Here is a 57,100-nt window from a genome sequence, read left to right as displayed (position 1 = left end):
CTGGTGCGAGTTCTGTCAGCACGGCCTGGCGGATCTCCTCCTCCAGTTCCTCATCCGGGCGCAGGAAGACTTTCAGCAGGTCGCTGCGGCTGACGACGCCCTCCAGTATGCCGACCCCGTTGACCACCGGCAGGCGCTTGACGTGCTTGCGGGCCATGATGCGGGCCGCCTCGGCAAGAGTGGCGTCCGCGTGGACGGTGACCGCCGGGCTCGACATCAGGTCCTCGGCGAGCACGCCACCGGCCTTGGAGGCTTCCTCCAACTGGTCCGGCAGGAGGGGCTCCTCGCGGCGGAACTCCTCCTTGTGCAGCAGGTCGGCCTCGGAGACGACCCCGACCACGCGCCCCTCACCCTCCAGCACGGGGACCGCACTCACCTTCCATTCCTGCATCAGCTCGACGATCTGCTTGTACGACGCCTCGCGGCCTATGGCGATGGCGGTGTGTGTCATCACGTCACTGACGGTGTAGCGAGATGCGGGCATGACCGGCTCCTTCGCCGTGTCCGGGCACAGATCCTGCCGCCGCCCTGGAGAGCGCGCAGGTCGGGTCGAACCCTCCTTCCATCTGAGCACTCGGGCATGTGCCTGCGCAGGGCCCTGTGGGTCCAACGCGGAGGTACGACTGGCCCCGTGCCGGACCGCTACCACCCAGGCCCAGCCCCACCCCTCAGATCCCTGGTGTGTGGCTGCGGTGGGCCGTCGACGGCGTGAGGGAGGCTGGGTGGCGAGCTGAAGGAAGGGAGCGGTATGGACTGGCCGGTCGGTCTCCTGGGTGTGGTCCTGGTGCTGTTGGTCCTGCGCGACGTGTTCCACACCTTGTGGCACCCCACCCGCCACGGCGGCCTGAGCCGATTGGTGATGATGGGCCTGTGGCGGCTGTCCGCAAGGCTCCCCGGCAGCCGCCGCGCTTCGGGGTTGACCGGCCCCTTGGCGATGGTGGCGGTGGTCGCCGTATGGACGCTGACCGTGGTGGTGGGCTGGGCCCTGGTCTACTCACGGCACATGCCGGACGGGTTCACGTACACCGCCGGACTCGAGCCCGCCGAGCACGCACGGTTCATCGACGCACTGTACGTGTCCCTGGTCACCGTCTCGACCCTCGGCCTCGGAGACATCGCACCCGGCGAAGGGTGGTTGCGTGTTCTCGCTCCCCTGGAAGGACTCGTGGGCTTCGTCCTCCTCAGCGCGACGGTTTCCTGGACCCTCGGCATCTATCCGGCCCTGGCCCGCCGCAGGGCCTTGGCACTGCGCCTGTCACACCTGGCGCGCACCCACCCCACCACGGAGCAGATCGACGCGGACGCGGGAGCGGCGATCCTCGACAGCCTGGCCGCCGGCATCTCCGTCATCTCGGTCGACTTCATGCAGTACGCCGAGTCCTACTACTTCCATGACGGCGACGACCGTACCTCCCTGGCCCGCCACATCGCGTACGCGGAGAACCTGGCGGACCGGGCAGCGACGGCTCGCCATCCGGACGTCCGGCTTTCGGCGGCGGTGCTGCGCGCGGCGCTCGAAGACCTTGCTCTCATTCTCGACCAGCGCTTCCTGCACACCCGGGGAACCGTGCGACAGACCTTCGAGGCGTTCGCGCGCGACCACGGAAACTGAGGGGTGTGTTGCTTCCCCGATGACCGCGTGCTCTCGGTCCCATCATGCCGCGCACGCCTGTGACAGGCACTGAGGCGAACAGCCCCCGATGGGGCCCATTCGGCCCTGCCTGCCCACGGCCCGCCGCTCCACGGTGAAGACACAGGGATCCGGCGTTCGGGAGTCCGCTGCGGGAGCCTGTTCCCTCAGTGCGGCACCACTGCCGGGGCCGTGAACGCCCGCTCCTGATGCTGATGCCCGCGCGACGGGCGGCAACGCCCCAGAGGAGGCACCGATGGATCCGGTGACCGCAATCAAGAACGACGACCTTGGCGCTGCGCTGCACCGCCGCGGCTGACGCCCCGCACGGTCAAGCCGAGCCCCAGTCCGATCTGAGAAGCCAGGAGTACGCGATGCATGAACGAGAGAACTTCTCCGCCGCCGCCGAGGCCGGCCGGTCCGTGGCGGGGGGCGCTCGGCGGGCCGATGAGCCGCAGCGGCAGGACGCCCTGCTGCGCTACCTGGGTGTCGTGACTGACATCGCTTCCCGAAGGCGGTCGGCACCTCCGGTAAAGGCTGGTTCTTCTGCCACCGCCACCCAGCGCGGGACGGCCGGGGCGACCTCGGCGCCCCGGCCCGAGGCGGTGGTCGGCATGTTGCTGGTACGCGAGGTCATGGACACGCCCGCCCCGTCGGTGCGCGGCGACGCGCCCTTTGCCGAGGTGGCCCGGGAGCTGTCTCGCGAAAGGGTCGGGTCGCTGCCCGTGCTGGACGCCGAAGGCCAGGTCATGGGGGTGATCTCAGAAGCCGACCTCCTGGCCAGGGCGGCTGTGGAAGGCACCGGCCACAGGCCCGGGGCCCTGGCACGGGCCCGTGAACGCGAGCTGAGCGACGCAGCACGCAAAGAGACCGCGGAAGGACTCATGACCGCTCCGGCCATAACCGTCCACCCCGAGGCGACGGTGGCCGAAGCAGCCTGGCTGGCCTCCCTGTCCCGGCTCAAGCGACTCCCGGTCGTCGACCACGAGGGGCAACTGGTGGGGACGGTCCATCGCCGCACCCTGCTTGAGGCCCTGGTCGGGGACGACGGGCTGCGCAGCGAGATCGAGGCTGTACTGCGCGCCAATGCGCCGGAAGCCGCGGACACCGTCCGCGTGTCGGTGCGCACGGGGCACGTCACGCTGACGGGTTCAGCAAGCGGCGCCGACGTGGCAAGAGTGCTCACGGACATCCGCAAGATAGACGGGGTGAAGGAGCTGACCGACCGGTTGATCGCCATGTGACGACGCTGTTGCGTGCGAGACAGCTCCCGCAGGCCTGCTGTATCTCGTTCGCGATCTCCCTGCCGACAGAGCCAATCCGCGGCACTCCCGCCGCGGTCGGCACATATCCGCGCCGCCGACGGGGCACAGTCCCTGCGTCCAGGGGCTCAGTCCGGCTCCATGTAGGGGCGGCGGAAGACCGGAGCCTGGCTGGTCCCCCATGGGTGTACGGCCGCCAGTGCCTGGACGACCGCGGACTCGAGAGAACCGCTGGTGTCGATCGTGACGGCCTCGGCCCACGGGGCTTCTTTGGCCGCGATGGCCCTGGCGATGGCGCGGTCGGCATCGGACGCGCCCGGGGCGCGGGTATCGATCCGGGCCTGCGACAGGTCGTCGGGAACCTGGCAGTGGAGTGCCACGAGGTCGGCGTCCGCGCGTTCGGCCATGCGGAGGGCGGCTTCGCGTTGTCCCGCATCGGACCAGGTGGCGTCCAGCACGACGGACTCGCCGGAGGACAGCAGGGTCGACGCCCGGTCGAGGAGGGCGGTGTACGTCTCGGCCGTCCACTCGGGTGTGTACAGGCCCTCGCCGTAGTCGGCCGCCGCCGACTGTTCTGCAGGGATGCCCGCGAGTTCCTTGCGGATGCGGTCGCTGCTGAGCAGCGTCACGCCGAGGCGGTCGGCGAGTGCCCCGGAGAGGGTGGACTTCCCGCTGCCCGGGAGCCCGCCGACGAGTGTCAGGCAGACGGCGGAGGTACGCAGGTGGCGCACTGCGATCGAGACCAGCCGCCGCGCCGCCGATTCCGCGCCCGGGGCCCCCTGGCGTGCCTGGATCAGGGAGACCTTGACACGCACGAACGCGCGGTAGGCGACGTAGTGGTGCCACAGGGAAGGGGGTGCCGGGTCGCCGGAGTATTCGCTGTACCGGGCGAGGAAGTAGGACGCGGCCTCGGGATCTCCGAGGCGTTCCAGGTCCATGGCGAGGAACGCGGCGTCGTCGAGGCCGTCGACGAAGCGGAGGTGGTCGTCGAATTCGAGGCAGTCGAGGATGCGGGGGCCGTCGTCGAGGCAGAAGATGTCGTCGCCGAGCAGATCGCCGTGGCCGTCGACGATCCGCCCCTGTTCGATGCGGGCGTCGAACAGCTGCTTGCGGCCGACGAGGTAGCGGCGCACCAACCGCTCGATCTCGGACAGACCCTCGGGTAGGTGTTCGGCGTCAGTCAGGTCACGGACCTGCGCGAAGCTGGCTTCCCAGCGCGACGACAGCGCGTCCCTGGTGCCTTGTTCGTCCACTTCCGGGCCGCGGACCGCTCTTGCGTGGTGTGCGGCGAGGCGGCGGGCGACGTCCTGCAGGACGCCGTCGACCGCAACGCCTTCGCGTACCAGTGTGGAAAGGCGGCGGTCGGCCGGCATCCGGCGCATGACGACGAGCGGTTCGGGCACCTCGGCGTCGGGGCCGCGGATCTCTCCCACCCCCAGGTAGACATCCGGTGCGAACTGCCGGTTGAGAGCGACTTCCTGTTCGCAGGCGGTTCGGCGAGCCGCCACGGTCGTGTAGTCCAGGAACCCCAGGTCGACCGGCTTCTTGAGCTTGTAGGCGCGGTCGCCCACGAAGAACACGACCGCGGTGTGGGTCTCGCACACCTCCGCCCGCTGCGGCGGGGCGGAGCCGTGGCCGGTGCCGTGCCGGAGCGCCGACGCGCCGGAGCGATACGCGGGCCCGCGCGGCTCCATGGGGAGGTTGCCGTCCGGCTCAGTCATGGGGGACGACGGCGACGGGGCAGCGCGCGTGATGGATGGCGGCCTGGGCGACGGAGCCCAGGCGTGGTGCCAGGGGTGGACGGTGTTTGCGCCGGCCGACGACCAGCAGGCCGGCTCCCTCGGCAGCCTGAACAAGGGCCCTGGCCGGGCTTTTGAGGGCGATGCCGTCGGCAACGTCGAGATGCGGGAACTTCTCGCGCCACGGATGGAGGGCGAGGTTCAACCGCTTCTGGGCTTCCTGCTTGATCTCTTCGGTGACTTCGTGGTCCACACCCCACGGCGTGTAGGCGTGGACAGGCAGGCTCTCGCCGTGGACGGCCCGCAGGGGTACGCCGCGCGCCGCTGCGGTTTCGAAGGCGAACGCGAGCAGGTCATCGCACGGGCCCCGCAGTTTCAACGCCACCACCACGCCGCCCGGCGGCCCCGGTGCGGGCGCCGGCCCGTCCCTTCGTGCCTCGGCACGGACCAGCACCACCGGCCGCTCGGCCCGGGCCACGACGGGCGTGCTGATGTCACCCAGGAAATAGCTCTCCACGAGCTCCAGCCCCCGCGAACCGAGCACCGTCATCTCGGACTCGGATGCCGCGCGCAGGAGAGCGTCCTCGGCGTCGTCGGCAACCAGCTCGCCAACGATCGTCAATCCTGGATGAGTTGCCTGGAGCTCTGCCCGCGCCTTGTGCACGAGCTTCTTCGCCCAGTAGTTCTGGTCGATCTCCGAGGGAACGCGCGTCGGCTCAGGGGCAAGCATGGGCCAGGCATGGAGCAGACGCAGCGTGAGCCGCCGCCGGTCGGCCTCGTCGGCGGCCCAGCGGGCAGCGGCCAGGCTCTCCGGTGAGCCGTCGAGGCCCACGGTCACGACCGGGTCCATGGCGTCAGCCTCCTCTCACGAGTACTCCGGAATCACAGTGCACGAGTCGCCCCTCCATGCGGAGCAGGCGCACCGAAGAGGCCTTCCTCGGGGCCACCGGCCGGGTGAGCGTCACCGCCTGCCGGGCGTGTAACCAGCAGAGCCGTGCCAGCAGGGCCGAGAATGCAGCAGCCACAACAACTCTCCCAGTTGGAGTACCTGGTGCTCGAACGCAAGCAGCTCAAAGGCCGTACCCAGATCACCTTCGTCCTCCCCGAGGACAGCCCGGCCGGGCCCGTCAGCGTCGTCGGGGACTTCAACCACTGGAACCCCGCCGCCCACCCCCTCACCGCCCGCGGCGACGGCACGCGCGCCGCCACCGTCACCCTCCCCGCCTGTACCACCCATTCCTTCCGCTACCTCGCCGCAGGCGACTACTGGTTCGACGACGAGCAGGCCGATCACCACGACGGCATCAACAGCCGCCTCCGCACCTGACCTGTCACCCCGGTTCGGGGTGACAGGGAACGGGTGGGGTGTCGTGCCGCTGACGTGGCGCGCCTCCTCGCGGGAGACCCGGTCCGGGTAGCCCCGTCCGGCTGTCACGCGACTGCTTCCGCCCCGGGCCGAGAGCAAGGCGCCGGGGGTTCTGCTGAGGCGCTGCCGCGCTCGGCCAATGACGGATCCCCATACTGGGAGAGCCCCCTGTTACCGGGGAGGTGACCCGCGTGATCCCGATGGTTCTGGGCGTCTGCCGCGTGGCCACCCCTGGCGACCGTCGGGTGGCCCTCGTACCCGGGGCCGTGCACAATGTCCACGCCCTGGGCTTGGGCGTACTGGTGGAATCCGGCGCCGGTGCGGGCCTCCGCGTACCCGACGATGGGCTGGGCCGGGTCCTCGTGGCGCTGGTCGATCCGCTGAGCATTCCGTTCCAGGTTCGGTGGTGGGCCGACGAGGAGCTCACCCGCCGAGTCGAGGACCGCGCGGGAGAGATCAATCAGGCCAGCGTCGTCGAGCTGGTGCAGGATCTTCTCGTGCAGCCGGCCCCAGACCCCGGCCCTCGACCAGATCAGGAACCCGGCGATGGGTCGTCGATTTCGAGAACTCGAAGCAGGGCGGCAGGGCCCGCCAGGCACATCCGTACACCAGCACGTAGACGATCGCGGCGAACAGCGTCTCGTCAGGGGTGTCCTGCGTCCCGCCGCCCTGGCCGCACCCTCGACGTGGGGATCAACGGCTCCGCGATCTCCCACAACCCGTCCGGAACAATCCAACTCCATGTACCCCGCCCCATGACGACCTTAACAAGCGCCTCACCACATAGGACACGGTCTAAGGACCGTAGCCATGTGAGTCGGCGACCACCCGTCCAGGTCACCCGCCACCTTCCACGGAGACAGCACCCCCTTCGCCGAGTTCCGAACCCCTGCCGGGGCCGGCGGCCAGCCCGGGTGACTTCCTCCTCGCCCGCGTGGAACCTGCCGAACATGATCCCGACAGGGCCGTAGAGGTCGTGGCAAAGCTCGTGAAGAAGCACCACCGGTTTTTCAAGCGGCAGATCAAGCCACGGACGGCAAGGACAAGCCTGTGATGCACCACAGGTAGCTGACGGGAAGCGAGGCGACTGCCCGAGGGGCGGCCGACGGGCGCACGCCAGCTCGTACCGCATCTGCCTGGCCGTGCAGGATCTGGACCGCACCCTGGTCGGCCCTGGCCGGCCTGGGACCTCGTCGCCGCGTGCGCAGCCCGGCGCCGGTACCGTGCGGTTTCCCCGCATGTCACGACCAGAACAGGCACGGGTCGCTCTGATCGAGGACCCGGCGACGCAGCGGCCTGGCCCCGGTGGCCCGGGCCGGCCCTCACGAGTCCCGGTTTGGAATCCGTACTCCCGGCTATACGAGCGGTCAACAGGCTTCGGCGCCCGCTGCGGCCCCGTTCCGGCCGGGGGACGGGGACTGCGGCGCTGCCGGGGGAGAGGGGGACCCGTATGACCGCACCCGAGGAGAACGGGGCCGTGTCCGTACGGGGCGCCGGACCCGCGCGGCGCCCCGGTCCGGGACGGGACGCGGTGCTCGCACTCGGACTGTTCGGCACCGCCGTCGCGGGCGTGGCCGCCTTCGTGAAGGCCGTGTCGGCGGACGGCATCGGGCTCCCACTGGCCCCGATCGCCGCCTTGGCCCTCCTGCTGCTCGGCGTGCTCGTGGCGAAGTGGAGCCTTGCACCGGTTCGGCGCCGGCGCCGCAGGCGCACCCTGCCGGCCGACGGGAGCGCGCAGGCACCCGCGGACCTCCCCGACATCGGGGGCGAGGCCCTCGACCACGCGGGGGCCGACGCCGAGGGGTTCGAGCACGCCGTGGCGGCGCTGTGCGCCCGGGACGGTTGCACCTCGGTGGAGGTGGTGGGCGGCGCGGGCGATCTGGGCGCCGACGTCGTCGCGACGGCGGCGGACGGTCGGCGCGTGGTGATCCAGTGCAAGCACTACGCACAGGGCCACCGGGTCGGCTCACAGGACCTCCAGCGCTTCGGCGGGACCTGCTACGCGGTCCACGAGGCGGACGTCGCCGTGATCGTGACGACCAGCTCCTTCACTGCACCCGCCGTCGAGTACGCCGACACGTGCGGGATCGTCTGTGTCGACGGCGAGGCGCTGGTCGCCTGGACGGAACAGCAAACCCCTCCACCTTGGGCGTCTGGCGCGGGCGCCCCGCCTCCCCCGGCCGGCCCCGTTCCCCCGACAGGTGCGGCATGACGGTCTGCGAGCGGGTCAACGGTAGGGGGCCTGGCGAGGGAAGCGGGGTGCGAAGGTGACCTGGGTGACGCCCCCTTGAGTGACGTGCACAGAACCGGGTGCAGGCACAGTGGGACGCCGTCGAACCGACAAGGTCCAACAGAGACGGCTGTGGTCGCGCCGGTCCGGGAGAGCGTGCGGTGAGGCCGTCACGCGGGCTCCGTCCCGAGGACAGGGAGGGTGTGTCGCGTTCCCTCCGGAAGTCGCTGGTTTTCGGGATTTGGTCCGACCGGTGGGAAGGGCGCGATCGTGCGGGGCGCTGCTTGTTCGGGGCGATCCATGTGAGCCGGCGGTAGTCGCGGCGCCGGGTGGCGAGCCACCGGTCGGCCTCCTCCCCATGCCGGGTCACCCCGGCACACCGGCCGCGAGGTGGGCGGCTGGTGCGGGAGCCGGGTGAGGAAGGCGTAGTGGCGTTGCCGGTACGGCCGGCTCCTCTGCCGAGTCCGCGAGCCGCCTGGTCGGCGGGTGCCTCGGGTGTGGATGCGGCTGGGGGTGCCGTCGTGGCGGTCGGCCGTTTCGTCGTTGAACCAGTAGCCGCCGGCGGCGGGGGAGCGAAAGGTGCGGGTGCTGCCTGCGGGGAGAGCGACGGTCATGGGCCGGGTGCCGTCACCTCGGGCGGCCAGCGGGTGGTCGTGGGGGTGGTGGTGGGGGTGGTGGGTGTACTGGTTGAAGTCGCTGCCACGCTGACCGGCCCGTCGGATGGCTGGCAGGGGGGAAGATGACGTGTGTGCGGCACGTGGGCGTCTTGCGTTCGAGCACAGCCGAACTCCAGACGGTGGGAGGGCCGGATGCACGACTCGACGGTGAACCACGCGGCGAGAGGAAGCAGCGTCTGCAGGACCCCGTAGACGGCCACTGCCGAAGCGAACCCATCGAGGTGGAGGACCGTGACGGCACCACCGTCGTACGCCCATTCGGAGAGATGGACATCGACCGGGCCAAGAACCTGCGCGGGGCCCTGCTGGGCGCCCCGGCCAACCAAACCCGACCCCAGAAGGTGGTGGTCGACCTCCACCACCTGTCCTTCTGCGACTCCTCGGGCCTCAACGCCCTCCTGGACGCCCGCAACCTCGCCATCGAACACCATCAAGACCTCACTCTCGCCGCGTCCGGGAGGCAGGTCCTGCGCCTGCTGGAACTGACCGCAACCTCGGCCTGTTCAGCATCGAGCCAACGGCGCCGTCCTGAACCGGGCGGGCACCGGGGCCCGATGAGGCAGCCCCTGGTGCGCACGGTGCCTGGTATCCGGACAGGGGACCGGGCGGTAACCCGGAGGGGGCGTGGGTGGGAGGTCCCTTGCCCGCCGCATTGCCACGTGGTTGCGGCGGCAGGCCGCGGTCGTGAACTGACACGCATGAGCGGCCCGCGGCACGGTTACACGCCGTCAATGAGATCTGAACACAGCGGTCCCGCGGGACCGGGCCGCCTCTCCGCACTGTGGCTGCTGCCCCTGCAGACCCTCCTCATGGTCGGCGTGGGGCTGATGGTCACCGGTCCGCTGGCGGACCAGTGGCCCGTGTCGGCGGAAGACGCCATCAACCGCGCCCTGGCCGCGCGCCGCGGCGGACCCGCCACGCCCTTCTCGGACTGGCTGTCCCTGCTGGCCGGCACCCAGAGCATCATCGCCCTCACCGTCCTCGCCGTGGCCGCGATGCTGGCGTTTTCGCTGGGGCGGCGGCTGCGGGAGGCGGTGTTCCTGGCCGGGGCGGTCGCCGCCCAGTCCGCGGTCTTCCTGCTGGTCACCATGGTGGTGGAACGGTCGCGTCCGCACGTGCCCCAACTGGACGCCGCCCCACCGACCTCCAGCTTCCCCTCCGGGCACGTCGGCGCGTCGGTGGCCCTGTTCGGCGGCCTCGCCGTCCTCGCCGCGCTCCGTACGCGCGGCGAACGACGATGGCTGCGGCATACCCTGGTCACCGCCCTGGTTCTGGTTCCGTTGCTCGTGGCGTTCTCCCGGGTCTACCGGGGGATGCACCACCCCTCCGACGTGGTGGGCGGCCTGCTCAACGGCGCCTGCATCCTGCTGGTCATGACGCACGCGCTGCTGCTGCCCGCCCGACCACGCCCGCCGGCCCGTGCCGTCTTCGGCGCTGTCCCGGCGGGCTGCCTCCCCACGCAGAGCCTCCCGGCCGCCCGCCCCGCCTCCCACGACGGGGCGGCCCGCCGGGCCGTGGTGGTCCGCCACCCGCACGGCTGCGGAGCGGAACTGGCCGAGCAAGTACGGGACATCCTGCGCCACCACGGCTACGCCGACCAGACGTGGACGGCGACGTCCGCCGAACACGCCGCCGGCGGCCTCGGCGAGCGGATCGCCGAAGAGGACCCCGCCCTCGTCGTGGTCTGCGGCGGGGACGGCACCGTACGCGCCTGCGCCGACCTGCTGGCCGACACGGGGATCCCGCTCGCAGTGGTGCCCTGTGGCACCGGCAACCTGCTGGCGCGCAACCTGCGGCTCCCCGCCGATCCGGCCGCCGCACTGGAGGCGGCCCTGTCCGGGCAGACCGGACGGATCGACGTGGGACGGGTCCGGGCCGACGGGTTCGGGTCGGGCCGCTTCACCGTCATGGCGGGAGCCGGTTTCGACGCCGCCATGGTCGGCGACGCCTCCGAACGGGTGAAGCAGCGCCTCGGCTGGGCCGCGTACGTCCTGTCCGCCGCCCGTCACCTCGGCGATCCCCGGATGCGCCTGTCGATCCGCCTGGACGGCGGCCCCGTACGGGAGCGCCGCGCCCGCATGGTCGTCATCGGCAACGTCGGCAGTCTGCAGGGCGGGCTGCCCCTGCTGCCCGACGCCCGGCCCGACAGCGGCCGGCTGGACGTGGTGCTGCTCGACCCCGGCGGGGTCCGTGGCTGGCTCGCGGCGGCGAAGCACCTCGGGGCGCGCATGCTGCCGGGCCGGGCGGAGCCCGGGCCCGGTGGCACGTACGGCACCGTGGCGGGCGGCGCGTTGGAGTACTTCAGCGCCGTACGCATCGACATCCGCTTCGCCCGGCCCCAGCCGCGCGAGCTCGACGGCGACGTCATCGGCGCCGGCACCCGGCTCAACGCGGAGGTGGAACCGGGCGCGCTGCGCATCTGGCTCCCGCCGCGCACGCCGTCCACACCGGGGGAGCAGGGTCATTCGGCCGTGGCCCGGGGCACCGCCGGGGACGCTGGTTGCTCCGAGCCGGCCCCGCACGCCCTCGGCTGCTGAGCCGGGTCAGGGAGCAACGACTTCGACAGGGGGTGACGAGCATGGGAACCGCGACACGGGTACCGCAACGCCAGGACGTGGCGGCGGCGCCGGCCGAGCCGGAGGTGGAGGGCGAGGAACTGTCCGCCGAGGAAGCCGTGGCCGCGCTGCGGCGCCACGGCGGTTGGGGCCTCGTACGGAACTCCTTCATCCGATTCCGGTACGCCGACGGCTTCAGCCACGCCAGAGCGCTGGCCCTGCAGACCGTGCTGTCCATCGTCCCGTTGGCCATCGCGGTCATCGGACTGTCCGACACGCTGCACACCGAGGCCATCGGGCGGATAGCGGAGCTGACGATACGACGGCTGGCGAGCGGGCCGAGCCAGGAAGTGGTGGACGACGCCCTGGAGCAGAGCCGGCACCAGCCCGGGGACGGAAGCCAAGCCGCCCTCTGGCTCGGTCTGTTGTTCTCGATCGTGAACGTCACCACCGCGCTGTGCCAGGTGGAACGGGGTGCGAACCGCATCTACGGAACGGAACGCGACCGGCCGTTCCTGCACAAGTACACCCGAGGGCTGGTCATGTCCCTGCTCGCCGGCCTGCCGCTCGGGCTCAGCTTCACCGTCACCGTCCTCGGAACTCACCTCAGCCGCGCCGTGGCCGACGTGTACCACCTCGGCCCGGGCACCCTCCACGCCTGGGACCTGCTGCGCTGGCCCGTGGGCATCCTGCTGGCCGTCCTCGCCACCAGCGCCATCTTCCGCCTCTCACCCCGCCGCACCCAGCCCGGCTACACGTGGCTGGCCTTCGGCGCGACGGTGTACCTGGTGCTGTGGCTGCTGGCGACGTGGGGGCTGAGCCTGTACGTCGGTGCCGACGGCTCGTTCGCCACGGTGTACGGGCCCCTCAGCGCCTTCGTCTCCCTGCTGCTGTGGTCCTACCTGACCTCCATGGCACTGTTCCTGGGGCTGGCCTTCGCAGCGCAGCTGGAGGCCGTACGGGCCGGGGTGACCGAACCGGTCACGGAGGACCCCGGCGTCTGAACGCGCGACGTGCCCGGACACGCCCGGCACGGCAGCCCCTGGCGCGCGGCGGAGAACACCTGAAAGGAAGCACCACGACCATGGCACGCACGGCACGGCCCTCCACCCCGAGGCGCCTGCTCGCCCGACTCGCCTCCATCCGCTCGGGACCCGACACCCGGTTCGGCGCACGGCTGCTGACGACGGTGACCGCGACCACCCTCGTATCCGTGCCCTTCGCGCTCGCCGTGGTGCTGGTCGAGTCCCAGTGGGCGCCGCTGAGCCGACTGGACCACGGGGCGGCCGAGCGGCTGCACACAGCCGCGCTGGAGCATCCCGGGTGGGTGCGGGTGCTCGACTTCCTGACCCACGTGGTGTGGGATCCGGTGACGATGCGGCTGCTCGTGGCGGTGCTGGTGGTGTGGCTCCTCGTGCGCGGCGCCGTACGGCTGGCCCTGTGGGCGGCCGTCACCGCGGCGGCCGGCGGCCTGCTCGGCCTGCTGGTGAAGAACGTGATCGCACGGGCCCGGCCGCACCTGCCCGACCCCGTCTCCCACGCGCCCGGGTTCTCCTTCCCCTCCGGACACGCCATGACGGCCACCACCTCCTGCGCGGTGCTGCTGCTGGCACTGCTGCCGCTGGTGCCCCGCCGCTGGCGTCCGCTGCCGTGGGCGCTCGCGGCGGTCTCGGTGGCGGGTGTCGGCTACACCCGCGTCGCGCTCGGTGTGCACTGGGTGAGCGACGTGGTGGGGGGCTGGCTGCTCGGGCTGGCCGTGGTGACGGCGACGACGCTGGCCTTCGAAGCCTGGCGAGCGGACGTCGGACGGCTCCGCACCACGCCCGCGCAGGGCCTGGAGCCGGAGATCCGCTCCGCACACCCCGAGCCGCCGCTGGGTCCCCCGGAGCGCCCCTGACCCCCCGTCGGCGTCTCATCCCGGCGCCGGCAGAGTCGCGGCAGGATGAGAGAGGAGATTCTCCGACGGACTCCCGCGTATCGCGCACACGCTCCAAGTCGGCGAAGGCGCCATACCCGGCACAGCGCAGTCGTTCGATGGGGGCCGAGCAGTCTGGAGAACAACGGCTACCGCTGCCTGCCGTTCACCCGGGCCCGGACCGGCGGGGCAACCTTGCTGCAGTCCCGCCGAGGCAAGCTGCTCCCGCGCGCCATCACCGACCTGGACACCGCCGCGCACCGTGGTCACCGCGGCGGGACGGCAGCATGGAGCTGATCGTGCATGTGCGACCCCGCGCTGGTGGTCGGCGACGGCGCGACGGGCCTGGGGAAGGCGCTCGCCGAGGTCTTCCCGGCTGCCGGCACCGAAGGTGCTGGGTTCCCAGGGCCCGGAACGTCAGCAACGCCCTGCCGAAGTCCGCGCAGCCCGGGCGACGGAGGCCTGCAGGAGTTCTACAGCGCGGAGGACCGCGGCCAGGCCGAGAAGGCGATCGGGACGACCGCGGCGCCGGCAGCCCGGCAGCGGCGCTCGCGAGGGGTGTTCGGGCTCGTCCGGACCGCCCCGCCCGATGGCGCGCGATCACCGGCACCCACCTCGTCCCGCTGGTCCGCGCCGGGACCGCTTCGAACGCGGTCAGCTCGTCGAACGCCCCCGAAAAACCTCGCAGCATAAACCTGCTCGGCTGACACACTGGAGCCGATGCGCAGAACCGCACAGAACACCCAGACGCCCATGCTGAACCCACTCGACGCTCCAGAGGCAGTGTCAGCCGCAGCCGAACTGCTCGAGGAGCTGCTCGACGACTGTGACCATGTGGCGTCCATCGACCTCTTCGATGTAGTTCCGGTGGCTGGGATGACACCCGGTCATGAATGGATGAAGGGTCTCGCTCAAGCCGTGTACGACGCGGGGCCCACTGGATACCAGGTAGCAACGTCGGTCGACCCGTTCGAGTCACCACAGGCCTGGCGGGACGTTCTGCGCCGAGAGGTGACCGACGGGTTCATGCAGCCCGCCAACAGGTGGCCAGACGCCAACCTGCGCGCGCCCGTCGACATCCGGCAGGCAGGCGAACTCGCTGATGGCATCGCCGACCTCATCGAAGCACATCTGGGGCCTGTCCGAAGCTCCGGCGACGTCGACGGCCCGTGCACGGGCATGGGTATGGGCTGCATATGGTCGCGCAACCTGCTGTTGGTAACCGGCGACTGGGCCACCATCCTCCATCTCGGGATTGATGACTGACCGAACACGTCCCCGTCGACTGCGGCCGCAGCCTCAGCGGCTCTCATCGTCCACGACGTTTGGCAATGACTCCACCGCCGCGCCTGCCCTGTCGCAGGCCTGGTCCTCGACGGCGAGCTCCTCGTCTGACACGTCTGGCCCGAAGACCGCCGGACCTTTGCCGAACTCCAGACCCATGCAGCCGCCACCAGCCCCTGCGACCGTCCGACTCGCGACTGCTCTCCCTGCCCACTTCATCGCGCGCGGCATCCTCCAGAAGGACGACCGGGAACTGCTCGCCGAACCGGACCAGCGGCGCCGCACCGCCCCGTACTTGGGCACCCGGAACTGGATGACGGCCGGGCGATCGAGGGGTTCAAGGGCGCTCCGGACTTGGTGACCTCGGCCTGTACGGCATCACCCGGCTCGGATCCTCGCCTTCGGCCGGTATCGCTTGGGCGGCGACGGCTCGGCGATGGCTCGGCGGTGATCCGGGACCGCCTCGCCGGCACCTACGGCCTGCTGCAGAAACAGCCGCACTGAGTACCACGCGCCGCCTACGCCACAGCCGCCCGCCACGCCCTTCGAACCACCTTCGATCTACCCGCCCCTGCTGCGCCGTATCCGAGTAACCGTTGGCCCAGGCCCACCGTCGGTGGGGTCCAGTCGCGCTGGGCGCGGGCTCGGCGCCGGGCACCGGACAGCAAGGCGTCGTGTGCGCCGGCGGGCACGGCGGGATGGAGAGGACGCGGTGAGCCTTCCGCAGGGCGGGTCGGAGTGACGGGTGGGCCGCATCAGTCCGGGCAGGTGTCGCTAGGGTCGACGGCCCGATTCACACGGTGGCCGATGGCGCGCAGGGTCCGCTGCTGGGCCTGGGTGAGCGGGTCGAAGACGAGGCGGCGGACCTCCTCGACGTCAGGACCGCCAGCTCGCTCATCCGCATGGTGCGCTCGGCGGCCTCGGACAGGGTGGCTGACCTGGTACTCGAAGTGGCTGATCTGGGCGTCATGCTGCAACTGGGCATCCAGCGCGTACGACAGGTTGATCACCATGGCGGTCAGGGAGAGCCAGGTCTGCCTCTCCTGCCCGCCGCCTCCTCCTGCGAAGCGCCCCGGTTCGCCCTTGCCGGCGCCCTGATCCCGGCTGCTGACGTCGCCGGCGACACCTGGGACTACAGCCTCGACGCCGACACCCTCCACCTGTCCCTCGCCGACACCATGGGCCGCGACGTCAGCGCCCCCTCGGCTCACCCCGACGACACCCCGACCGCAATCTCAGCAGCCGGGCCCGGTTACGGAGGTTGCCATGAGCGCCGTGGTGGTCGGCAAAGGCGATGTCCACGGGATCGGTCCGCGCCCAGATCGGGTGGCAGGGAGCCGACGCGCAAAGATCCCGGCTGGGCGGGCAGCCGTGCTGGCCGCACTCGGGGCTATCTGACGAAACGGCGCGGCTCCTTCGGGAGTCGCGCCCTTCACGTGTGTCCCGGTCACACCGCCAATCCGACGGTGGAACTGCCCGTGGGGCTCGGCACGTAGGGCTTGGGGTTCTGCTTCTGCGCGCACAGCTCGGGAGAGTCGATTGCGAGGCACGGAATCTTTCCCTGCGGAACCTTGGCGGTGCCGTCGCCCTTCGGCAGCGGCTTGCCGTCGACGCACAGCCCCGGGGCCCGCGTCGGGCTGTTGCAGTAATCCTCCGAAACCCCACCGTCGGAGTCCGTCGGCTCGGAAGAATCCTTGCCCTCGCCGCCCTCGTCGGCGGGGTTCTCATGGGTGCCATCCCGGTCGTTGTCCTCGCCCGAGCGGTCCTTGTGGCCGTGGCTGCCCCGGTCGGCCGGGAGGGTGACCGTATGCGGCGTCGCCGGGGCGGCGAGCGCGCCAGTGGGCAGCAGTACGCCTCCTGCCGCCAGCGTGGTCGAGGCGGTGAGCAGCGCGAGACGCAGGGTGCGGGAGATGCGAGGCATGGGAGTCCTTCCAAGCGAGGGAGTGGGAGGTGAGTCACCGGTTGTGCGTGTGCCCATGCCTCCAGTAGACCTAGGCGGCCGAATCGTGTCATGAGGCGGAATTTCGTGACTTGACAGATTCTGGATTGCCGCCCAGCCAGGAGGAACCGCCCCGTCAGCGCTGCTCCGCGGCCCCGCCAGGGTCGCTGCGGTGGCTGTCGGCCAGGGCGGTGATTCCTGCGGCTGCGGCGGCGGCGAGGTCGGCGACCATCGCGTCGTCGACGGGCAGGTTGAGGATGTACAGGGCGGACGCCAGGGAGCCGAGTAGCAGCAGGTGGGCCATGGCGGGGTCGACGGTCCCGGCCAGCTCGCCGCGAGCCACTGCCTGTTCGATGATCTCGGCGAAGGCGGCCTGTTCGGTGGCCAGGAAGGTGTCCCGGAACCGGGTGTCCAGTTCAGGGTTGATGGCGAGTTCGCTGATCAGGGCTGGTGCCAGCTGTCGGGCCGCCGGGGCGGCCATGCGGACGTGAAACGTGCGGACCAGCGCCAGCAGGTCGCCGTGCAAGGAGCCGGTGCCGGTCGGCGGCGGCATCTGCTGCTCGTGCATGGTGGCGACGAACGCCATCTCGGCCTTGGAGGCGTAACGGCGGTAGATCGCTGCTTTGCCCACCCCGGCGCGCGTCGCGACCTGGTCGACGGTCAGGGCCGGGTAACCGACTTCGTCGATCAGCTCCCGTGTGGTCTGCAGGATTTTGTGATCCACACGACTGTCTCGGGGGCGTCCCCCCCGTTGCCTTCGCACTGTCATGCCTGCATTATACGGAACGAGAGTATCGAAACAGTAGTACCGTAATTGTGGTTGCAGGGGTCCCTGCCCCAGCTACGCAGGGACTCGACGAAGTCGCACCGCGCGGCTCCGCGACAAGAACGGAGACATCAGATGATCAAGTGGGCTGGCTGGATCATTACGTTATGCGGCACCGCACACACGCTCGGTGCCCTGACGGTGGAGAAAGCCTCGCGCCACGCCGGGACGTGGTTCAGCGGCGGACTGTGGGGCGAGGACCTTGCCGACATGAGCCCGGCGGGCAGCGCGCTCTGGCTGAGCCTGGACAGCTTCGGCATACCGCTCATCCTGGTCGGCCTGACGGTGTTGTGGCTGGACCGCCGAGGCATCACCCCACCGGCATTCATCGCCTGGACGCTGGGGGGCTGGACCGTTATCGACGCCGTGGTCCTCCCGTTCACGCCCTGGCCGCTCTTCCTGCTCGCGTGTGCCCTGCTGCTGATCGGAACACGCCGCGACACATCGGCGGCATACTCGTCCACCAGCCGGTCGTAGATCCGCTGCATTGCATGCCGCTGCTCGCGCGGCGCGGTCGGGTGCGCTGTGAGGGTGCCGTCGGTCACCGGCCTGTAGGGTTCGGCTGCGTCTCCCGCGGCCCCCTCTTCTTCTGCGCTCCGGTAATACCGAGATCAGGGCCTCTCGTAGCCACTACGGATCGCCGCGTGTAGATCCGACCCTGGACCTCGGCAGCACCCGGGCCCCGTCGTGCAGAGCACGACCATGGTCCCGAAGCAAGCTCCGAGGCGTTCTCGAAACTCAGTGACATCACTCTCCCGTGGAACCGTGCGTTCCCGCCGCTGTGCAGCAGACGTACCTGGAACTCGCCAACAAGACCATGCGGTGGCGGATCGGTTGTGCGGCCTTCCCGCACCGGCGGCAAGGGATGAGTGAGCCGGTGCCGTTCATGCGGCGGGCTGAGCTGTGGCTGCTTCCACTCCCGTCGCCGGATGGCCGCTCCCCCGTGGGAGGGAGCCGGTTCGTGCCCGCGGTTGATGCCTGCCGGCCGCCGGGCCTGCGATCTTTGAGACACCGAGGTCCGGAGTCGCCACGTGACCTGAGGGGCATTGATGACCAGCGTCGACGAGGCGCGGCGCAGCGGTTGGCGTGGCGCGCGGGGCGGGCCGCTCACCCGCCCGTGGACGCCGGGGTGCCCGATCCCGGCCACCGTGCCCCCGTCATGCTCGGTGCCACCACCCTCACTGTCCTGTGGACGGCCCTCGCCGTTCGGATGTGCGAGCCCAGGACGCCCCAGGTCTCCCTGTTAGGCCCTGCCTGGGCCATGCATGACCACCTTCACCAGGCCGGTGGACCCTCCGGCCGCACTCCTACTGAACCTTCGGGGGAAAGGCACACAGCATGGGCTTATCGAAGCCGATACACGGCGCGACACCACAGACGGTGCGGCTGACGGAACTCTTGCGGCACGCGCGCGTGGGCCCCGACGGCGCGCAGGCGGCGGCATGCCGCATCAAACGGTGGCTGGCCCGGACGCTCGGGGGCACCACCGAGGTCCTCCGCCCGGGAAGGGCGCACCACCGGGTGGAGGCGGCGGCCGTAGCCCGGGGCGAACTGGGCTCCGCCGTCGTCTCCGAAGCGGGGAGCCACACCCGGATGGTCCCCTTGGGCGGCGAGCCACCGTTCCACGTCCTCGTCGTCACCCGCGAGCGCCCCTTCGACGGGGACAGCGCAGCCTTGACCGGCTTTGCAGCCATCGTCCTCGGACTGCTGTTGCGGGTGGCGGAAGCCGAGACCGACCGCCGGGAACGGGAGGCGAGCCTGCTCCATCTGCGTCTCGCCGTTCTGCAATTGCTGATGGCCGGGGACGTCCCCCTGGCGCGGCGGACGGCGGCCGGGATGAAACCGGGCCTGCTGGACGCGGACTGGGCCTGGTTGTCCCTGCTGGAGATGCCGGTGGAGGAACGTGCCCAGGTGGCGCGGGACTGCGAGAAACTGACCGCCGGCCGGGCCCTGGTCGTCCCCTGTCCGGTCTACGACAACCATGTGATCACCGTGGTACCCGTCGCCGACACTCGAGCCGCCGACGCCATCGGGCGCGCCCTGTCCGACTACGTCGCACGCCGTCCGCGAGTGGTTCAGGGACGCAGCGGCCTGCACCCGCTGGAACATGTCAGTGCAGCCTACGAGGACGTGTACCGCAGTCTGGTGGCGGCTCGGTACATGCCCGGTTGCCGTGCCCGGTATCCGGATCGTATGGATCCGGTGGATCTGCTGCCCAGTGCCGAGGCGGCCCGCTGGGCATCGGACCTGCTCCGGCCGTTGGACGCGCTACCGGCTCGGACCAGGGGCCAGTTGCTGTCGACGGTGTCGCTGGCGCTGAGGTTCACCGCCGTGCGGAAAGCGAAGATCATGGGAGTCAGCCGCAACACCGTACGGTCGCGGATGGTACGGGCGGGCGAACTGCTGGGCGTGGACCTCGACGACGTGCGAGCACGGACCGCTCTCCACCTGGCTCTGCAACTGCGGGACCGGCCCACCGTACCGGGCCGCCACGACCCAGGCCTGCCCGCCCTGATCGGCACTGACGCCGGCCGGGCATGGGCCCGGAACGTGCTGGCTCCGCTTGACACCGACACCCGCAACCTGCAGCGCACGCTGGGGGCCTGGATCCTGGCCGACTGCTCGGTCGGGGTGACGGCACAACGGCTGGGTCTGCATCCCCAGACGGTTCGCGAGCACCTGCGCAGCGCGGAGGCACTGCTGGCGCGGGAGCTGACAGCCGGTGGGGTGGACGTGTACGAGCTCACGCTGGCCTTCCTCGCGCTCTACGGCACGCAGCGCCCCTTCGTCGAACGGGCGTCTTCGGCGGTGTGCTCGACCATGCAGCCGTGACCGTCACCTGCCGGGCAAACGTGCACAGATGACATACCGACCGGCAGGTACCCGCTCGTAGCTTTGAGCACGTCGGGACCGGACGGATCCGGCCCGTCGAGTGGAGGAACGGACATGAAGAAGAACCGGTTTGCCCGCCTCGGCCTCATGGCCACGACCATGGCCGCCGTGGTCGTCGGAATCGTTGCCTCACCCGCCAGCGCGGCGAGCGCAACCTGCGAGAGCTGGGGCGGAACGGTGTGCACCAGTGGATCCATCCCCGCCAATGACAAGCACGAGGTCTGCTTCGGCGGCACCCACAAGGCCCTCTCGTACTGGGGCCGCGCCGAGCTCTGGGACGCCGACACCGGCGAGAGGGTCGGTACCATCGCCACCAACCCCTACCGCTACCAGCAGACCTGTGTGGGCGGCCTGGACGGGCAGCACTACTACGAGCGCGGCACTGGCGGCGACTTCAAGGGCGACGTCTGGAACGACTGACCCCGCACCACACGAGGGCCCGTACCGGAGGAAGTACCCCCGGTACGGGCCCTCGTGGTGGTGCGGGTCAGGTTGAGACCTGGCCGAAGCGCCCACTGGCCTCTCGGGCCCGACGGTTTCCCTGTGCTGACGCCCCGTGCCCGAGGCGGACGCTCGCCGAGCAGGTCCGTGCTGACACGCCGACGCGGACGGTGCGCCTTTGAGGGCTGATGGGGGTTGCCGGCCTCCGTCATGAAGCATCCTCCTTGGGCCGTCCTGAGCATGCTTATGCGCGGATGTCACCGAAGCGGGCACAGCTGCTTCCATGCTGTCGCCAGTGCAGCCCCTCCTAGGTAATACGCAGATCTGACGCTGTATGGCGAGGTCCGGGTGGTCGTGTACGGGCGCTTTGCCGAGGTCACCTGGGAGAGGCGCTCTCGGCTGGGCCTGAGGTGACTTCTCGCGTATTTTCCGGCAGGGTGCGACTTGCTACGGAGCCCAGTGGATGCCGAGTTCCCGTAGTGCGGCGTGCTGTTCGGGGGTGAGTTTGTCGCGTCGGCTCTTGGTGTTGGAGACCCATACCCCAGCTTCACGACGACCGGCTCTGCCTCACCCTCGACCGCGATCTCCTCTCCGTGGGCCCAGGGGACGGGCCGGTGGGTGCCTTCTCGCTCTACCCACTGGGTGAGGGCTGCCAGGCCGCGTTGGAAACGCCTGCTGTGCCTTGCTCGGCCCCCTTCGTCCCACGACTGGCTGCGGGGGCGGGAGAGGGTGCTTGGTCGGGCTGTACGCCGACCGTGGTCAGGCGGTCCTGCTGTTCGGGCAGCAGTGGGGCCCAGGTGGTCGGCTGTTTCTGTTGCTGGAGCCATGTGCCGGTGTCGTCGCCGTCCATGAGCACGCCGGGGGCGATGTCGGGCAGGGCGCCGTCGGCGTCGACCAGGTCCGCCAGGACGCGGTCGTGCCGCTGCCAGTCCAGTGGTTACGGGCAGTCCCAGTCCTCGTCGATCGCGGTCAGCTGCGCCGCGTGCTCCGCCGCCGGTCCAAGTCCTTGCCTAGGCCGTTTTTCGCGCCCATGCGTCGGAGGTTGGCCATGTACTGCCCGCCCGGCGCCATCTCGTCGTCCTCGCCCCACATGGCGTCCTGGCGGGGCGCGAGGTGTCCGGTGGCCCGCCGGTAGGACCGGAGCACGGCGAATGGCCTCCCACGCCTCCTCGCCGGGCTCCCACACCATCCCGGCCTCTGGCGCGTCCAGGAGGACCTTGCGCCGGTCCTCGAGCTCCCCGGCGCGCAGGGTCCGCCACCGGATCAGGGCCTGGTAGCCCTCGATCGTGGCAGGGGCCCGCGGGCTGGAGAAGTGCAGCAGTGCCGACTCCGCGGCGGCGTCGGCGCCGTCCTCCTGGTCCTCGCCGTCACCCTTGCCGCCGGTCCCGACGATCCGTCCCTCCTCATCGCGCCGGACGTGCAGCCGGCGCTTCCCGCTCGTGAGGGCGCGGGAAGGCGAGCTGCTCGACCAGGCGCTCATCATGAGAACGCAGGCCCTGGAGGACAGCTACAAGAGGGTGGAGCTCGCGGAGGCGACCGTCTCCTTGGGATCCTCACGGGCTCCAGGAACACCGGCACGATGATCCTGGCGACCTTGGCGGAGCCGCCAGGGTCGAGGCGGAGCGCGCGGCCGATGCTCTGGACGATCTCGACCTGGGAGCCGCGGGTGTCCGCGAAGCAGAGCGCCTCCACTCGCGCTCGCCGGTGATGTCGACGCCTTCGCCGAGGACGCGTACGGACGCGAGGAAGGCCCGGTGTGCGCGCCGGTTGTTCGCGTCGATGCCATTGGCGAACTGCCGCAGGACTTCGCGTCGGTCGGTGACGAGGTGGTCGCCGCACAGCCAGGCCGACCAGACCGCTTCGGCGGTACGTGGCGGCCGGCCTCCAGCTCGTAGAACTCGGCCTCGATGGACGACTTCGGGAGCTTCTCGGCGGCCGCGAGATCGGTGTCGGATGCGTCGGCGGCGTACAGCTCCGCCGCCGTCTCTGGCAGCTTCTCCCCGAACGCGACCGCCTCCTCCACCTCTTGGTGGAACGTCATCACTGTAGGCAGGTTGTACGCCGCGGCGTGTTCCGGGAGCGCGGCCTGCGGCAGCGCCAGAAGCTGGCCCCGCTGCGCCTCCTGGGACTCCTCGAGGACGGGGGAGGACGGACCCGAGGCGCTGGTCCTCGGGGACGAACCTCGTCCGTCAGGAGAGCCACCAGCGTTGGGACTCGCCCCCCGTGCAGGTCGTGAGGTGGACGAGGCCGTTCTCCATTCGTGCGAGGCAGGTGTGCGTGACGGCGTTGATGATTCGTCGGGGGTTGGATTCGTCGATCATCCACGTGGCCGCCTGGTCCGTTGCCAGACATGGCTTCATAACCGACTGGCCGTTTCGCGCGGTCAGACACAGCCCGCTGCCCTGGTTCCGTAGCGCGGTGTATTCCAGATCGTCGTCCCAGTACCACTTCTCGTAATTCGAGGTGTTGCACTGGAACACGTGGATGCCGTAGTCCGCCTGGTAGGCCAGGCACGCCTCGGGACCCGCATAGTTGGCGAACCTGGTTCTCAGAGCCTCGGCACTCGCGGGCGGGCTTGCGAAACAGACTGCCAGACCTGCGACTGCGGCTACGGCCGCCCACCGTTTCCCTCGCATTTTCACCCCTCGCGCGCCTGTGACTGCGTGACGTGACCCGGCGAGCGCGATACTACCCAGAACCGAGCCCGCCGGAACCTCGTTGCCGGCTCGCGGTCTGTGACCCGGCAGGCCGCCATTTGGGCACCGCCCAAACCTCGCCGACGCCGCCACCCCCGACAGCTCGACGAGCTGCGCCGTACCCGCACCGTACGGGGCCGCCGCCTGCGCGAGGAGGCCAAGAAGGCAGCTGCTACTTCCCGACACATCTCATAGCTGGGTGAGTAGCCCTTGGGCTACCTCTCGGCTACCGCTGCCTCGGGTTCGTCCTTAAAGTCCCCGGCTCCGGAAGGGGCTCTGAGGCCCGGGGGCTCCAGCTCGCTCCGGCCGCCTGCGCCGTCACCAGGCTGACCGCCGAGCAGCTGCCCCCTGCCCGGGACTGTCAATCGGTCGGGTCTGTTCCGTAGTCGGTGGTGACGGTGAGTGCTCGCCTGTGATCATCGAGCGTGCATGATGCGAACACGCTTGTGGGAACGGTGTTTTCGGGGTTGTCGGAGCTGGTCATCGAGGATGTGGCGGACGGTGGCGAGATCGTCCGGGTTTCGGCTCGGACCCGGGAGGTGCCCGTTCCCTGTCCGGTGTGCGGGGTGGCGACGGGGAGGGTCCACGGATATCACGGCCGGACGGTGCGGGATGTGCCGGTCGACAGCCGGCAGGTCGTGGTCCGGGTGAGGATATGACGGCTGGTCTGTCCGGTCCTGGGCTGCAGGCGGCAGACCTTCCGAGAGCAGGTCCCCGGGCTCCTGGAACGCCATCAGCGCCGCACCACACGTCTGACCAGCCAGCTCTCCGGACTGGTCAAGGAGTTAGGGGGCGGGCCTCTGCCCGACTCTCCCGATCGCTGGCCGTGCCCATGGCATACGCCTCCGCCCTTCGGCTGCTGCGGCGGGTGCCTGTGCCGCAGATCCCGCGGGTGATCGGGGTCGACGACTTCGCCCTGCGGCGCCGGCACACTTACGCCACGATCATCATCAACGCCGAGACCGGCCAGCGGATCGAGGTGCTGCCCGGCCGAGAGGCCGCCACGCTGAAAGCCTGGCTGCGCGGGCATCCGGGCATCGAGGCCGCGCGCCGGGACGGATCGGCCACCTACGCCGAGGCGATTCGCCGAGCCCTCCCCGACGCAGTCCAGATCAGCGACTGCTGGCACCTGTGGCGCAACCTCGCCGAGGCCGTCCGCAAAGAAGTCGCCGCCCACAGCACCTGCTGGGCGAACGCCGGCCCGCCCCCGGACGAGGGGAGACAGGCCGCCACCACCCGCGAGCGCTGGCAGCAGGTCCACGCCCTGCGCGAGCGCGGAGTCGGCCTGCTGGAGTGCGCACGGCGCCTGAACCTGGCTCTCAACACTGTCAAGCGCTACGACCGTGTCGCCGAGCCCGAGCGCCTCATCCGCGCCCCAAGTACCGGCCCACCCTGGTGGATCCCTACCGCGATCACCTGCGCCGACGCCGACTGGAGAACCCGGTCGTCCTCGTCACCCACCTGCTCCAGGAGATCAGGGAACTGGGCTATACCGGCAGCTCGAACCTGCTGGTCCGCTACATCAACCAGGGCCGCGTCGAGGCCGACCGGCCCGCACTCTCGCCCCGGCGCCTGGCCCGCTACCTCCTCACCCGCCCCGACCGCCTCAAGAACCATCAGCGGGAACGTATCGAGGCCGCCCGCACCGCCTGCCACGAGATGACCGCTCTGGCCGACCTCATCCACCGCTTCGCCTCGCTTCTGGATCCCGCCTACGGCAATGCCGCCCTGCTGAGCACCTGGATCACCTCGGCCCATGCCGAGGACCTGCCCCACCTGCATGCCTTCACCCGAGGCCTTGAGGGGGGACCGCGCCGCAGTCGGCGCCGCCCTCACCCTGCCGCACCACAACGGCGGCACCGAAGGCGTCAACAACAAGACCAAGCTGATCAAGCGCAGAACAGAAGTGAACGATTTACAGTCCGGGCCTGCGAGTCGGTGACGCCGAGCCCGGTACGTGTTCGGCAGTGGACCGCTTCACGTCGAACACGGAGGTGTACGGGACACTGGTCAGCACGCATCGTGATCACAGTGAGTGACGGGCGTTTGCGGGGAATGGGCGATTCGCTGGCCTCGCACCTTCGTGGAGCGGCCTGTCGAACAGGTGGTCAGCCAAGCAGGAAATGCCTCTGGCCAGCGAGAATGAGGGCCGAAATCCTGTTCCCGCTCCGGTCCATAGGTGTCGGAGCCTGTACAGCAGTGGTTCTCGTGTCTGCCGCGGCAGGCGCGGTTGCGCCCTTCGCGGCCTTGCCGCGCGGCCACGCCCCCCCCCGGTTCCTTCCCCATCGGCAGGAGCCGGCCGCACTGCTGCACCGCGGCGCTTGAGGTACACCGCCGAACAGCGTGGGCGGAACCGGGTCTGTACGCCCCGGTTCCGCAGGCGGGCTCGAGAGTTCTGGGCGCTCTCGGCCGGCTCAGCCGGGAGTGACGGTGTAGGTGAACGACTGCGATGAGTCGCTGCCGCCCGCGCTGGTGACGGTGACGGTGACCGTGCCGGTGCCGCCCGGGGAGTAGGCGACGATGGTGGTGTCGTCGATGATGTTGTAGGCGGTCGAGTCGGGGCCGTACGAGATGTCCACGACGTCGCTGAGGTTGGTGCCGGTGATGGTGGAGGCCGTGCCGCCGTAGTCCGGTCCGGCGGTGGGGTCCATGCTGGTCACCGTCGGAGCGGCCACGTAGGTGAACGTGAGCCCGTTGGTGGTGCCGCCCTTGGTCGTGACGCTGACCGGGACGGTCTGGGGGGTGAGCACGGCCGGCACTTGGACGTCCAGCGTGGTGTCGTTGACCACGGTGGGAACGGCCGTGTTGGAGCCGAAGGACATCGATGTGGCGGTCTGCAGGCTCGAACCCGTGAGGGTGACCGGGATACCGCCGAGCGGTCCCACGGTCTCGCTCAGGCTCGATTTGGTCGGGGGCGTGATGTAGTAGTACCAGACCGGCAGTGTCGTTCCGCCGGGCGTGGTGACGGTGACCTGGACCGCGGCGTTGTTCGAGGGTGCCACAGCGGTGATCTGGGTGGCGCTGTCGACGGTGAAGGTGGCCGACTTGGTGCCGAACTTCACGCTGGTGGCGCCCGTGAAGCCAGTCCCGGTGATGACCACCTGGTTACCACCCGAGGTGGGTCCCTGGTTCGGGTTCAGAGTGACCATGGGGCTTCTCCTTCGCGCTGGTGTCTGCTTTCCCGGGAAGGCGGCCCTGCGTGCGGAGGATGAATGGCCTGTGATGCCGGCGCCATTTCGGCGCGGTTGGGTCCTCGCGCAGGTCGACCTTCGTATAAAAACTGAAGCAGGCATTCCGCGGAGGGAATAGGGTGCATATGATGCAGTGAGTGGTGAATATTACAAGATGAATTTACTTCCCGCTGGCTAAATGTGCGCCCGAGTGCCCCGGTTGACCACTTACGCAGGGTCGCATCGGATGGGACGATTCGGGGAACGCGCGGAATCGACTCCTGAAAGTCACGGGCGCCAGGTTATGGGACTGCAGGGCTGAAGTCCTCAACTCGCTCTGGAACTCGTCGGATTCGGGAGTCCGGTCGAGAGGAGTCGGCAATGCCAGTCGGTCAAGTCCCGCCAGAGGACGAGAAGTCCGGGAGTTTCCCGCCGCTCGCCCTGCCCCTGGTGGCCGACGCCGGCACGATCCCGGTGGGACCGGCGCCCCACTCCGCCGCCATGCGGCCTGACGGGTTGCGCGCCTATGTGACCAACTCCGGCAGCAACACGCTGAGTGTGATCGACACCGCCGCGGACGTCGTCGCCACCACGATCGCTGTGGGGGCCGGCCCGTGGGCCGCAGCGGTCACCCCCGACGGCCGGTACCTCTACGTGACCATGCCCGGCTCGGGGACCGTCGCCGTCGTCAGCACGGCCACCGACACCCTTGTCACCACCATCAGCGGCCTCAACGCCCCGCGCGGGCTGGCCGTCACCCCCGACGGGACCCACCTCTACGTGGCCAACTCCGGCGCCAACACCGTGAGCGTCATCGGCACGGCCACCAACACCGTCACCGGCACCATCCCCGTGGGAAACGGCCCCCAGGCCGTCACCGTCCGCCCCGACGGGCTGCGGGCCTACGTCAGCAACTCCACCGGCGCCACCGTGAGCGTGATCAACACGCTGAGCAACACCGTCGTGACCACTCTGGCCGGCTTCAACGCCCCCCTGGGCATCGCCGCCACACCCGACGGGACCCGCGTGTACGTGGCGAACTCCGGTGCCCGCACGGTGAGCGTCATCAGCACGGCCACCCACACCGTCACCGACACCATCACCGTCGCGAGCAACCCCTCCTACCTGACCGCCTCCCCGGACGGAACGCTCCTCTACGCGTCCATGACCGGAGCGGGCTCGCTGACGGTGATCAACCCCAGCAGCAACAGCATCAGCGAAACAATCCCCGGATTCGCCGACCCCCACCAGGTCGCAACCACACCGGACAGCGGATACCTGTACGTCGCCGAACACGGCGACAACACCGTCAGTGTCCTGCGAAGGCCGGCGGCCATCTCCCCCAACACCGGCCCCCGAGGCGGCGGAACGACTGTCACCATCAAAGGCCGCGGCTTCCTCGGGACCACCGCCGTCCACTTCGGGACCCGGCCGGCCAAGGACTTCACCGTGGTCAGCGACACCACCCTGACCGTCACCGCGCCTTCCGGCATCCGATCAGCCGTACCCGTCACCGTGACCGCCAGCGGCGGAACAGCGATCGTCGGCCACTACTACTACCGCCGGCTCCCCGTCGTGAACCAGATCTCGGCCACCTCCGGCTCGATGAACGGCGGAAACACCATCACCCTCACCGGACAACGGTTCGTCGGGGTCAAGACCGTACGGTTCGGCACCGTCGAGGCACCCGCCACCGTCCTGTCGGACACCCGGCTCACCGTGACCGTCCCACCGTCGGCCCTCGCCCGCACCGTCCCCGTCTACATGATCAGCAAGGGAGGCGTCTCCAACAGCCTCTCCTACACCTACATCGGCAGCCCCACCATCACCAGCATCAGCCCCACCTCCGGGCCGCGCACCGGAAGCCGCGTCGTGAACCTCAACGGCACCTTCCTGGCCAAGGTCACCGGCGTCACCTTCGGCGGCGTCCCGGCTCTCTCGTTCAAGGTCATGTCCGACATCAAGGTCCAGACGGTCACACCGCCGACGTCCACCCCCGGCCCCGTGGCCGTGGTCGCGACGACCTCCACCGGAGCCACGGTCACGTCCCCCACCCCGTACACCTACACCTGACTGCGGTAGCACCGCAGGGCGGCCGCAGACGGGTGCGGAGGCCGTCGTCCATGTCCGGCATGGCGGCCGTGCACCGGTTCACGAGGGAACCCGGTTCGGCCACCAGCTTGATTCCAGCGCGGCCCGGGCCCTGCGTAGCCCAGTCGGCACCGGGCTTGCCAGCCCCCTGTGGGAGCGAGACAGATGCCGGGCAGGCCTGAGCGGCTGGGCAAGCCTTACTGGGCGTTTCATCTTTGATTTGTGGGTCAGGTTCCACGCCAGATCGGCGTGTGTCTGCCGCCTACGCCGCGGTCCACGCGAATGGCCTCCCTCATGGACATCAGGTGGGGCCACAGTTCCTTCAGCTGGCGCCTGGCCAGCTCGATAGTGTCGTCTGCTGGGGAACGCCGCCATCGATACGACGCAGCAACCCGTAGAGAAGGCTGATCTTGTCGTTCACGATGCGGGCCTCGGCGAGGACAGCATCCGAGACCAGCATCTGCGCCTCGTCGTATTGCCCCCCGATGAGCGTTCACCGCCGTGGCTGCTCTCTCGCGGATCTCGTCCGTCAAGGTGCCGGCCGCCAGGGCTTGGACATAGTCAGCCAGCGCGTAACGGCAACTGCGCGCTCCGCCGTTGACACCGATGTAGCAGTTGCGAAGGTTGTCATGATGCTGACGCACGCCTTCCCAGCGCAACGTCTGACGGGCGGCGCGTTGGGCCAGGTATCCCGATGCCACGGTCTCGCCGAGACCTGCGATACCGACAACCAGAGTGGCCACCGCTGCATCCTGGTGGCGATGGACAAGCCCAGGAGCGGGCTGGCCTGGCTGGAGATACGCCGTGGCCAGCCGGGGAATGCCTCACAGCTGCTGCGTCGGCTCGGCCTCGGCGAGACCCCACTGACCCACGATGCCTTCCACGAGCTCCAGCTCTGGCGGGCTGCCGCTCACCTGGAAGAACTCCTGATGACGTGCGGAGTCCTTCCTGCGGCCGACAAGTACCTCTGTTCCTTCCAGCGCTGACTTCCCGGGCATCTGGCCGGCATCGCCGACCCCGAGCACGCCAAGATGATCAAGCTCTACGCGACCTGGCGCGTTCTCCCCCGGCTGCGGGCCCGCGCTGAGCGGAGCCACATCACACCGAGCATCCACCGGTTCGCCGCCGAGCAGATCAAGTACGCGACCACCTTCCTGCACTGGCTCGGCAAGCGGAACACCAACCTCGCGTCCAGCGGACAGCTCGACATCGACGCGTGGTGGGCCGAGAACACCGAACACGGCCGCACCTGCTTGCGAGCCTTCCACGACTGGGCCATGCAGACCGCCGCTGTCCAGGCTTCCTCTCCATTCCGGCCATGAAGGTCTCCAGGCGGGCCGCAATGAGCGACGACGAGCGCCTCAACGCCCTCGGCCGACTGCTGACCGACACGGAGACACCGATGAGGCTCCGACTCGCCGGAGTCATCGTGCTCCTCTACGCGCAGCCCGTGAGCCGCATCGTCCGACTCACCCTCGACGGCGTCATCCGCGACGGCGACACCGCGCTGCTACGGCTCGGGAAGTCACCCTCACCGATCCCCGAGCCGGTCGCCGCCCTGCTGCTGGAACACATCGCACACCGCGACAACATGAACACCGCCACCAACCCCGCGTCCCGATGCTCTTCCCCGGCCGCAGGGCCGGCCAGCCGTTCCGCCCCGGTCACTTGTCCGCTCTGCTGAACGAGATCGGGGTTCCGGCCGCAGCTGCCCGCGGCGCCGCCATCCGTCAGCAGCTCCTCGACATGCCCGCCCCCGTGGTCGCGGAAGCGCTCGGCTACCACCACAAGACCACCACCCGGCTCCACAACGAGACTGGCGGCACATGGAGCCGATACGCCCCAGGAGATCACGGAAGGTCACCAGCAGGCTGGACTCCTCGGGGACCTGGCGACAGTTGATTACGCGAGTCCACCAGTACCGAGGCCGAGGTCCTCGACGGCGACACCGTGCTGGACGACCTGGCCCCCCCAGGCCGAAGGCGACTCCGAGGACCTGGTGGCGCAGTTGCTCGCGCAGGCGCGGAACGGCACCGGTAGAGGAAGCCCAGCAAGATCAATCTCACCGGGATTTCCTGTACCTCAACTACTCACACCCGGACCCCTTGTCCACCTCTGCCACCGCCCGACCACCGCCGTGTTCCTCCTTGACCACGTCCGCTACCGGCACGGTCAGACAGCGGACAAAGGGGGGCCATGCACGCTGCTCCTTCGCCTCGACCGCCCCGGCCGGGGCAGCGAAGGAGACCAGACGAAGACGAGCACTCACCCGGGGGCCGGGTAGCGGCACTGCACGGGCCGGTCATACCGGAAGGCTTGCCCGAGGTGGGCAAGCCCAAGGGGACTCCCTGGGTGCCCCCTTCGAAGGCCCCTTGGAGACCCCCTTTGGTGCCCGGCACCCGAGGTTGGGGGAAAACCCCTTGTCAGGGCCGGAATCAGCGCGAAAACTGCGTCGTCACACCCCTCTTCTCTACTCCTGATGTCAGTAGTGGAGGAGATCATCGGGTTCCGCGGGGCCCGGACGCCGACGCAGACCAGGCGCGGCTGGCGCCCAGCCGGTGACCGGTCGCGAGCAACGAACGAGGGGCAGGGCTGATGGCGGGGCAGCGGAAGACAAACCCGGCAGGGTCGACCAACAGTTTCCGCGGCGACGTGCTGCGCGTGCTCGGAGTGCTGAAGGTCGCCACAGCCGATCAGATCCAGCGGATCGGCGCTCCGCACCTGACCTTCTGGCACGCCGACAAGCCGACCCTGTCGGCGTACACGTGAATGTGGCTCTGGCAAGATTTTCGTAGCCGAAGATCATCTCGGTGACACGGTCGAGCGGTGGGCGTAGCGGCGGCGGAGGTGGGCGATCAGGACGACGCGGTGGCGGAGGAGTGGGACGCCGGCGCGGCCGGCCATCAGTCGTTTCTGCAGCTTGACGTCTGTGGTCCGGCCTTCGTTGACACCTGAGTTGTATGGGGTGGTGATTCCCTGAGCGACGGCATGTCGGTCCTCGTGAAGGGCTCCGGCGAGGCCGACGAGCGGGGCCAGACCGCTGTTCGTGAGGTCGTTCAGCCAGCCCGGAAGGAAGAATTGTCAAGACTTGTGGATGCGGAGTGGTTGGCTGCTGGCAGGCATAGGGGCTTGAGTCTCCAGTAGGGGGAGACGCAAAGGTGGGGGCATGGACGGCGACACGCTCTACTCGATCGGCGAGCTCGCTCGGCGGACCGGTCTCACGGTCAAGACCATTCGGTTCTACTCCGATCGCGGAATCGTGGCGCCGACGGACCGCAGCCCGGCCGGCTACCGCCTCTACAACATCGACGCCGTCGCACGCCTGGAGCTCGTGCGGACCCTGCGCGAGCTGGGACTGGACCTTCCCACGATCCGCAAGGTCGTGGACCGCGAGCTCTCGCTTCCCGAGGTCGCCGCGGCGCACGCCGAAGCACTGGCAGTGCAGATCCGCGTCCTGCGTTTGCGGCGCGTGGTGCTGACGGCGGTGGCCGAGCGCGGGTCCACACCTGAGGAGACGGAACTCATGCACCGGTTGGCCCAGCTCTCCGAGGACGAACGCCGACGTCTGATCGGCGATTTCCTCGACGTCGTTTTCGGCGGTCTTGACGCCGCCCCCGCATTCGTGGGGGTCATGCGCTCGATGACCGCCGAGTTGCCCGACAACCCGGAGGCGGAGCAGGTCCAGGCATGGGTGGAGTTGGCCGAAATGTCCCTGGACCCGGATTTCCGCACCGTCGTGCGGCGGATGGCCGAGGACCAGGCAGCCGAGCAGGCCCGAAGCGACACGATGGGCCCGCGCCGCGACATCGCCGCAGTCGTCCGTGACCAGGCCGGCCCGGCCCTGACCGCCGGCATCGACCCGGCCTCGCCCCAGGCCGATCCGATCGTCGCGGCGTTCACGGCGCACTACGCGCACCTCCTCGGCCGCCCCGACGACGTCGAGCTTCGCCGCCGGCTGGCGACTCGGCTGGAGAGCGTGAACGACCCCCGCAGGGAGCGATACCTCCAGTTGCTCGCAGTGGTCAACGGCTGGCCGGCCCCGGAGAGTCTGGCGCCGGTGTTCGACTGGTCCGTCCAGGCTCTGCGCGTCCGGACACAGCAATGACGGGGTGGTCGCAAGGCGGCATAGGCCGGACGCGGCTGGCGTCGGGTGAAAACGCCGCCGCATATGATCGGTTGGTGAATGCCCCCGTCGTACTTCAGGTGGCCGCGACGCCGGCCTCTCCCGCTCTCGTTCTTCGCCCCTGGCGCATGGAGGACGTTCCCGCATTGGTCGAGGTGAGCCGGGATCCCGCAATGCGCCAGTGGGCGAGCTCTGTCGTGGACAACGATGCTGACGGGGCACGGTGGGTGCAGGCCCAGCAGCGGGGCTGGGCAGCGGGGGGCCGGTTCGGCTTCGCCGTCCTTGAGGCACAACCCGGTTCAGTTCGCGCACAGTTGGTGGGCAACGTGGTACTCAAGGAAGTCATCTCCGGCAAACCGGCGGCCGAGGTGGGCTACTGGACCGCGGCGCACGCTCGAGGGCGGGGAGTGGCCCCCCACGCTCTGGAAGCACTCACCAGCTGGGCCTTCGACACCTTCGAAGCCGACGGGCTGGAGCGTCTCGAACTCCTGCGCCAGGTGGACAACCTGGCATCGTGCCGGGTTGCGCAGAAGAGCCGGTACGACTTCGACAGCATCCTGCCCGCGGCGCCGCCCTCCTTCCCCCGCGATGGCCACCTGCACATACGGCGCACGAGTGCCTGAGATCCTCCCTGCTTCTGCGGATCGGCTGAGGCTGCTCACGCCGCGAGGGTCCCGGGGCGTTCGACGAGTTGCGCGTTCGAAGCGGGCCTCGGCACGGACCAGAGCGACGAGGTGTGGTGCGTTCACAGCCCGCCAGCGGGCCTGGGCGGACAGACCAGCTTGAAGACCATGGCCAGCCCGGCGGCCCGGCTGCCGGCACCCTTGGTCACCTTGGTCCGCAGCCGCACGGTGGCGAAGGTCGACTCGATGGGATTCGTGGTCCGCAGATGGACCCAGTGCTCGGCGGGGAAGTCGAAGAACGCCAGCAGCTCGTCCTCGTCGTCCGTGATCTTCTTGACCGCCTTGGGGTATTTCGCGTTGTACTGACGGGTGAACGCGGCGACGGCTTTGCGGGCCTGGTCCTTGGCCTCGGCGTTGTAGATGTCCTGGATCGCGCGCTTGGCCGCGGGCTGGGCCGACTTCGGCAGGGAATCGAGAACATTTGCGGTTTTGTGAACCCAGCATCTTTGCTCGCGGGTGTCGGGGAACACCTCGGCCAGGGTCTTCCAGAAGCCGAGCGCGCCGTCCCCGACGGCCAGCACCGGGGCGCGCATGCCCCGGCGGGCACAGTCGCGTAGCAGGCCCGCCCACGCCTCCGTCGACTCGCGATATCCGTCGGCCAGCGCGATCAGCTCCTTGGTGCCATCCGCCCGCACGCCCGTCACCACCAGCACGGCGGCCTTGGCCTCCTCCAGGCGTATGCGCAGGTGAATGCCGTCGGCCCACACGTACACGTAGTCCATGGCCGACAGATCGCGGTCCATGAAGGCGGCGTGGTCGGCCTGCCACTGGGCAGTCAGCCGCGTGACCGTGGCCGGCGAAAGCCCGGCCGAACTACCGAGGAACTGCTCCAGCGCAGGCACGAAGTCCCCAGACGACAACCCGTGCAGGTAGAGCAGTGGCAGCACCTCGCTGATCTTCGGGGACTTCCGGGCCCAAGGCGGCAGGATCGCCGAGGAGAACCGCCTACGTGGCGCGGGTCGTCCGCAGCCTCTGCGTTCGCCGGCCCATCTCGCCATGCCGGCCAACCGAGCCGGAAATCGCCTTGCCCACGGACAAGCCCCGGCGAAAACTGGCGGATCTGAACGGAACTCCGTTGGGGCGAGGGAGGAGGAACCGTGAGTGAGGTACCGCACGACCGCCGCCACACACGGCGCAGGCCGGCAGGACTGCAGCCCGACCCGGCCCACCGGCACAGCCGCCGCCGCATCATCACGCGAAACGTCACCGACCCTCCCAGACCGCGCCATCCATCTGACGACGTTCCGAACATGGCCGGTCTCCCGCACCAGGCGGATAGCCGCGCATCGGGTGGCGAGGCCGACCGGAAGCCCGGAGTCGACGAAGCCCCAGTCGAGGAAGGCCGATGAAGCCCCGATTACCACACAAGATCGCAAACATCGCCCTGGCCGCCATCTCGGTGGCAGCGCTCTCCCTGACCACCGTCCCGGCCACTGCCGCCACGCCCACCGCAACGAGCGACGCAGCCTCCGCAGCGATCCCCATATCCCCTGCCGAGGTACGCAACTACACCTGGTTCAACCAGAAGACCGACCGCGACCCGCACGCGGGAGTCGCCGAGCACGTGCGCCGGCTCATCGACGCGGCATCGCCCGGGGCAACGCTCTCCCTCACCATCTACTACTTCGACAGGCCGGAGATCGTCACCGCCCTCCGCGGTGCGGCGGCACGGGGAGTCCGCGTCCGCGTCGTCGTCGACGGCAACATGGTCCACCCCGGGAACACCTACTACGCGGCCCTCAAAGCGATCCCGTCCGCCACGATCGTGGAATGCGATCCGCGGCGCTCAGGCGGAAAGCCGGTCCGCGGCTGCATGAGCAACCGCATCGGCGACAAACCGCTCGCCGAGCGACCGGTCATGCACAACAAGTTCATGACCATCTCCCGCGTCCAACTGAAGGGAGGAGACACCGCGCGGAACGTGCTCTACGTCTCCTCGGCGAACCTCGACCACTACAAGGCCTACGAGAGCGCCCTCACCATCAGCCATGCGGGCCTGTACCAGGACTACCTCACGTACTTCAACGACCTCATGCGCCACGGCAGGGACCAAACGGTCGACAACGACTACGGGAGGACCTTCAGCGCGGGCGCACACCGCGTCTACACGTTCCCCCGCCAGGAAGACGGAGACCGGACGCCGACGAGTGCAAGCGACGATCCCGTCGTCGACATCCTGCGACGCGTCACCTGCGCCTCCTCCGGGCCGAAAACGCGCATCGACCTGGCGAACTTCAGGATCTCGAGGTCGGCCGTGGTGAAAGAACTGATCGAGACCGCACGCACCCGGGGATGCGAGGTCAGGGTCGTCACCGGTGACAGCTCCATGCCGGGGGTGCCGATCCTGGACAAGTTCATCAACGTCCGCCTCTGCGACCACTCACAACCCGGCCAGATCCCCGTGCACGAGAAGTTCTTCATCGTGCGTCAGGGAGCCCAGACCACCCTGTACGTGGGAAGCCAGAACCTCACATACCGAGGACTGCGACAGAACGACGAGGCCATTCTTGCGCTGCGAAACCACCCGGTGACCGCGGCGTACCAAAAGCGGTTCGAGTACCTCCACAACGAATGCCCCCAGGTGGAGCCCGGGCCGGGCGCAGCGCCCACCCCGAACCCCGACGGCGAAGAATAGAACCACCGCCCTCGCCGCACGACGCCGGGCAGGGCGGACGGACCGCCCTGCCCGAGCCCGGGCTCCCGCCGGTCTGTCGCCGGCACGCGCCTCGCCTGCGGTCCTCGGCGGCGCGAAACGAGCCATCCTCTCTGTGGAACCTAGTGCCTTCGGCCCGTGGCGGAGGCGAAACCAGCCAGGTGTGGCGGTTGCCCCACCAGCACCAGCCGACCTTCGGGGCGTTGCGCCGCTCCCTGCCGTCCCGCCCGGTCCCGTTGTGATCCAGATCGCCGAGGTACGGGCGTCCAGGGCACCGTTCGCCTTGCGCAGCCGGGGGCCGATGGTCATGAAGCAGCGGTTGCGCTCCAGGATCGCCGGGTGCTGGAGCACCCAGTGGATGCCCTCGGTGAGCAGCAGTGGGGTGCGGTCCTGCTCGGCGAGGGCCGGGAGCGCCTCCTCCGGGCTCCAGTTGGCCATGTGGTCGCCCCGATCGATGCCGGTGACGAGGTAGAGAGGGGCGTCGGGCAACTCCACGGTGTAGGGGCCGAAGCTGTCGACGGCGGGCATGTCGGTGACGACGAAGCCGGGCTTGCCGTCGTGCCGGAGCAGCGGTGCGAGGGCGGAGGCAGGGGCGCGGTCCGGGTGGACGGCGAGCAGGGCGTCGCTGTCCCGCGGCCGGCGTCCGCGGCGAAGGCGCGCAGCTCGTCGGCGGGTATCCCCGCGAGCTCGGGCACCCCGAGCCCGATCAGGCGTTCTGCCAGGGAGGCGAGCTCGAGGGGAGAGAGGTCACGGTGGGCGGCGCCGCGACAGACGAAGCACCCTCGCGGACTTCAAGGAGCCCCCGCACGAGGCAGGCAGTGCGGGCAGCCCACGGGGTCCCTTGCTCGCTGTGATCGGCACCTATCAGATTGTCAGTGCCGCGCCCTACCGTGAAAGCAGGGATCGCCAGCAGGGGAGGGGCATGCCGTGGCCAACATCGTCTGGCACACCAAGCTCAAGATGCTGCTTGACCTCAAGCAGGAAAACCTTGGGCAGGACACGATCGATGACCTGTGGGGCCATCTCTACAGGACGGACCGGATCCTGGCCCAACGCAACGTCCCTGTCTCCGAGCGGGAGCTGCAGTGCGGGGGCATCTGCAGGGAAGCTGGCGTAGTCGCCTGGATGTACCTGCGGCAGCAGGCCAACGGCCGCCGCGAAGCCGTTCATGAGCGTAAGGAAGACGAGGAGCGCCACAAGGCGCCGATGAGCGACGAGCACAAGGCTTTATCAGGAACGGATCCTGCGCGCGGCTGCGGAGGGCGGCTTCCATGGCGACTGCGAGGTGCGCACACCAGTCGGTCGCAGCTGGATCCAGACCGACACCCTGATCGAAGGCGAAGGCGAAGGCGGAAGGCGCATCGGCTGGGAAGTCCAGCTGTCCTCGGCCGGCGTCGACGGCCCTGGCAGTGTGAAGGCCCGGGCGACGAAGGCAGCGAAGCAGGGCATCACCCCGGCCTGGCCCACCGACCGCGAGGACTACGGGCGGCGTAGCGATACGCAGTGGACCAGGAGCAACAACCTGCCCGCACATGTCATCGCGAAGATCGGCGACCTCCGTGTGATCTCCGGCTACCGCGCCTTGGACTTCTGGCTCTGCGACCTGCGCGCCGTCTACCCGTGTCCGGACGGGGTTCGCAGGTGCGGCAAGCCACACGTCACGCCCATGCCGCGAGACGTGCTGTTCGACGATCTCGTGCGCCAGACGGCGGCCGGAACGATCGTGCCGGTCGAGTACCGCAGGGGCACCAGGATCGACAAGTTCTGGGTGACAGACGCGGACCGCGACCGCCTTGCCGAACTTCAGGAGGGCATCCTCCCGCTGCCTCCGGCCCGGGCAGACGCCACCGCCCCGAAGTCGAGCCCGAACCGGCCCACGTGCCGTCCCCCAGCAACCCTGGCTGATCCTGTCCCGGTCGAGGGGCCTGTAGCGACTGCGCCGATCCCGCAGCAGCGGGCTTTCGCACAGGCACCCCCTCCTGCGAAGCCCTTCGCGCAAGAGACGCAGCAGCTCAACCACACCGCGGTGGCAGTTGTGCCCTCGGTGTCGCCAGCCCCTGCCGAAGCCGGCATCGGGGAGCCGGAGCCCGAAAAGGTGACAGCCCAGAGCGTCGGCCTCCCTCCCGAAATCGAACAGGTTTACGATCGCGGCAGGACCACGACCGTATTCCCCGAGGACCTCCTCCAGCTCCAGGAACGCCTCCACCGCGCCCACGCCGAGCACCGCGCCTACCTGGCAGGGCTGCCCTGGAGCGTGGAACCCATGGCCGGCTGGACGCGGGGCGAGCGCTACTCCCATCGCGGTGACGTACCCGACAGCCCTGGCTGGAGCGACGAGCAGAAGCAGAGGGTCGACGAGATGCGGGCAGAGATCCTGGAACTGTCGATCGCCGTTGTGGACCACCCGCACTGGGCGACCGTTCCCCGTGAGGAAGTAGTGGCCGCCCGCATGCAGCTGAAGAGGCACGCCGCCCCATCAGACGACGCGGGAGCAGAGGCGGCGTAGCGCCGCTACTCCTTCCCAACGCACGCTGGGCAGAGAGTACGTACCGGACAACGCGCCGTCCCCGATTGAGCAGATGGACCCGACCGGACACGGCCTGAGTGCGGCCCCGAGCGTCGCCCGCGAGTCTGGAGCCATGGCCGAGTCCAGAGTGACCATCCATCCTCCCGACGACCAGGGACGCCGCCTGGTGACCTACCGGTGCGAGGAGCTCGGCCGTGCGACCAGCGAGCGGGACGTCCGGGAGTTCCTCTACCGGGCAGGCATGGCCGACGCCGAGGACGTCGACCTGACCGACGAGGCCCTCTTCGACTGGCAGGGCACCGGACCTGAGTCCTGGGCCTGAGCCGTGAAGGCCCTGTGGAACGGCGCGATCTCGTGCGGGCTGGTCAGTTCTCTGAACTACTGAGCCACGATCACCGTGCCCGACGGCACCGTCGAGGGGCGCTGGGGGCCACTGCTGGGAGTGCCGCTACGCCCCGATACTCTCCTCGGATGAGCGGCACCGCGAAGATCGTGGACATCCCTGAGTACGTGGACTTCGAGCTGGTCGCGGGTGAGCAACTCGCCCGCGAACCGGCATTTTGGCTTGCCCACCTGCTGGTGACGATGGGGGACCCCTCGGCCGATGCCGAAGAGTACGGTGTCGCGTCGTCGGCGTACGAGGTAATGCTGGATCGCCTCAGCGATGCCGAGCAGCCGTGGCCGGTGGTCCGCGTGCCTTTTGGCGGTGGACACACAGCCTTCGCCGTGTACGCCAACTTCGAGGACGAGAACACCGTCGAGTTCGCCGTACGCCACCCCTCATGGGATCGCCTCGGACATCTGGGGCAGTGCGGCCCTGAGTCGGCCGGCCCCGGACTGTCCTGGGCAGAGCTGACCGCCATCGCCGCGAGCGTGCCGGAGAGCACGTCGAACACCGGTGGCCTCGTCGATCAGGCACAGCGCCTGCTCCTCATGCTGCCCATGCTCGGAGACCCAGCCACACCGGAAGAGGCATGGGCTGTCGTGGCTCGGGCCCTCTCCCGCTGCGGAATACCAGAAGACGTGGCCCCCCGGTTCGCGCGGGAACTGCTCGGGACAGATACGGACGACCGGCGTGTGGAACCATTCTGGACGGTTGCCGTGGACAATCCGGTGCCCGTCTGCTTGTGACCTTGGTTGGACGTAGTCGCGAGCGCTCAATGTCGTTAGAGGACCCAGTACGAGAGTCGGCACTCTGTCCCGTTGCCTGGTCACCCTCGCCGTTCCGGTCTGGGTGTCGGCAGCCCCAACAGGACCGGCCCGCCGGATGTTGCTGAGTCGATCTGCCCGATCTTGGATTCGGCCCCGGCAAGACTTACGCGGAGCCCCTCAATCTCACCGAGCCACCCCTCCTGCTCGGCCTCGGCGATCCGGTCCAGCAGGTTGTCGCGGATCTCCACCAGCCGGCCGCGCTGGGCCGGATCCGGCCGTAGGAGGGAGCAGCGGACGCAGGCGTGTTCGTGGATGCAGGCGGTGCCGTAGGCGCGGGCGCAGGTGCCGACGGAGAGTTTGCGGCGTTCGAAGTGGCCGAGGAAGTCCTCCCACTCGGCGTCGGTGGGGGTGCGGTACTCCTGGGCAGGGCGCAGGGTACGGCGTCGGGTGATGAAGGCGCGGTGGGCTTCGATGGTCTCGGTGGGGTAGACGGCGTTGTAGCCCATGGTGGTGTTGATGTTGGCGTGGCCGGCGATGACCTGGGCGAGGTGGGGTGGCAGGCCGGTGCGGATGGCGTCGGTGATGAACATCCGGCGGAAGTCTTGCGGGGTGAAGACCAATGGGCGGCCGATGGAGTCGGTCAGCCGCATGAAGGCGACGGTCTCCTTGAGGATCTCCCGGATGGTCTGGGAGTGGATCACGGAGGGTTCTCCGCCGCGGTTGTACTGGAAGAGCAGGGGTGCGGGCGGGTCCCACTGGCGCTCTTCGCTGTCGTATCGAGTGACGAGGGGGATGAGGCCGGTCTTGGGGTCGCGGGCGCGGCGGATGATCGTGGCCAGGACGTCCGCGAGCCCGGGGCTCACCAGCAGGACCCGCTCGGCGTCGTTCTTGGAGGGGGCGATCTGCAGGAGGGGGACGATCTCGCCGGTGGTGGGCAGCCGGTACTGGATCATCGCGTGGTGGGTGGTCTCCAGCATCTCCTCGACGCGGGCGCCGGTGTGGCGCAGGAACTCGACCGTCGCCCAGGCCCAGAACGCCCGGTGCTCAGCGCGGTCGAGGTGCACGAGGCGGCCTTCCTCGTCGCGGGCAGCGGCGCCGGCTGGGTTCGCGCCCCGGATGTAGAGGGCGCCGTCGAGGGTGAAGCGGGCTCCGGGCGGGGTGGCGCGGGCGATCTCCAGCTGGGCCGCGCGCAGCCGGTGGTGGTCGGCAGCAGCCCGGGCGAAGGCCTCCAGAACCGGTAGGCGTTCGCGGGTGCGCTGGTCCATGCGGGCCTTGGTCCGGGTGACGCGCTTGCTGTTGGCGGTCTCGGCGACCTTGATCGGGCAGGGCGCCACCCACGGCCCCCAGCGTGTGGGTTCCTCGGTCGCCCAGCGGGCGATGTCCAGGTAGAAGGCGCGGACGTAGATGAAGACCATCGTGCGGTCGGCGCGTTCCACGACGGTCTCCTCGATGGAGCCGTCCGGGCGACGGCGTCGTTGGACGCGGGTGCGCAGGCGTTCCTTCCAGGCGGTGACGGCCTCGGCCGGCAGGCGGAGGGTGTCGATGCCGGGGTGGTGGCGTTCGATGTCGGACCAGAAGTTCCTGGTCAGGTGCCGGGCGAGGTTGTCGAGGGTGGAGTAGTCCAGGCGGGGACGGCGTTCTTCGAGGTAGTCGATCAGCAGGGTCCTGATCCCCGGGGAGGCGACGGGGTGGCGGTCGACGAGCTGGGTGCAGGTGAGCTGGCCGGTGACCTGCTCCAGGAACCGCAACGTGGTCGGGGCGTCGGCTGGCAGGTGTCCCAGCTCGCGCAGCCACGCGTAGTAGAGGGTGCCGCCGCTGCCCACGCCGTGAGTGCTCGCGCGGAGGCCGGCGTCGTATTCGAGCGCGTCGCCGACGGTGATGTCCGCCAGCCCGCCGCCCTTGGCCAGCATGATCCGGGTGAGCGCGCGGCGGGCCCGGCCCCCGCCCGGTGACGCCCACCGTTCGTCGCCGACCACCTCCCTCAGACGGGCGAAGCCCTCGGGGTCGCGGCACTCCTCGACCACGGTGCGCACGTGGGGGCTGTTGAGTTCCATCTGCCACGGCAGCGCTGGCCGGATCACGTCGGCGGCGGCCAGCATCAGCAGGCCAGCCTGGATGTTGGTCCCACGCACTGCGGCGGCGTCCACCCACGCCTCTGCCTCCCGCCGCCAGAGCTTCGGGCATCCGGCGGCCGGCGACGCCTCCCACCGCTCCTGCCAGCTCGCTCCCTCGAAGCCCGACAGCCAGGCCAACAGCGCGCGGGCCCCTGACCGCCGGTGCCACCGGGTGTGTGCCGTCTCCGCCCGGAAGGGAGGGCGCTCCAGCGCGGCGAGCACCTCGTCGGCCGGCGCATCCGTCATCGGCCACCGGTGCCCAGCCACCCGGGCCGGGAACCGGGACCGGGCCTGCTCCAGCAGCCCTCCGGACGCCCGTGGCGCCGGGGGCAGCTCGGACGGGCCCGTGGCAGCGGCCCCGGTGGTGTCGCGAACCCTCGCCCTCACCTGTTCCTCCCGAACAACTCCTCCAGCGAGTCCGGCCGGTAGCCGACCGCCGGGACCGCCACCACCTGGGCCTCACAGCTGGCCCGCTCGTGGTGGGCCCGCACGGCGTCGATGATCTCCTCCCGGCCTGCGGGCAGATAGATCTGGGTGGTGCTCAGGTGTGCGTGCCCCAAGACCCACTGCACGTCCGTCAGCGCCAGCTTCGGATCCCGCGCCATCCGGTATGCCGCCGTCCTGCGCAGGTCGTGCAACGCCCAGTTCGCCCCCAGCAACCGGTTGGCCCTCCCGAACATCGCCCGGGCAGCGTGGTAGGTCAGCGGGCGAAACGGCGGGCGCAGCGTCCACCACAGCCACCGCCCCGGCCCCCGCGGCACCCCCGCCCGCCACGCCTCCTCCTGATACAGGCGCAACCACACGAACGCGTCCGCCGCCGACGGCACCTGCTGATACGCCCGCGTCCCCTTCCGCACCACCCCCAGCAACTGCTCGCCCGGCAACGCATCCCGCTGCCGGCACGTCAGCAACTCCTCCGCTCGTACCCCGTTGGATACCCAGAACGCCAACAGCGCCCGGTCCCGGTGGTGACGCAGCGACGCGACCAACTCGTCGAATCGCGCGTCCGGGATCCGGCCGGGGACCCTCACCGGCACCGACGGCCGATACCGACCACCAGGCGCGGACCGGACCGGCCTGCCAGCACTCGCGGGCAGCCGACGACGCTCCCGGCGGGTAGGGAACGGGTTGATGATCGGACCGGTACCCGCTTCCAGGTGGAAGTCGTAGAACGACCGCAACACGGTCTCGCAGTGCGCCCGCGTCGTCGCCGCGAACATCGGCCCCGGCCCCGCCCGCCCCGTCACGGTGTTCGGCACCCCAGCCGATGAACCGACTCCGGCCCGCGCCGTGGCGCCGGCCGCCCGGCCGCGCCAGTGCGGCCTCACAGGCTTCGGCGCGATGGCCATCCAGCGGGCGAAGTCCCGCGCCTCCAGCCGGGTGGCCCGATGCCACTCCACCCCGACGGCATGCAGGAATCGCCACCACCGCAGCAGGTCCATCCCGTACGAGCGGATCGTCGACGGCGGTCGCGAACAAGCCTGCAACTCGGCGAAGAACGCGGAGACCGGCTCCACCACCACCCCACTAGCGTCCAGCAGCACGTAGGGCTGGGCCGGATTCGCCGCCTCCACCAAGGCGCCGGTCTGGGGTAGTACGAAGCTGATCAGATCCCGAGAGGGATCACCCGTCTCAAGCATGACCGAAAGCTAGCAGAAACCGCATTTGACCTGCGATTATTCGGAATCTAGTTCAGTCAACACCACCGTCCCGGTGGCCGTCGTGCCGGCGACCGAGCGCCACGCCGTGCACTTCCGGCAGATCCATCAGCACGAGGGCGGGCTCATCGGCCGCGTCCGCAACCTCAAGGTCTGCGAGCTCGACGGCGAGCCCGTCGGCCTCGACGAGATCGGCCGCGGCTACGAGACCTCCACCGGCACGATCCCCGTCAGCGACGCCGAACTCGACGCCCTTCCCCTGCCCACCGCCAAGGCGATCGAGATCGTCAGCTTCGTCCCCGCGGCCTCCATCAACCCGCCGCCTTCGGGGCCGGCGCCTCCTACCTGGCAGCCCCGGACCCCATCGCGGCACGGCCGTACATCCTCCTGCGCGAGGCCCTCAGCCGCACCCGCCGCGTCGCGGTCGCCAAATTCGCCTTCCACCAGCGCGAACGCCTCGGCCTGCTGCGTGTTGTCGGCGACGTCCTGGTCCTCCACGGCCTCCGCTGGCCGGATGAGATCCGCGAGGCCGACGTTCCCGCCCCCGTTGTGGACGTCACCGAGGACGAGGTCCAGGCCGCCGTCGCCCTCGCCGACGTGATGACCACCGACACCCTCGAAGGCATCCGCGACAACTACCGCGACGCCGTGGAGGAACTCCTCGAGGCCAAGGCCCACGGGGAGCGCACCCAGCCCCCCGAGGCACCCGCCCCGATGATCGACCTCATGGCCGCCCTGGAGGCATCCGTGCAGAAGGCGCGGGAAGCCCGCGGTGAGACCGAGGCCACCGTCCACGAGCTCCCTGCCAAGAAGAAGACCGCGAGGAAGGCTGCCAAGAAGACCACCAGGCCGGCCGAGGGCCGCACACCGCGCCGCCGCGCTTGATCGAGTGGCCCGGCCAAAGCGGAGTAGGCGACCAGCGACCACCCCTAGAATCGAACATGTGAACGAAAATCTTGCGGGGTAGATCGCCCGACACCGGGCGGTCGTCGGCTGGCTGGAGTGGCAGCTCGGCCAAGCCCGCGAGGCCCTGGCTCGCCTGGAACAGCAGGAGGCCGCCGTCACGGGCCGCAGGCCGGAGCCACGGGTGCCAGATTGGAAGCTCGAAGTGCACCGCACCGGCTACGGTCCCCGCCCCTTCCGGGTCCACGCTGGCCACTGCCTCGACGGTCACGGCAAGGAGATCACCCGGCACGAGGCCCTTCGTCTCCTGGCCGACGGCATCGAGGCGTGTCCCTTCTGTGGGCCAGACCGTGATCTGAGGTTGATCCCTGGGAGTGGACACCGGGTTTCATGCGATGAGTGACAGCGTACGTGTCGTGATCAGTTGTTGTTCGAACTCTGCTGGTGTGAGGTAGCCGAGGGCGGAGTGGCGGCGGCGCCGGTTGTAGTAGGAAAGCCAGCGGAACAGCTCGAGCCGGGTCTGTGTCTGTGAAGTCCAGCGGCGTCGTGGAGCAACTCGCGCTTGAGGCCCTGGAAGAACGACTCGGCGAGGGCGTTGTCGTAGATCGAGCCGATCCGGCCCATGCTGCGGCGGATGCCGTGCCGGCGGCAGACGTCGACGAAGGCGGCCGCGCTGTACTGGGCGCCCCTGTCGGTGTGGAACACGACGCCGTGGACCCGGCCGCCGCGGGCGGCCACGGCCATCTCGATCGCATCGGTGACCAGCGAGGTGCGCATGCGGTCCGCGATCGACCAGCCCACTACCTTCCTCGAGCAGATGTCGATCACCGTCGCGAGGTAGAGCCAGGTCGGGCCGACGGCTATGTAAGTGATGTCGCCGCACCATCTGGTGTTGAGCGTGTCCGCGGTGAAGTCATGCATCACCAGGTCCGGCGCAGGCGGTGTGGTCCTGTCCGCGATCGTCGTCCGCTTCTTCTTCCGCAGGTGCCGGCCGACGATGTGGTTGACGCGCATCAGCCGGGTCACGCGCTTGCGGTTGATCCTCCGCCCCCGCGTACGCAGCTCTGCGTGGATGCGCGGGGCACCGTAGACGCCATGGTGCTCGAGGTGGATGGCGCGGATTTCACTCACGGTCCGCTTCTCCTCGGCCTGGCGTTCGGCGCGGGCCGGCTCGGTGGCCAGGTGCCGGTAGTAGCCGGCGCGGGATGCCCCGAGCACGCGGCAGATCCGCTTGACGCCGAAGTCGGCACGGTTCTCGGAGATGAAGGCCCAGCGGCGGGGGCTCACTTCACCTCCCGGGCGAAATAGGCGGCTGCCCGGCGCAGGATCTCGCGCTCCAGCTGCCACTCCTGCTCGGCCTTGAGCAGCCTGGCGTTCTCAGCCCGCAGCCGGGCCAGCTCTTCCACCGTACTCACGCTGCCGCCGTGATCATCGGACGTGGCCTGGGCCTCGTCCTTGCGGACCCACGTCCGCAGCGACTCCGCGGTGATACCGAGATCCGCGGCCACCTGCGCGTACGTCCGCTTCCCGGCCGCGGCGCGGAAGAGCGCGACAGCGTCCTTCCTGAACTCCTCCGGATACGGAGACTTGCGTCCCACCTGGACATCCCTCCCTGGACCATCAAGATCCATTGTCAGGGTGTCCACTCCAAAGGATCAGCCTCAGGATGAAGGTGTCTTCCACCGTACTCACGCTGCCGCCGTGATCATCGGACGTGGCCTGGGCCTCGTCCTTGCGGACCCACGTCCGCAGCGACTCCGCGGTGATACCGAGATCCGCGGCCACCTGCGCGTACGTCCGCTTCCCGGCCGCGGCGCGGAAGAGCGCGACAGCGTCCTTCCTGAACTCCTCCGGATACGGAGACTTGCGTCCCACCTGGACATCCCTCCCTGGACCATCAAGATCCATTGTCAGGGTGTCCACTCCAAAGGATCAGCCTCAGGATGAAGGTGTCCCCACGGGGTGTCCGCCGATGCATCTGCGGAGTGGCCGGTCGGGGGGCGTCTGCCGTATGGCCGGTCTGCCCGTTGGGTGCTGGGTAGCCGAACCGCTCAGGTGACGCAGGCTGCGAGTTCGGCGACGGAGAGGCAGGCGGGGTTCTCGTCGCCTGCGGGTTCCGCGTCGACGGTGCGGAAGACGTCCGGCGGGACGGTGAAGATGGCGACCTGGTGGCGCGGCATGACCACTCGGCCCACTTCTCGCTGCAGCGTCGCGACCACGCCGCTCTCCGAGTAGAGGCCGATCGGGACGCGTGCGCCGGCGGGGTATCCGTAGACCGCGATCCGGTGGTTGCGCTCCCAGCCCTCCATCGTCGCCGCTCCCCGGGGCACGCTCAGCGGCACCTCGCTCTCTGCACGGACGGCTCCTGAGCGCGCCGCCACGGTGAACCCTCGTGACCGGGCGATGTCCGTCAGCGCTGGCTCTGACGGGAGGAACTGCCACGAACCGCTCTCGAGTAGACCGCCGCCGACGTCCTCGACCTCCATCGGACGGCCGTTGAACAGGTCGTCCATCGCCGGCAGCGTGTCGCTCAGCTCGGCCACAGGCTTCACGGCCGTGGTGTAGGTACGCCCTCCGGCCTTCACCGTGACGGTGATCGGGCCGGACGGAAAGCCTTGAAGGCACAGCAGTGACACCTCGCCCAGGCCTGCCGCCACCGCGCCACTCGCTCCCCTCGCGTCCTTGACCGAGGTCACCCAGACCCGGCGGCGGGCTTCCGGATCGGCCTGTTCGAGCCGGTCCAGGTCGGCCCGGCAGCTGACCGCGGCGGTGCCTTCCGCGCCCGGGGTGGCCTCGGCGGGAGGCGGGATTGCCTCGTCAGGAGGGGGGGTTTCCTCGTTTTCCTCGCCGGGAGGGGTGGCGGCGAAGCCGATATCGAACTGCTGGGCCAGCAGGATGTCCCGGGCGCTCGGGCTGGGGGTCGCCGACCGCGTGGTAGCCCGGCCGGCGGGGGCTGCCGGTGTGTCGCGGAGCATCGCGCAGCTGGTACAGAGGAGCAGGCTAAGCGCCCAAAGCATGGGCCTCTGCCACCGGCTCTGGCGTTGTGTGACCACTCGTCACCTCTCCTTGTTCGTGTCATCGGCCGGTTCCGCACCGCTCCTCGGCGCGCTGCAGCTCTGTGGCGAAAACCTGTTCGTACCGATGGACGAGCGCGCTGTCCGCCCTGCCCGCGCGGACCGCCGCGGCCAGCTGGGTCAGGGCGTCCTGCTGCGCCGTATGCCCGGTCGCGAGGTCGCAGCGCTCGAGGCTCCAGGAGGCCAGCAGGCCGTGCCAGACAGCACGTTGGACCGGCTCCTGGCCGTGTGCGATGGCGTCCCGGATGCGGTCGACGGCTGCTGCCAGGTCGCCCCGGCCGGCCGCGTTGACGGCGGCGATGGATTCCGCGAAGGCACGCAGGTCCGCGGAGCCGGTAAGGTCCGGGGCAGCGCGGACGGTCGCCACGGCGCGCTCCACCGTACCGTCGTCCTTCACCAGGCGGGCCGTGATACGGCACTGCTCGACCTGGGCGAGGTTCACGGTGGCCTTAATCCGTCCGAGTTCGGTGATGCCCGGGTCCGCTGCGAGGACGTGCAGGGCCTTGGAGACCTGGGCGAGGTCGGTGGCGCGCACGGTGCCAGGCTTGCAGCTGTGCGCGGGCCCGATGGCCCGTCGGTAGGTATTGACCTGCAGGCTGAGGGCGGCGCGTCGGCCGGCCGGCGGGTCCCCGCCGATGGCGAGGTAGTCGCCGCGGGCCGCCGCCAGCAGCTTCTCGCGGCCGGGGCCGCTCTCACCGGAGGCCTGGTCCTCGAGCGCATGGCCGCGGAAGAGCCGGACCAGATCGGGCGGCACGAAGCCGCCGACGCCGTCCCTCCGCTCCGCGTCGAGAAGGCCGGCGAGGATCCGGCCGGCCTCCGCGGGGCTGCCGTTGCGCCAGGTGTCCAGCGCGTCGACGAACTGCGCGAGGGCACCGATCCGGCGGGTCAGTTCCCCGGTCAGCTGGGCGCGGGCACGGGCCGACTCCCAGCCGCGGGCGACGAGGACCGGCGGGCCGAGGAACCATCCGGTGAGCTCGGGCGCATCGGGGATCTGGTCGGCTCGGACGTAGACGGCTGGCCTAAGCGTGGTCTGGCCCGCCTGATCCTCGCTGACGAGGCCGCCCACGACGACCTCGGCATTGGTCTCGTCGGCGAACCTGGCGGTCTTCCGCTCCAGCGCGCCGCGGCGGGTGTCGGCGAGCTGGGCGAGGGGCAGCGACGCCTCGCCGGCGTAGCTGCGGACATCGGTCGCGGTCGGGACGCGCCCCATCATGTCATGGGCAAAGGTCGCGGCCACGTCGTCCAGGACCTTCTCGTCCTGCCGCCCGTCCTCAGCCGCGAAGCCGACCACGGCCACGTCGCGAGCGCCGCTCATCCGGGTAAGTGGGGGCGGCGGGGGACGGAAGGCCAAGAGCACCGCGACGCTGCCGAGGAAGAGCACCGTGGCGGCTGACCACACCAGAATCCGGGCCCGGCGTGGGTGCTGCCCGAACCGTTCCCCCACCACGGCGCGCACCGCCAGCACATACCCGGCCAGCGCGGCGAGCACGGCCAGGACGAGCGGCACGGGTGACAGGGCGGAGCCGAGCTTCTCCACGACGAGCAGCGCACACGGCACGCAGGCCGCGAACAAGCCGAGCAGGGACCACAGCCAGAGGGAGGCCCGATGGCCGTTGTCCGGGACGTGATCGGGCGCACTGCCCGGGGAGTGGTCCACACGTCCTCACCAGGTCCGCTGTTGGCGCAGGCCCGCGCCAACCAGCACGGTAGAGGGCGCCGCGCCGCGCGGACGGTCGACGCCGCCCTGGGCGCCGGGATCGCGCGCCGAATTCCCCGGATCAGAGGCAGGTGGACCCGCCTGCCGACGGCCTGCCGGGCTGGGTGCGACTACCGTGCGCACCCGCACCCGGCAGCACCGCTACACCGTTCCCCGCGCTCAACTGGTCAAGCACGCCACTCACTGGCCGACTAACTGATCGTTTCAGAATGAGGTTCGGAGGCGGCGGAGGCACCCACCGACATGGGTTCCGGCCGGTCCGCCGCACCTCCTGCGCCCGCTCTGGGGCGCTGCAGGCGCCTCACACCCACGCATGGGCCCCACCAAGTGGTGGGGCCCATGAATCGAGGAAGGTGCAGTTAACACGCCAGCCAACATGCCGCTACGGGGTCGGAGGGAACCCGCTTTCTCTCCGGTTGGATCGGGTGTGGCGTCACGTGGGGTGAGGCGGGCTCGTCGAGCCCTGGGACTCGTTCCCGGAGGGTGTGGCTGTGCGGCGGGTTGTTGCACGACTCGATGCAGGAGTTGCCGATGTGGGTGTGTACCTGGTGCTGCCGTCCGGAGTGCCGCCGCCTGATCTACGCCGGATGCGCACCCACCACTTGCAAGGGCTGGAGACGGGGTTCGCCCGCCGGCTTGGGGCAGGCTTCAGCGGGCGTTCTCCCCAGCAGCGCCCCGTCAGAGCAGGGAGCGCCGCCGCGCGCAGATCATTTTCGGTGTTCATGGCCGGACCCGTCTGACAACTCACGCCGCCCGCAGGCATGGGGCTCCCTATCCTGGATGGGGGATCGCCAATCGGCACGGGTGGCACACCACGGCCGGGCGCGGAGCCGCTTCACGGTAGGACGCGCTCTGGCTTGCACCGGTGGGCCACTGGGAGGCTTGGGCTGCCGCGGAACGGGGCAAGCCCAGCCGCCTGAAGTGGACTCGGGGGAGTCGTGGAACAGTTGACGCCGGAAGACCCTGCCTCGATCGGCCCGTATCGCCTGTCGGCGCGGCTCGGTGAGGGAGGGATGGGGCAGGTCTTCCTCGGTGTGTCCCGTAGCGGCCGCCGACTTGCGGTGAAGGTGATACGTCCTCATATCGCCGCCGATCCCGGTTTTCGGGAGCGATTCCGACGCGAGGTTGCCGCGGCGCGGAGCGTGGGCGGATTCTGGACCGCGCCGATCGTGGACGCCGACCCGGACGGCGCGATGCCGTGGGTCGCCAGCGACTACATCGAGGCACCCGACCTGGGGTCGCTCGTGCACGACCGGGGGCCGCTGGGTGCGCGGGAGTTACGGTCATTGGCCGCCGGTCTCGCGGAGGCCCTGGAGGTCATCCACCGGACCGGACTCGTCCACCGGGACCTGAAGCCGTCGAACATCCTGATCACGGGGAACGGCCCCAAGGTCATCGATTTCGGCATCTCGAAGGCGGCGGAGGGCGCCACGACCCTCACCGAGACGGGCCTGGTGGTCGGCACGCCCGGGTTCATGAGCCCCGAACAGGCATCCGGCGGACGGGTCGGGCCGTCGAGCGATATCTTCTCGCTGGGTACGGTGCTGGCGTTTGCTGCGACCGGCGAGGGACCTTTCGGCGAGGGCAGCGTGCCCGCGTTGCTGTACCGGGTGGTGCACGACGAGGCTCGTCTCGACGGGGTTCCAGAGGAGCTGCGGAGTGTGGTGGCTGTGTGCCTGGAGAAGGCGCCGGAGCGGCGGCCGTCTGCGTCACAGGTCCTGGACCTACTGAGCGGGGACGGTGCGGGAGAAGCGGCGACCCGGCCGGCCCCGGGCCCGCATGCCCTACCTCAGACCGCGCCGGTGACGGAGGCGGACGCACCGCAGCAGAACGAGCCTCCCTCCGGTGTCCCCGATCCCGATGCGGTCGAAGTACGCGCTGGCCTGCAGCAAGGGCACACCAAGGCGGCGGCTGCCGTGGGGTGGGGGTGCATCGGCTCCCCGGTGTATCTCGTGGGGGCTTTTGTCGTGCAGGACTGGGCCGGCTGGGACGGCTTCCTGGTGTGTCTTGCGATCGGGGCGGTCATCGTCACCGCGTGCCACCAGGTTCTGAAGAGGCAGCCGCCGCTGCACCTCACCGCAGCCGGCCCGGAGCATCCGTGGACCGGGGTGAAGTTCTCCTCGGCGTGGGGGAGCCGCGAAGTCCTCGACGCGGTCCTTGTTCGGCCCGACCTCGTTGCGGAGATCAGTGCCGACGTCGCGATCGACCGTGGGGGCGTGTACCGGCACCCGCTGCGGTACGTGCGCCTGCGCTTGGACGCGAGTGTTGAGGACGTGCCTCGGTTCGGTGGAGGCACGGCCGCAGCGGCACGCTGAGCGGGGGACTGCCCCCCGGAAAATCCATGGGCCTTGACCCGTCTCGTATCTCTAGGCTCACTCTGTGCGGGCGGCGCCCTGGTGCGCCCGCGGATCCGATGTGGGAGGGCCTGCTGTGATGCCGACTGGGTGGACCTGACCGCTGTAGGCCCACTGTCCCCTGCTTCATTCGGTGCGCCCTGTTCCTCAGTTCAGCCCCGATTGTCAGACCCTGCCCGTAGCGTTGTGGGCCCTACTCGTGGCGGCTGCGGGGAGCACTGATGGACGACGACCTTCAGACCGACAGCGACGAAGACCTCTTCCGTAACCCTGTCTACTACGAACCGGCTGGCCGCAACCTCGACCTGGACCGCTCCGACCTCGGTGTCCCGCAAGGCCAAGACCTCCTGAACGTGCTCCTGCGCATGCGAGGACGTGTCCCCGTCGAGAAGCGCGGGCTCATCTGCCCCGACTGCCGGGACCTCCGGGGCCGGCGCGTCCCCATGTACATCGTCCAGCGTGACGGCGTATGGCTTGCCTCCCACTACCGGAAGCCCGGGGAGAAGCCGATCAGCCACGAGTCCGACGAGCACCTGGCTCGCAAGGAACGCATTGCGAAAGACTCTGAGGATCATGGCTTCCACGCCGACATCGAGTCGCAGGCCGCAGACGGGCAGGCGCGCCTCGATGTACGCATCAACGGCGCAAACGGCATCATCCTGGGCTACGAGCCTCAGCTGAGCCCCCAGACGGCCCGCAAAATGCGTACACGGGAGGGGTTCCGGCGCCGCGGCGGCATCCAGTCGGTCTGGGACTTCGCCGACCCCGACCACGAAGGGATCGGCACCGTCCCATACGTCCGCACGCCCAACCTGCCTGCCTCCGTCATCCGCGTGCAGAAGAACCCCATTGCGGTCGTGGACGGCAATTTCGTCCTGGAGGAGGGCCAGTGCAGCCCAAGCGGCGCGCTCACGCGGTGCCCGGAGAAGCCCTACGATCCGGAGAATCCCACCGACACCGGGTACTGCGGGGGCTGGCACCGCGTCCTTGTGCCCGCCCATCAGTCGAGCACCTTCACAGGGGAAGGCGGCCTGACCCTCACCCGGTTCATCGTGGAAGCTGCGGCCGGTGAGCGGATCCCGTTCCAGCGGGACGGCCACCACGGTTGGCTCCCGGCACAGCAGTGGCAGCAGTACCTCGAGGCGAACGGTCCCGCCCTGGACGACAAGGAGCGCCAGCCATCTGTACGACAGGGGGACCGGCGCGACAGGTGCACTGAGGACCGTCCGGCTTCGGAGGTACGGGCTGAACCGAAGCAAAGACGTGGCAGCCGCGCGATCGTCCTTGAGTCCCGCCCCCAGAAAACCGGGCCCGCCAGGGTTCCGGTTGACGCGTCGAGTCAAGTGATCCCGCTCTGCCGGTTCGGCTGCGGTCAGCCCGCAAGCCTTCCAGGGCCCGAAGGGCTGCCCGAGCACTTCTCGTGCCGCAGGAAGCATGAGGCGTGATGTATCACCACCGCTTTGCTGTCCCCCGTCGAACTGGTCGCAGGCAGTGCGGCGCGTACGTTCGGTGCAGTCCCGTGGCGACCAGATGCGCACCAGCGCATCATGGTCGTCGAGGGCACGGGCCGGCACGCTGGCTGGATCGCCCTGGAGTCCGGCATGGCCGCCGGCGCCCACGCACTTCCGCGACCGGCGCCGCCAGCGGCGACGGGGTCGGGGGCAGGCCCTGGCGGGTTCCTGATGGGAGTTAGCGACGCTGCTTCGCCTTGTCTTTGGCGAAGGTCTCGAGCCCGCTGCGAGGATGCATGTAGACGTAGCGGTCGGCTGCTCGGATCTGTACGGCATTGAGCTCGTCGACTGCGGCCCTGGAGATGGCGGCCGTCAAGTTCTTCGGTCCGAGGGCCAGCAGGTGCCTTGGACCGATGGGCAGGACGACGGTGTGGGCATCGCCGAAGGCCATGTTGATGGGGAAGGGCCTGGTGTCCGTGCGCATGGTCACGGCCGGAGTGTCCCCGATCAGGAACTGCCCGCTCTCCGGAGTCAGCACTTCCAGATGCCATTTGGCCGCCGCCATGTCGCGGACTTTGTTGAACATGTCCTCGATGCTGGTGCGGAACAGCTGGCCGTTCCCGAAACTCTGGGTGACCTCGGATTGCGCGATGAGGCGCTCTGCAAAGGAGCCGAGGGAGCCGGGACCGGGCAGATGGAGCCCGGTCTGGCGCAGTGCCTCACGGCGTAGGGGCTCCGGAAAGCGCTGGATGAGTTCGCCGCGGACCTTGCTGCTCACCGTCTTGAACGCGGTGGTGTGCACGCTTCGGTAGCGATGTGACCGTACGTAGTGGAGCACGACCAGGTTGCGCAGCACTTCGACGTGGTGGGGGTGGGCGAACGGACTGCCGGCCTTCACAGCGGTGAGTGCGGGCGGTACATGCGTCTCTACCGAATTCCACAGGTCCTCTGCAGTCGCGGAGTCGAATGCCACGAAGTCTTTGGCCGCGCCACATGCCCGGGGCCCTTTGAGCTTCTGCCGCCGCTCCGGGTTCTGCACGTCGAACGGTAGAAGCTGTCGGCCGCCCCGGCCAGGCATCGTGAACTCCCGGAGAAGCACCTGGGAGACGAGGTGCTGCGTGGATATGTGTGCCGCGTTCACCCACCAGATTCTGCCAAGGTCCCGGTGTCCAGGGCCAAGGCTTTGACCCAGAACGCGTCGAGCTGGTCTTGGGTGAGTGAGGCGCGAGTGCCGCGCAGCCGCGTGCCGGTCGCGGCTGTTGTCCGTTCGGTGGCGGGCCGTTCCGAAAAATCTTGGGCACCGATGGCTCGCCTGCGTGTACGAAGGACCCGTACAGGCAGGCAGGAAAGGGGCGCCAGTGGGTAAGGCATCGTCGGCGAAGCGCGCGGCCAAGGCCGGGGGCACCCGGGATCACACAGTGCCCCAGATGTACCTGAGGCATTTCGCCCGGCACACGGCACGCCGCAAGTACGAATTGATGGTGCGACGGCTCGGCAAGATCAACGAGCCGTTTCCCGTGACGCCTACCGGTATTGTGAGTTGGGGGTGTGGTGGCGGGGTTTGGGCGTCATCGCTGCGTGATGGGTTTCTGGCCTGGTACAGCACGGTTCCTGGGTCTGTGATGGCTGTCATGGGTTGACCAGGGGGCTGCCATTGGCCGATAGCACGTGGATGGTGTGGCTGTCACAGGGTTGAAAGTTCCTGTGTTCGGGGTGGCTTGCTTGGGCTGTGCTGGTGGGTATGGCTGCTCGGTCGGGTCGCGGTGTACGTGGTGAGGCAGGGGCTTCGGTTGCGGGGTCTGGTGCGGGTCGGGGTGTGGTGGTTCGGCGTCTGCTCGCGGTGGAGGAGTCGGGGGTTGTATCGCGGCTGCATGTGAAGGTCGCGGCGGAGCTTGCCGGGGTGTCGGAGCGGACGGTGTGGCGTTGGCTCGCTGAGGGGCGGGCGGGGCGGATGGAGGCGAGGCCGCGCGGGGACGGGTTCGCGTTGAGTGATGCGTTGTGGGCGGTCCTCGCGGAAGAGGGCGGTAACGTCTCCGGCTTGCATCGGCGGATAGAGCGGGCACACGCCGATGGTGGGCTGGAGGAGTGGGGTGTCGGGCGCGTCCCGTCTCTCTCGACGCTCCAGCGCGTGGTGCTCCGTGATCTGCGGGCGGGGCGGGTGCTGGAGGTGGCGAGGCCTTCCCGGAACCGGGTCGAGGCCAGCCGGTATGAGCGGGTTCTGGCCGACCTGAAGCTGCAGCGGGCGGGTGAGGGTCTGCCGGTGGTGGACGCGGTTTCGGAAGTCCCAGCTGTTGCCGAGCCGGACGAGGGGAAGACCGGTCCGTCGCGGGGTGGGGTGCGGCTGTTTGTGCCGGGTGCCCGGGTGGTGTCGACGGCCGGCGTTGCTGCTGTGGTGGAAGCCGCGGGGCACACCGTGGCCGCGCGGGGAATTGGGTGTGTGTTCGGGGAGCCGGGGGTGGGGAAGACGGTGGCCGTGCAGCAGTCGCTGCATCTGCTGCCTGATCGGGTGCCTGTATGGCGGGCGGTGGTCGGCGTGAAGCCGGGCCTGCCGCAGATGCGCGCTTCGCTGCTGGACGCGCTCGGGCTGGCGGCGGGTTCTCTCTCGCACCGGGCGCAGTCGGCGGACCGCGCCCTCGGAGAGGCGCTGCGCAGGCCTGGGGTGCTGTTCCTCGATGACGTACAGCGCCTGTCCCCGCCGCTGCTGGACTACCTGCGTCTGCTGTGGGACGAGCCGGGTACGGCTGCCGCGCTGCTGTTGTGTGGGGCGGGTGCGGAGCGGGTGATCGCGCGGGCGCCTGCGTTGCGGTCGCGGGTGCTGACCTGGCACCAGGTTCCCGGCCTGGACCAGGAGCGGCTCGCAGAGACGCTGGCGATGTTCCATGACGTGTGGGAGGGCGTCGAGCCGGCGGACGTGGGATGGGCGGATGCGACGGTTGCGCGGGGCAATTTCCGTACCTGGGCGAAGATCACCTCCCATGTCTACGCCCTGTCCAAGCGAGGCAGGGACGTACGCGTGGACCGTGTGTTGATCGAGCAGGCCTGCGCCCGGCTTGGCCCCTACCCGTAACGGCCGACGGCACAGGATCGAAAAGGGAGACCAACAGCGGGCGGCAGGGAGCGGTTCCATGATCAGTTCATCCGAGGCGGGAGCGTCGGCACCGCTGGACGTGCCAGAGCCGGTGCCTGAGCTCCAGGGTCCGGCGCTCGCCGCGTTGCGCGGTGCTGTGGTTCAGCGGCTGCTGCGGCTGCGGGCCCAGAGGCGGCTTTCACGGGGGCACGTGCGCCTTGCGGGGGAGTGTCTGGGGGTGTCGGAGCGGACGGTGTGGCGGTGGCTCGCGCAGGCTGACGCCGAGCCCCGTATGGCGGCCCGTCCGGGGGCGAGAACGGTGGACCGGTTCGAGGTGACGTCGCAGGTGCGGGTGCTCCTGGCGTACTGGCGGGGCAACGCCTCGGCGGTACACCGGCAGCTGGTGGTCCGCGCCCGTGCCGCAGCCGGTGATCTGGTCACCGCGGTGCCAGGCGGGGCGCCGATGGAGGCGGTTCCCTTGCTCGATCCGGTGCCGTCGTTGTCGACGTTCCTGCGCGCGGTGCGCCGTGACCTGACCGCGGGCGAACGCGCGGGCCTGGCCCGGGGTCCGGAGGCGGCCCGGGCTCACGATGTGTTCGGGCGCAGGCCGAGGCTGTGGCGGAACCACACCTGGGAGTCCGACCACGTCCAGGCGCCGCTTGTGGTCGACGCGGACGGGGAGCTGGTGCGCCCGTGGGTGACGTGGTTCATCGATGTCGCGACGAAGGCCATCACGGGCACCGCAGTCACCCCCGGCCATCCCTCAAGGGCCTCGATCCTGGCGGCTCTGCGCGCCGCCGTGCTGCGCACCGGCCCGTACGGGCCAGCGGGCGGCATACCCGAGCACGTACGCGTCGACCGCGGCCGGGACTTCCTGTCGAAGACCGTCCTGGGCGCCTTCACCGACCTGG

Annotated in this window: 43 protein-coding genes and 12 pseudogenes (1 of these 55 cut by a window edge); 35 read left to right on the top strand and 20 right to left on the bottom strand. The window is 69.7% G+C overall.

Annotated features, from left to right (window positions below; genetic code table 11):
* Nucleotides 1–484, bottom strand: partial view of a CBS domain-containing protein gene (locus ACSHWO_RS00275; protein ID WP_438309507.1) — the 5' portion only. The gene continues 161 nt to the left of window position 1, outside the view; only the first 484 of its 645 coding nucleotides appear in the window; the start codon lies at nt 482–484; its stop codon lies off the left edge, out of view.
* A 264-nt stretch (nt 485–748) separates the two neighbouring features.
* Here ACSHWO_RS00275 and ACSHWO_RS00270 point away from each other — a divergent pair, with 264 nt between their 5' ends.
* A complete protein-coding gene (locus tag ACSHWO_RS00270; RefSeq protein ID WP_438309505.1) occupies nt 749–1,612 on the top strand; it encodes a potassium channel family protein in 864 nt (287 codons plus the stop codon).
* A 392-nt stretch (nt 1,613–2,004) separates the two neighbouring features.
* Nucleotides 2,005–2,874 (top strand): CBS domain-containing protein, encoded by an 870-nt coding sequence (locus ACSHWO_RS00265; RefSeq protein ID WP_438309504.1) that lies wholly within the window; start codon nt 2,005–2,007, stop codon nt 2,872–2,874.
* 146 nt (nt 2,875–3,020) lie between these two features.
* On the opposite strand, the gene ACSHWO_RS00260 is transcribed toward ACSHWO_RS00265, so the two are convergent.
* Together ACSHWO_RS00260 and ACSHWO_RS00255 are read right to left on the bottom strand one after the other, a co-directional pair.
* On the bottom strand, nt 3,021–4,496 hold the full coding sequence (locus ACSHWO_RS00260; protein ID WP_438318814.1) for an AAA family ATPase: 1,476 nt from the start codon (nt 4,494–4,496) through the stop codon (nt 3,021–3,023).
* Between the two features lie 109 nt (nt 4,497–4,605).
* On the bottom strand, nt 4,606–5,481 hold the full coding sequence (locus tag ACSHWO_RS00255) for a universal stress protein (RefSeq protein WP_438309503.1): 876 nt from the start codon (nt 5,479–5,481) through the stop codon (nt 4,606–4,608).
* Nucleotides 5,482–5,643: 162 nt separating this feature from the next.
* Between ACSHWO_RS00255 and ACSHWO_RS00250 the strand changes: the two genes are divergently transcribed.
* Nucleotides 5,644–5,958: an isoamylase early set domain-containing protein gene (locus ACSHWO_RS00250; RefSeq protein WP_438309502.1), complete on the top strand. Its 315-nt coding sequence runs from the start codon at nt 5,644–5,646 to the stop codon at nt 5,956–5,958.
* Nucleotides 5,959–6,425: 467 nt separating this feature from the next.
* Here ACSHWO_RS00250 and ACSHWO_RS00245 read toward each other — a convergent pair.
* A pseudogene (locus ACSHWO_RS00245) lies at nt 6,426–6,754 on the bottom strand (transposase); the annotation flags it as partial.
* A 693-nt stretch (nt 6,755–7,447) separates the two neighbouring features.
* Here ACSHWO_RS00245 and ACSHWO_RS00240 point away from each other — a divergent pair.
* From ACSHWO_RS00240 to ACSHWO_RS00210, 7 genes and pseudogenes are all read left to right on the top strand, one after another.
* Nucleotides 7,448–8,209 carry a restriction endonuclease gene (locus ACSHWO_RS00240; RefSeq protein ID WP_438309501.1) on the top strand — a complete coding sequence of 254 codons (762 nt, stop codon included), beginning with the start codon at nt 7,448–7,450 and terminating at the stop codon, nt 8,207–8,209.
* A gap of 757 nt (nt 8,210–8,966) precedes the next feature.
* Nucleotides 8,967–9,380, top strand: a pseudogene (locus tag ACSHWO_RS00235) (STAS domain-containing protein); the annotation flags it as partial.
* Nucleotides 9,381–9,635: 255 nt separating this feature from the next.
* On the top strand, nt 9,636–11,441 hold the full coding sequence (locus ACSHWO_RS00230; RefSeq protein WP_438318811.1) for a diacylglycerol kinase family protein: 1,806 nt from the start codon (nt 9,636–9,638) through the stop codon (nt 11,439–11,441).
* A 41-nt stretch (nt 11,442–11,482) separates the two neighbouring features.
* On the top strand, nt 11,483–12,463 hold the full coding sequence (locus tag ACSHWO_RS00225) for a YihY/virulence factor BrkB family protein (protein ID WP_438309500.1): 981 nt from the start codon (nt 11,483–11,485) through the stop codon (nt 12,461–12,463).
* Between the two features lie 80 nt (nt 12,464–12,543).
* On the top strand, nt 12,544–13,356 hold the full coding sequence (locus ACSHWO_RS00220) for a phosphatase PAP2 family protein (RefSeq protein ID WP_438309499.1): 813 nt from the start codon (nt 12,544–12,546) through the stop codon (nt 13,354–13,356).
* Nucleotides 13,357–13,677: 321 nt separating this feature from the next.
* A pseudogene (locus ACSHWO_RS00215) lies at nt 13,678–14,134 on the top strand (transposase); the annotation flags it as partial.
* Nucleotides 14,095–14,640 carry a hypothetical protein gene (locus ACSHWO_RS00210; protein WP_438309498.1) on the top strand — a complete coding sequence of 182 codons (546 nt, stop codon included), beginning with the start codon at nt 14,095–14,097 and terminating at the stop codon, nt 14,638–14,640. The pseudogene ACSHWO_RS00215 and the gene ACSHWO_RS00210, both read left to right, overlap by 40 nt.
* Before the next feature lie 33 nt (nt 14,641–14,673).
* Here the strand turns inward: ACSHWO_RS00210 and ACSHWO_RS00205 are convergent, their stop codons facing one another.
* On the bottom strand, nt 14,674–14,817 hold the full coding sequence (locus ACSHWO_RS00205; RefSeq protein WP_438309497.1) for a hypothetical protein: 144 nt from the start codon (nt 14,815–14,817) through the stop codon (nt 14,674–14,676).
* Nucleotides 14,818–15,692: 875 nt separating this feature from the next.
* On the opposite strand from ACSHWO_RS00205, the pseudogene ACSHWO_RS00200 reads away from it, so the two are divergent.
* Nucleotides 15,693–15,857: pseudogene (locus tag ACSHWO_RS00200) on the top strand (serine/threonine-protein phosphatase); the annotation flags it as partial.
* 248 nt (nt 15,858–16,105) lie between these two features.
* Here the strand turns inward: ACSHWO_RS00200 and ACSHWO_RS00195 are convergent.
* Together ACSHWO_RS00195 and ACSHWO_RS00190 are read right to left on the bottom strand one after the other, a co-directional pair.
* Nucleotides 16,106–16,579 (bottom strand): hypothetical protein, encoded by a 474-nt coding sequence (locus ACSHWO_RS00195; RefSeq protein WP_438309495.1) that lies wholly within the window; start codon nt 16,577–16,579, stop codon nt 16,106–16,108.
* Between the two features lie 154 nt (nt 16,580–16,733).
* The gene (locus tag ACSHWO_RS00190; protein ID WP_385805068.1) at nt 16,734–17,321 is read right to left on the bottom strand and encodes a TetR/AcrR family transcriptional regulator; all 588 of its coding nucleotides are present in this window, start codon (nt 17,319–17,321) and stop codon (nt 16,734–16,736) included.
* A gap of 177 nt (nt 17,322–17,498) precedes the next feature.
* Here ACSHWO_RS00190 and ACSHWO_RS00185 point away from each other — a divergent pair, with 177 nt between their 5' ends.
* The 3 genes from ACSHWO_RS00185 (at nt 17,499) to ACSHWO_RS00175 (ending at nt 20,735) form a co-directional block, all read left to right on the top strand.
* Complete coding sequence (locus tag ACSHWO_RS00185) at nt 17,499–17,900, top strand: DUF6463 family protein (RefSeq protein ID WP_438309494.1); 402 nt, start codon at nt 17,499–17,501, stop codon at nt 17,898–17,900.
* An 861-nt stretch (nt 17,901–18,761) separates the two neighbouring features.
* Entirely contained in the window at nt 18,762–20,255 is a 1,494-nt protein-coding gene (locus ACSHWO_RS00180; RefSeq protein WP_438309493.1) for a helix-turn-helix domain-containing protein, read from the top strand.
* Nucleotides 20,256–20,369: 114 nt separating this feature from the next.
* Nucleotides 20,370–20,735 carry a hypothetical protein gene (locus ACSHWO_RS00175; RefSeq protein ID WP_438309491.1) on the top strand — a complete coding sequence of 122 codons (366 nt, stop codon included), beginning with the start codon at nt 20,370–20,372 and terminating at the stop codon, nt 20,733–20,735.
* Nucleotides 20,736–22,945: 2,210 nt separating this feature from the next.
* Here the strand turns inward: ACSHWO_RS00175 and ACSHWO_RS00170 are convergent.
* On the bottom strand, nt 22,946–23,236 hold the full coding sequence (locus ACSHWO_RS00170; RefSeq protein ID WP_438309490.1) for an RICIN domain-containing protein: 291 nt from the start codon (nt 23,234–23,236) through the stop codon (nt 22,946–22,948).
* 641 nt (nt 23,237–23,877) lie between these two features.
* Between ACSHWO_RS00170 and ACSHWO_RS00165 the strand changes: the two are divergent.
* A pseudogene (locus ACSHWO_RS00165) lies at nt 23,878–25,394 on the top strand (ISL3 family transposase).
* A 472-nt stretch (nt 25,395–25,866) separates the two neighbouring features.
* Here ACSHWO_RS00165 and ACSHWO_RS00160 read toward each other — a convergent pair.
* Nucleotides 25,867–26,601, bottom strand: coding sequence for an IPT/TIG domain-containing protein (locus tag ACSHWO_RS00160; RefSeq protein ID WP_438309489.1), 735 nt, complete (start codon nt 26,599–26,601; stop codon nt 25,867–25,869).
* Between the two features lie 402 nt (nt 26,602–27,003).
* Here ACSHWO_RS00160 and ACSHWO_RS00155 point away from each other — a divergent pair, with 402 nt between their 5' ends.
* Nucleotides 27,004–28,695 carry an IPT/TIG domain-containing protein gene (locus ACSHWO_RS00155; protein WP_438309488.1) on the top strand — a complete coding sequence of 564 codons (1,692 nt, stop codon included), beginning with the start codon at nt 27,004–27,006 and terminating at the stop codon, nt 28,693–28,695.
* A 340-nt stretch (nt 28,696–29,035) separates the two neighbouring features.
* Here ACSHWO_RS00155 and ACSHWO_RS00150 read toward each other — a convergent pair whose 3' ends face one another.
* Complete coding sequence (locus ACSHWO_RS00150) at nt 29,036–29,173, bottom strand: hypothetical protein (protein ID WP_438309487.1); 138 nt, start codon at nt 29,171–29,173, stop codon at nt 29,036–29,038.
* Between the two features lie 301 nt (nt 29,174–29,474).
* Here ACSHWO_RS00150 and ACSHWO_RS00145 point away from each other — a divergent pair, with 301 nt between their 5' ends.
* The 6 genes from ACSHWO_RS00145 (at nt 29,475) to ACSHWO_RS00120 (ending at nt 33,459) form a co-directional block, all read left to right on the top strand.
* Nucleotides 29,475–29,699 (top strand): hypothetical protein, encoded by a 225-nt coding sequence (locus tag ACSHWO_RS00145; protein ID WP_438309486.1) that lies wholly within the window; start codon nt 29,475–29,477, stop codon nt 29,697–29,699.
* A gap of 45 nt (nt 29,700–29,744) precedes the next feature.
* A complete protein-coding gene (locus tag ACSHWO_RS00140; RefSeq protein WP_438309485.1) occupies nt 29,745–30,035 on the top strand; it encodes a hypothetical protein in 291 nt (96 codons plus the stop codon).
* A gap of 20 nt (nt 30,036–30,055) precedes the next feature.
* On the top strand, nt 30,056–30,397 hold the full coding sequence (locus ACSHWO_RS00135) for a hypothetical protein (protein WP_438309484.1): 342 nt from the start codon (nt 30,056–30,058) through the stop codon (nt 30,395–30,397).
* A gap of 911 nt (nt 30,398–31,308) precedes the next feature.
* The gene (locus ACSHWO_RS00130; protein WP_438309483.1) at nt 31,309–31,482 is read left to right on the top strand and encodes a hypothetical protein; all 174 of its coding nucleotides are present in this window, start codon (nt 31,309–31,311) and stop codon (nt 31,480–31,482) included.
* Between the two features lie 397 nt (nt 31,483–31,879).
* Complete coding sequence (locus ACSHWO_RS00125) at nt 31,880–32,818, top strand: MerR family transcriptional regulator (RefSeq protein WP_438309482.1); 939 nt, start codon at nt 31,880–31,882, stop codon at nt 32,816–32,818.
* Between the two features lie 74 nt (nt 32,819–32,892).
* Nucleotides 32,893–33,459: a GNAT family N-acetyltransferase gene (locus ACSHWO_RS00120; RefSeq protein ID WP_438318808.1), complete on the top strand. Its 567-nt coding sequence runs from the start codon at nt 32,893–32,895 to the stop codon at nt 33,457–33,459.
* Between the two features lie 72 nt (nt 33,460–33,531).
* Here the strand turns inward: ACSHWO_RS00120 and ACSHWO_RS00115 are convergent.
* A pseudogene (locus ACSHWO_RS00115) lies at nt 33,532–34,469 on the bottom strand (IS256 family transposase); the annotation flags it as partial.
* A 395-nt stretch (nt 34,470–34,864) separates the two neighbouring features.
* Here ACSHWO_RS00115 and ACSHWO_RS00110 point away from each other — a divergent pair.
* The gene (locus tag ACSHWO_RS00110; RefSeq protein ID WP_438309481.1) at nt 34,865–36,154 is read left to right on the top strand and encodes a phospholipase D-like domain-containing protein; all 1,290 of its coding nucleotides are present in this window, start codon (nt 34,865–34,867) and stop codon (nt 36,152–36,154) included.
* A gap of 140 nt (nt 36,155–36,294) precedes the next feature.
* Here the strand turns inward: ACSHWO_RS00110 and ACSHWO_RS00105 are convergent.
* Nucleotides 36,295–36,894: pseudogene (locus ACSHWO_RS00105) on the bottom strand (DUF5701 family protein).
* Nucleotides 36,895–37,057: 163 nt separating this feature from the next.
* A complete protein-coding gene (locus tag ACSHWO_RS00100; protein ID WP_438309480.1) occupies nt 37,058–37,342 on the bottom strand; it encodes a hypothetical protein in 285 nt (94 codons plus the stop codon).
* 115 nt (nt 37,343–37,457) lie between these two features.
* Here ACSHWO_RS00100 and ACSHWO_RS00095 point away from each other — a divergent pair, with 115 nt between their 5' ends.
* The 3 genes from ACSHWO_RS00095 (at nt 37,458) to ACSHWO_RS00085 (ending at nt 39,830) form a co-directional block, all read left to right on the top strand.
* The gene (locus ACSHWO_RS00095) at nt 37,458–38,678 is read left to right on the top strand and encodes a hypothetical protein (protein ID WP_438309479.1); all 1,221 of its coding nucleotides are present in this window, start codon (nt 37,458–37,460) and stop codon (nt 38,676–38,678) included.
* Between the two features lie 133 nt (nt 38,679–38,811).
* Nucleotides 38,812–39,021, top strand: coding sequence for a hypothetical protein (locus ACSHWO_RS00090; protein ID WP_438309478.1), 210 nt, complete (start codon nt 38,812–38,814; stop codon nt 39,019–39,021).
* Nucleotides 39,022–39,170: 149 nt separating this feature from the next.
* On the top strand, nt 39,171–39,830 hold the full coding sequence (locus ACSHWO_RS00085; protein ID WP_438309477.1) for a hypothetical protein: 660 nt from the start codon (nt 39,171–39,173) through the stop codon (nt 39,828–39,830).
* 80 nt (nt 39,831–39,910) lie between these two features.
* Here the strand turns inward: ACSHWO_RS00085 and ACSHWO_RS00080 are convergent, their stop codons facing one another.
* Nucleotides 39,911–42,211 carry a tyrosine-type recombinase/integrase gene (locus tag ACSHWO_RS00080; RefSeq protein ID WP_438309476.1) on the bottom strand — a complete coding sequence of 767 codons (2,301 nt, stop codon included), beginning with the start codon at nt 42,209–42,211 and terminating at the stop codon, nt 39,911–39,913.
* Nucleotides 42,212–42,348: 137 nt separating this feature from the next.
* Complete coding sequence (locus tag ACSHWO_RS00075; protein ID WP_438309475.1) at nt 42,349–43,605, bottom strand: tyrosine-type recombinase/integrase; 1,257 nt, start codon at nt 43,603–43,605, stop codon at nt 42,349–42,351.
* Nucleotides 43,606–43,678: 73 nt separating this feature from the next.
* Here ACSHWO_RS00075 and ACSHWO_RS00070 point away from each other — a divergent pair.
* The 4 genes and pseudogenes from ACSHWO_RS00070 to ACSHWO_RS00055 all read left to right on the top strand — a co-directional run.
* Nucleotides 43,679–43,882: pseudogene (locus ACSHWO_RS00070) on the top strand (Ku protein); the annotation flags it as partial.
* 86 nt (nt 43,883–43,968) lie between these two features.
* Nucleotides 43,969–44,139 (top strand): annotated as a pseudogene (locus tag ACSHWO_RS00065) (Ku protein); the annotation flags it as partial.
* 33 nt (nt 44,140–44,172) lie between these two features.
* Nucleotides 44,173–44,508 carry a hypothetical protein gene (locus ACSHWO_RS00060; protein WP_438309474.1) on the top strand — a complete coding sequence of 112 codons (336 nt, stop codon included), beginning with the start codon at nt 44,173–44,175 and terminating at the stop codon, nt 44,506–44,508.
* A 202-nt stretch (nt 44,509–44,710) separates the two neighbouring features.
* Nucleotides 44,711–44,929, top strand: a complete 219-nt coding sequence (locus tag ACSHWO_RS00055; RefSeq protein WP_438309473.1) for a DUF6233 domain-containing protein — start codon at nt 44,711–44,713, stop codon at nt 44,927–44,929.
* Here the strand turns inward: ACSHWO_RS00055 and ACSHWO_RS00050 are convergent.
* The 4 genes and pseudogenes from ACSHWO_RS00050 to ACSHWO_RS00035 all read right to left on the bottom strand — a co-directional run bounded on the left by ACSHWO_RS00050 (nt 44,915) and on the right by ACSHWO_RS00035 (nt 49,257).
* A pseudogene (locus tag ACSHWO_RS00050) lies at nt 44,915–46,124 on the bottom strand (IS3 family transposase). The gene ACSHWO_RS00055 and the pseudogene ACSHWO_RS00050 overlap by 15 nt on opposite strands.
* Nucleotides 46,125–46,146: 22 nt before the next feature.
* Complete coding sequence (locus tag ACSHWO_RS00045) at nt 46,147–46,401, bottom strand: transposase (protein WP_438309472.1); 255 nt, start codon at nt 46,399–46,401, stop codon at nt 46,147–46,149.
* A 176-nt stretch (nt 46,402–46,577) separates the two neighbouring features.
* Nucleotides 46,578–47,501: a hypothetical protein gene (locus ACSHWO_RS00040; protein ID WP_438309471.1), complete on the bottom strand. Its 924-nt coding sequence runs from the start codon at nt 47,499–47,501 to the stop codon at nt 46,578–46,580.
* 100 nt (nt 47,502–47,601) lie between these two features.
* On the bottom strand, nt 47,602–49,257 hold the full coding sequence (locus ACSHWO_RS00035) for a hypothetical protein (RefSeq protein ID WP_438309470.1): 1,656 nt from the start codon (nt 49,255–49,257) through the stop codon (nt 47,602–47,604).
* Nucleotides 49,258–50,255: 998 nt separating this feature from the next.
* Here ACSHWO_RS00035 and ACSHWO_RS00030 point away from each other — a divergent pair.
* The 3 genes and pseudogenes from ACSHWO_RS00030 to ACSHWO_RS00020 all read left to right on the top strand — a co-directional run.
* Entirely contained in the window at nt 50,256–51,632 is a 1,377-nt protein-coding gene (locus ACSHWO_RS00030) for a protein kinase domain-containing protein (RefSeq protein ID WP_438309469.1), read from the top strand.
* Between the two features lie 260 nt (nt 51,633–51,892).
* Nucleotides 51,893–53,116, top strand: a complete 1,224-nt coding sequence (locus ACSHWO_RS00025) for a hypothetical protein (protein WP_438309468.1) — start codon at nt 51,893–51,895, stop codon at nt 53,114–53,116.
* 84 nt (nt 53,117–53,200) lie between these two features.
* Nucleotides 53,201–53,314, top strand: a pseudogene (locus tag ACSHWO_RS00020) (6-phosphofructokinase); the annotation flags it as partial.
* 46 nt (nt 53,315–53,360) lie between these two features.
* Here the strand turns inward: ACSHWO_RS00020 and ACSHWO_RS00015 are convergent.
* On the bottom strand, nt 53,361–54,263 hold the full coding sequence (locus tag ACSHWO_RS00015) for a DUF4238 domain-containing protein (RefSeq protein WP_438309467.1): 903 nt from the start codon (nt 54,261–54,263) through the stop codon (nt 53,361–53,363).
* A 675-nt stretch (nt 54,264–54,938) separates the two neighbouring features.
* On the opposite strand from ACSHWO_RS00015, the gene ACSHWO_RS00010 reads away from it, so the two are divergent.
* Complete coding sequence (locus ACSHWO_RS00010; RefSeq protein ID WP_438309466.1) at nt 54,939–56,189, top strand: AAA family ATPase; 1,251 nt, start codon at nt 54,939–54,941, stop codon at nt 56,187–56,189.
* Nucleotides 56,190–56,358: 169 nt separating this feature from the next.
* Nucleotides 56,359–57,100: pseudogene (locus ACSHWO_RS00005) on the top strand (Mu transposase C-terminal domain-containing protein); the annotation flags it as partial.

The organism is Streptomyces pallidus (ex Mingjun et al. 2026), assembly GCF_051550185.1.
In the GTDB taxonomy this organism is placed as follows: Bacteria; Actinomycetota; Actinomycetes; order Streptomycetales; family Streptomycetaceae; genus Streptomyces.
Note: the sequence above shows the minus strand (reverse complement) of the source record. Positions and strands in the feature narration are given on the sequence as shown.

Bases quoted from the DNA above. Each gene is read 5' to 3' on its own strand.
- ACSHWO_RS00080 (WP_438309476.1), bottom strand. From the start codon at position 42,211: ATGACGGATGCGCCGGCCGACGAGGTGCTCGCCGCGCTGGAGCGCCCT.
- ACSHWO_RS00130 (WP_438309483.1), top strand. From the start codon at position 31,309: ATGGCGGGGCAGCGGAAGACAAACCCGGCAGGGTCGACCAACAGTTTC.
- ACSHWO_RS00075 (WP_438309475.1), bottom strand. From the start codon at position 43,605: ATGCTTGAGACGGGTGATCCCTCTCGGGATCTGATCAGCTTCGTACTA.
- ACSHWO_RS00240 (WP_438309501.1), top strand. From the start codon at position 7,448: ATGACCGCACCCGAGGAGAACGGGGCCGTGTCCGTACGGGGCGCCGGA.
- ACSHWO_RS00150 (WP_438309487.1), bottom strand. From the start codon at position 29,173: ATGCTGGTCTCGGATGCTGTCCTCGCCGAGGCCCGCATCGTGAACGAC.
- ACSHWO_RS00160 (WP_438309489.1), bottom strand. From the start codon at position 26,601: ATGGTCACTCTGAACCCGAACCAGGGACCCACCTCGGGTGGTAACCAG.
- ACSHWO_RS00265 (WP_438309504.1), top strand. From the start codon at position 2,005: ATGCATGAACGAGAGAACTTCTCCGCCGCCGCCGAGGCCGGCCGGTCC.
- ACSHWO_RS00125 (WP_438309482.1), top strand. From the start codon at position 31,880: ATGGACGGCGACACGCTCTACTCGATCGGCGAGCTCGCTCGGCGGACC.
- ACSHWO_RS00110 (WP_438309481.1), top strand. From the start codon at position 34,865: ATGAAGCCCCGATTACCACACAAGATCGCAAACATCGCCCTGGCCGCC.
- ACSHWO_RS00025 (WP_438309468.1), top strand. From the start codon at position 51,893: ATGGACGACGACCTTCAGACCGACAGCGACGAAGACCTCTTCCGTAAC.
- ACSHWO_RS00135 (WP_438309484.1), top strand. From the start codon at position 30,056: ATGAGCGACGACGAGCGCCTCAACGCCCTCGGCCGACTGCTGACCGAC.
- ACSHWO_RS00180 (WP_438309493.1), top strand. From the start codon at position 18,762: ATGGGCTTATCGAAGCCGATACACGGCGCGACACCACAGACGGTGCGG.
- ACSHWO_RS00145 (WP_438309486.1), top strand. From the start codon at position 29,475: ATGGACAAGCCCAGGAGCGGGCTGGCCTGGCTGGAGATACGCCGTGGC.
- ACSHWO_RS00250 (WP_438309502.1), top strand. From the start codon at position 5,644: ATGCAGCAGCCACAACAACTCTCCCAGTTGGAGTACCTGGTGCTCGAA.
- ACSHWO_RS00100 (WP_438309480.1), bottom strand. From the start codon at position 37,342: ATGAACGGCTTCGCGGCGGCCGTTGGCCTGCTGCCGCAGGTACATCCA.
- ACSHWO_RS00140 (WP_438309485.1), top strand. From the start codon at position 29,745: ATGATCAAGCTCTACGCGACCTGGCGCGTTCTCCCCCGGCTGCGGGCC.
- ACSHWO_RS00155 (WP_438309488.1), top strand. From the start codon at position 27,004: ATGCCAGTCGGTCAAGTCCCGCCAGAGGACGAGAAGTCCGGGAGTTTC.
- ACSHWO_RS00210 (WP_438309498.1), top strand. From the start codon at position 14,095: ATGCGCAGAACCGCACAGAACACCCAGACGCCCATGCTGAACCCACTC.
- ACSHWO_RS00085 (WP_438309477.1), top strand. From the start codon at position 39,171: ATGAGCGGCACCGCGAAGATCGTGGACATCCCTGAGTACGTGGACTTC.
- ACSHWO_RS00270 (WP_438309505.1), top strand. From the start codon at position 749: ATGGACTGGCCGGTCGGTCTCCTGGGTGTGGTCCTGGTGCTGTTGGTC.
- ACSHWO_RS00185 (WP_438309494.1), top strand. From the start codon at position 17,499: ATGATCAAGTGGGCTGGCTGGATCATTACGTTATGCGGCACCGCACAC.
- ACSHWO_RS00090 (WP_438309478.1), top strand. From the start codon at position 38,812: ATGGCCGAGTCCAGAGTGACCATCCATCCTCCCGACGACCAGGGACGC.
- ACSHWO_RS00230 (WP_438318811.1), top strand. From the start codon at position 9,636: ATGAGATCTGAACACAGCGGTCCCGCGGGACCGGGCCGCCTCTCCGCA.
- ACSHWO_RS00040 (WP_438309471.1), bottom strand. From the start codon at position 47,501: ATGCTCCGCGACACACCGGCAGCCCCCGCCGGCCGGGCTACCACGCGG.
- ACSHWO_RS00175 (WP_438309491.1), top strand. From the start codon at position 20,370: ATGAAGAAGAACCGGTTTGCCCGCCTCGGCCTCATGGCCACGACCATG.
- ACSHWO_RS00220 (WP_438309499.1), top strand. From the start codon at position 12,544: ATGGCACGCACGGCACGGCCCTCCACCCCGAGGCGCCTGCTCGCCCGA.
- ACSHWO_RS00255 (WP_438309503.1), bottom strand. From the start codon at position 5,481: ATGGACCCGGTCGTGACCGTGGGCCTCGACGGCTCACCGGAGAGCCTG.
- ACSHWO_RS00205 (WP_438309497.1), bottom strand. From the start codon at position 14,817: ATGGGTCTGGAGTTCGGCAAAGGTCCGGCGGTCTTCGGGCCAGACGTG.
- ACSHWO_RS00195 (WP_438309495.1), bottom strand. From the start codon at position 16,579: ATGCCTCGCATCTCCCGCACCCTGCGTCTCGCGCTGCTCACCGCCTCG.
- ACSHWO_RS00225 (WP_438309500.1), top strand. From the start codon at position 11,483: ATGGGAACCGCGACACGGGTACCGCAACGCCAGGACGTGGCGGCGGCG.